The sequence below is a fragment of the Mycobacterium colombiense CECT 3035 genome (assembly GCF_002105755.1).
GTDB lineage: Bacteria > Actinomycetota > Actinomycetes > Mycobacteriales > Mycobacteriaceae > Mycobacterium > Mycobacterium colombiense.
On the sequence record NZ_CP020821.1, the window covers coordinates 57,672 to 114,629 of the forward strand.

At 68.6% G+C, this 56,958-nt stretch carries 53 protein-coding genes, 2 tRNA genes and 2 pseudogenes (2 of these 57 running past the window's edge); 37 read left to right on the forward strand and 20 right to left on the reverse strand.

From position 1 onward, the window contains the following. Positions 1-388: the 3' portion of an MmpS family transport accessory protein gene (locus tag B9D87_RS00315; protein ID WP_007775568.1), read on the forward strand. Its footprint begins 59 nt before the window's first position; only the last 388 of its 447 coding nucleotides appear in the window; its start codon lies beyond the left edge, outside the window; its stop codon occupies positions 386-388. Further along, positions 385-3,285, forward strand: a complete 2,901-nt coding sequence (locus B9D87_RS00320) for an MMPL/RND family transporter (RefSeq protein ID WP_007775566.1) — start codon at positions 385-387, stop codon at positions 3,283-3,285. The genes B9D87_RS00315 and B9D87_RS00320 overlap by 4 nt, the downstream gene beginning before the upstream one ends. Positions 3,286-3,435: 150 nt before the next feature. Here the strand turns inward: B9D87_RS00320 and B9D87_RS00325 are convergent, their stop codons facing one another. Then, the gene (locus tag B9D87_RS00325) at positions 3,436-4,092 is read right to left on the reverse strand and encodes an ACT domain-containing protein (RefSeq protein ID WP_085977886.1); all 657 of its coding nucleotides are present in this window, start codon (positions 4,090-4,092) and stop codon (positions 3,436-3,438) included. Positions 4,093-4,202: 110 nt separating this feature from the next. Between B9D87_RS00325 and gatC the strand changes: the two genes are divergently transcribed. The 5 genes from gatC to gatB all read left to right on the forward strand — a co-directional run bounded on the left by gatC (position 4,203) and on the right by gatB (position 10,077). After that, positions 4,203-4,514: an Asp-tRNA(Asn)/Glu-tRNA(Gln) amidotransferase subunit GatC gene (gene gatC, locus B9D87_RS00330; protein ID WP_007775561.1), complete on the forward strand. Its 312-nt coding sequence runs from the start codon at positions 4,203-4,205 to the stop codon at positions 4,512-4,514. Positions 4,515-4,522: 8 nt separating this feature from the next. Beyond that, positions 4,523-6,010: an Asp-tRNA(Asn)/Glu-tRNA(Gln) amidotransferase subunit GatA gene (gene gatA / locus B9D87_RS00335; RefSeq protein ID WP_007775559.1), complete on the forward strand. Its 1,488-nt coding sequence runs from the start codon at positions 4,523-4,525 to the stop codon at positions 6,008-6,010. A gap of 56 nt (positions 6,011-6,066) precedes the next feature. Continuing rightward, positions 6,067-7,098: an ATP-dependent 6-phosphofructokinase gene (locus B9D87_RS00340; protein WP_007775555.1), complete on the forward strand. Its 1,032-nt coding sequence runs from the start codon at positions 6,067-6,069 to the stop codon at positions 7,096-7,098. A gap of 292 nt (positions 7,099-7,390) precedes the next feature. After that, positions 7,391-8,404, forward strand: coding sequence for a MinD/ParA family ATP-binding protein (locus tag B9D87_RS00345; protein ID WP_238553487.1), 1,014 nt, complete (start codon positions 7,391-7,393; stop codon positions 8,402-8,404). A gap of 158 nt (positions 8,405-8,562) precedes the next feature. Then, positions 8,563-10,077, forward strand: a complete 1,515-nt coding sequence (gene gatB, locus B9D87_RS00350) for an Asp-tRNA(Asn)/Glu-tRNA(Gln) amidotransferase subunit GatB (protein WP_007775546.1) — start codon at positions 8,563-8,565, stop codon at positions 10,075-10,077. Between the two features lie 41 nt (positions 10,078-10,118). On the opposite strand, the gene B9D87_RS00355 is transcribed toward gatB, so the two are convergent. Further along, on the reverse strand, positions 10,119-11,249 hold the full coding sequence (locus B9D87_RS00355; RefSeq protein WP_044488203.1) for a PQQ-dependent sugar dehydrogenase: 1,131 nt from the start codon (positions 11,247-11,249) through the stop codon (positions 10,119-10,121). Between the two features lie 262 nt (positions 11,250-11,511). Between B9D87_RS00355 and B9D87_RS00360 the strand changes: the two genes are divergently transcribed. Then, entirely contained in the window at positions 11,512-12,375 is an 864-nt protein-coding gene (locus tag B9D87_RS00360; protein ID WP_007775543.1) for a DoxX family protein, read from the forward strand. Positions 12,376-12,384: 9 nt separating this feature from the next. Here B9D87_RS00360 and B9D87_RS00365 read toward each other — a convergent pair whose 3' ends face one another. Further along, positions 12,385-12,723, reverse strand: a complete 339-nt coding sequence (locus tag B9D87_RS00365) for a PH domain-containing protein (RefSeq protein WP_007775541.1) — start codon at positions 12,721-12,723, stop codon at positions 12,385-12,387. Between the two features lie 386 nt (positions 12,724-13,109). On the opposite strand from B9D87_RS00365, the gene B9D87_RS00370 reads away from it, so the two are divergent. From B9D87_RS00370 to ilvC, 3 genes are all read left to right on the forward strand, one after another. Beyond that, on the forward strand, positions 13,110-14,978 hold the full coding sequence (locus tag B9D87_RS00370) for an acetolactate synthase large subunit (RefSeq protein WP_007775539.1): 1,869 nt from the start codon (positions 13,110-13,112) through the stop codon (positions 14,976-14,978). Then, the gene (ilvN, locus tag B9D87_RS00375; RefSeq protein WP_007775537.1) at positions 14,978-15,478 is read left to right on the forward strand and encodes an acetolactate synthase small subunit; all 501 of its coding nucleotides are present in this window, start codon (positions 14,978-14,980) and stop codon (positions 15,476-15,478) included. Before B9D87_RS00370 ends, ilvN begins: the two co-directional genes overlap by 1 nt. Positions 15,479-15,540: 62 nt before the next feature. Beyond that, positions 15,541-16,542 (forward strand): ketol-acid reductoisomerase, encoded by a 1,002-nt coding sequence (gene ilvC / locus B9D87_RS00380; protein WP_007775535.1) that lies wholly within the window; start codon positions 15,541-15,543, stop codon positions 16,540-16,542. Between the two features lie 68 nt (positions 16,543-16,610). Here ilvC and wrbA read toward each other — a convergent pair whose 3' ends face one another. Both wrbA and B9D87_RS00390 read right to left on the reverse strand, forming a co-directional pair. Continuing rightward, complete coding sequence (gene wrbA / locus B9D87_RS00385) at positions 16,611-17,213, reverse strand: NAD(P)H:quinone oxidoreductase (protein WP_007775531.1); 603 nt, start codon at positions 17,211-17,213, stop codon at positions 16,611-16,613. Further along, the gene (locus B9D87_RS00390) at positions 17,210-18,661 is read right to left on the reverse strand and encodes a phytoene desaturase family protein (protein ID WP_007775529.1); all 1,452 of its coding nucleotides are present in this window, start codon (positions 18,659-18,661) and stop codon (positions 17,210-17,212) included. The genes wrbA and B9D87_RS00390 overlap by 4 nt, the downstream gene beginning before the upstream one ends. A gap of 29 nt (positions 18,662-18,690) precedes the next feature. Here B9D87_RS00390 and serA point away from each other — a divergent pair, with 29 nt between their 5' ends. Then, positions 18,691-20,277, forward strand: a complete 1,587-nt coding sequence (gene serA / locus B9D87_RS00395; RefSeq protein WP_007775528.1) for a phosphoglycerate dehydrogenase — start codon at positions 18,691-18,693, stop codon at positions 20,275-20,277. Continuing rightward, positions 20,274-21,284, forward strand: a complete 1,011-nt coding sequence (locus tag B9D87_RS00400; protein WP_007775518.1) for a 3-isopropylmalate dehydrogenase — start codon at positions 20,274-20,276, stop codon at positions 21,282-21,284. The genes serA and B9D87_RS00400 overlap by 4 nt, the downstream gene beginning before the upstream one ends. Here B9D87_RS00400 and B9D87_RS00405 read toward each other — a convergent pair. Further along, positions 21,184-22,488, reverse strand: a complete 1,305-nt coding sequence (locus B9D87_RS00405; RefSeq protein ID WP_007775517.1) for an MFS transporter — start codon at positions 22,486-22,488, stop codon at positions 21,184-21,186. The genes B9D87_RS00400 and B9D87_RS00405 overlap by 101 nt on opposite strands. Positions 22,489-22,632: 144 nt before the next feature. Here B9D87_RS00405 and B9D87_RS00410 point away from each other — a divergent pair, with 144 nt between their 5' ends. The 4 genes from B9D87_RS00410 to B9D87_RS00425 all read left to right on the forward strand — a co-directional run bounded on the left by B9D87_RS00410 (position 22,633) and on the right by B9D87_RS00425 (position 25,292). Further along, positions 22,633-23,439, forward strand: coding sequence for a fumarylacetoacetate hydrolase family protein (locus B9D87_RS00410; RefSeq protein ID WP_007775515.1), 807 nt, complete (start codon positions 22,633-22,635; stop codon positions 23,437-23,439). Then, positions 23,436-24,914: a glutamate--tRNA ligase gene (gene gltX / locus B9D87_RS00415; protein ID WP_007775513.1), complete on the forward strand. Its 1,479-nt coding sequence runs from the start codon at positions 23,436-23,438 to the stop codon at positions 24,912-24,914. The genes B9D87_RS00410 and gltX overlap by 4 nt, the downstream gene beginning before the upstream one ends. Before the next feature lie 150 nt (positions 24,915-25,064). Beyond that, a tRNA-Gln gene (locus tag B9D87_RS00420) sits at positions 25,065-25,136 on the forward strand. A gap of 83 nt (positions 25,137-25,219) precedes the next feature. Then, positions 25,220-25,292: transfer RNA gene (locus B9D87_RS00425), tRNA-Glu, on the forward strand. A gap of 13 nt (positions 25,293-25,305) precedes the next feature. On the opposite strand, the gene B9D87_RS00430 is transcribed toward B9D87_RS00425, so the two are convergent. Further along, positions 25,306-25,818 (reverse strand): pyridoxamine 5'-phosphate oxidase family protein, encoded by a 513-nt coding sequence (locus tag B9D87_RS00430; RefSeq protein ID WP_007775509.1) that lies wholly within the window; start codon positions 25,816-25,818, stop codon positions 25,306-25,308. Between the two features lie 47 nt (positions 25,819-25,865). Beyond that, positions 25,866-26,567: an IclR family transcriptional regulator gene (locus tag B9D87_RS00435; protein WP_007775507.1), complete on the reverse strand. Its 702-nt coding sequence runs from the start codon at positions 26,565-26,567 to the stop codon at positions 25,866-25,868. A gap of 84 nt (positions 26,568-26,651) precedes the next feature. Here B9D87_RS00435 and leuC point away from each other — a divergent pair, with 84 nt between their 5' ends. The 3 genes from leuC to B9D87_RS00450 all read left to right on the forward strand — a co-directional run bounded on the left by leuC (position 26,652) and on the right by B9D87_RS00450 (position 29,566). After that, positions 26,652-28,091, forward strand: a complete 1,440-nt coding sequence (gene leuC, locus B9D87_RS00440; RefSeq protein WP_007775506.1) for a 3-isopropylmalate dehydratase large subunit — start codon at positions 26,652-26,654, stop codon at positions 28,089-28,091. 26 nt (positions 28,092-28,117) lie between these two features. Next, positions 28,118-28,714 (forward strand): 3-isopropylmalate dehydratase small subunit, encoded by a 597-nt coding sequence (gene leuD / locus B9D87_RS00445; protein ID WP_007775504.1) that lies wholly within the window; start codon positions 28,118-28,120, stop codon positions 28,712-28,714. 210 nt (positions 28,715-28,924) lie between these two features. Beyond that, positions 28,925-29,566 (forward strand): HU family DNA-binding protein, encoded by a 642-nt coding sequence (locus B9D87_RS00450; RefSeq protein WP_052002571.1) that lies wholly within the window; start codon positions 28,925-28,927, stop codon positions 29,564-29,566. A gap of 92 nt (positions 29,567-29,658) precedes the next feature. On the opposite strand, the gene mutT1 is transcribed toward B9D87_RS00450, so the two are convergent. The 3 genes from mutT1 to cofC form a co-directional block, all read right to left on the reverse strand. Next, the gene (gene mutT1 / locus B9D87_RS00455) at positions 29,659-30,606 is read right to left on the reverse strand and encodes an 8-oxo-(d)GTP phosphatase MutT1 (protein ID WP_007775500.1); all 948 of its coding nucleotides are present in this window, start codon (positions 30,604-30,606) and stop codon (positions 29,659-29,661) included. An 86-nt stretch (positions 30,607-30,692) separates the two neighbouring features. Continuing rightward, entirely contained in the window at positions 30,693-32,882 is a 2,190-nt protein-coding gene (locus B9D87_RS00460) for an RNA degradosome polyphosphate kinase (RefSeq protein ID WP_007775498.1), read from the reverse strand. Between the two features lie 88 nt (positions 32,883-32,970). Continuing rightward, on the reverse strand, positions 32,971-33,621 hold the full coding sequence (gene cofC, locus B9D87_RS00465; RefSeq protein WP_007775495.1) for a 2-phospho-L-lactate guanylyltransferase: 651 nt from the start codon (positions 33,619-33,621) through the stop codon (positions 32,971-32,973). Positions 33,622-33,774: 153 nt separating this feature from the next. Here cofC and B9D87_RS00470 point away from each other — a divergent pair, with 153 nt between their 5' ends. Together B9D87_RS00470 and B9D87_RS00475 are read left to right on the forward strand one after the other, a co-directional pair. Then, a complete protein-coding gene (locus B9D87_RS00470; RefSeq protein WP_052002579.1) occupies positions 33,775-34,776 on the forward strand; it encodes an NAD(P)H-dependent glycerol-3-phosphate dehydrogenase in 1,002 nt (333 codons plus the stop codon). A gap of 82 nt (positions 34,777-34,858) precedes the next feature. After that, positions 34,859-36,004 (forward strand): D-alanine--D-alanine ligase family protein, encoded by a 1,146-nt coding sequence (locus B9D87_RS00475; protein WP_007775489.1) that lies wholly within the window; start codon positions 34,859-34,861, stop codon positions 36,002-36,004. Here B9D87_RS00475 and B9D87_RS00480 read toward each other — a convergent pair. Next, a pseudogene (locus tag B9D87_RS00480) lies at positions 36,001-36,560 on the reverse strand (DUF3515 domain-containing protein). The gene B9D87_RS00475 and the pseudogene B9D87_RS00480 overlap by 4 nt on opposite strands. Positions 36,561-36,703: 143 nt before the next feature. Between B9D87_RS00480 and B9D87_RS00485 the strand changes: the two are divergent. Genes B9D87_RS00485 through B9D87_RS00495 form a run of 3 tightly spaced genes read left to right on the forward strand, consistent with a single transcriptional unit; the run spans position 36,704 to position 39,317 of the window. Beyond that, complete coding sequence (locus B9D87_RS00485) at positions 36,704-37,657, forward strand: thiamine-phosphate kinase (protein ID WP_101896826.1); 954 nt, start codon at positions 36,704-36,706, stop codon at positions 37,655-37,657. A 41-nt stretch (positions 37,658-37,698) separates the two neighbouring features. After that, entirely contained in the window at positions 37,699-38,382 is a 684-nt protein-coding gene (locus B9D87_RS00490) for a uracil-DNA glycosylase (RefSeq protein ID WP_007775480.1), read from the forward strand. Positions 38,383-38,387: 5 nt separating this feature from the next. Next, positions 38,388-39,317 (forward strand): NADP-dependent oxidoreductase, encoded by a 930-nt coding sequence (locus tag B9D87_RS00495; RefSeq protein WP_040631738.1) that lies wholly within the window; start codon positions 38,388-38,390, stop codon positions 39,315-39,317. Between the two features lie 6 nt (positions 39,318-39,323). On the opposite strand, the gene B9D87_RS00500 is transcribed toward B9D87_RS00495, so the two are convergent. Genes B9D87_RS00500 through B9D87_RS00515 form a run of 4 tightly spaced genes read right to left on the reverse strand, consistent with a single transcriptional unit; the run spans position 39,324 to position 43,046 of the window. Beyond that, positions 39,324-40,154, reverse strand: a complete 831-nt coding sequence (locus B9D87_RS00500; protein ID WP_007775471.1) for an oxidoreductase — start codon at positions 40,152-40,154, stop codon at positions 39,324-39,326. Positions 40,155-40,156: 2 nt separating this feature from the next. Further along, positions 40,157-41,401 (reverse strand): hypothetical protein, encoded by a 1,245-nt coding sequence (locus B9D87_RS00505; protein WP_007775467.1) that lies wholly within the window; start codon positions 41,399-41,401, stop codon positions 40,157-40,159. Next, a complete protein-coding gene (locus tag B9D87_RS00510) occupies positions 41,394-42,599 on the reverse strand; it encodes a sulfotransferase family protein (protein WP_007775464.1) in 1,206 nt (401 codons plus the stop codon). The genes B9D87_RS00505 and B9D87_RS00510 overlap by 8 nt, the downstream gene beginning before the upstream one ends. A 3-nt stretch (positions 42,600-42,602) precedes the next feature. Next, on the reverse strand, positions 42,603-43,046 hold the full coding sequence (locus B9D87_RS00515; protein WP_007775460.1) for a nuclear transport factor 2 family protein: 444 nt from the start codon (positions 43,044-43,046) through the stop codon (positions 42,603-42,605). Between the two features lie 95 nt (positions 43,047-43,141). On the opposite strand from B9D87_RS00515, the gene B9D87_RS00520 reads away from it, so the two are divergent. Beyond that, entirely contained in the window at positions 43,142-44,032 is an 891-nt protein-coding gene (locus B9D87_RS00520; RefSeq protein ID WP_007775457.1) for an SDR family NAD(P)-dependent oxidoreductase, read from the forward strand. A 2-nt stretch (positions 44,033-44,034) separates the two neighbouring features. Further along, positions 44,035-44,856 (forward strand): mycofactocin-coupled SDR family oxidoreductase, encoded by an 822-nt coding sequence (locus B9D87_RS00525; protein WP_007775452.1) that lies wholly within the window; start codon positions 44,035-44,037, stop codon positions 44,854-44,856. Positions 44,857-44,865: 9 nt separating this feature from the next. Here the strand turns inward: B9D87_RS00525 and rpmB are convergent, their stop codons facing one another. Beyond that, positions 44,866-45,060, reverse strand: coding sequence for a 50S ribosomal protein L28 (gene rpmB / locus B9D87_RS00530; RefSeq protein ID WP_007775450.1), 195 nt, complete (start codon positions 45,058-45,060; stop codon positions 44,866-44,868). A gap of 371 nt (positions 45,061-45,431) precedes the next feature. Between rpmB and B9D87_RS27875 the strand changes: the two genes are divergently transcribed. The 4 genes from B9D87_RS27875 to B9D87_RS00555 all read left to right on the forward strand — a co-directional run bounded on the left by B9D87_RS27875 (position 45,432) and on the right by B9D87_RS00555 (position 50,982). Continuing rightward, on the forward strand, positions 45,432-46,178 hold the full coding sequence (locus B9D87_RS27875; RefSeq protein WP_415623618.1) for a hypothetical protein: 747 nt from the start codon (positions 45,432-45,434) through the stop codon (positions 46,176-46,178). Positions 46,179-46,355: 177 nt separating this feature from the next. After that, the gene (locus B9D87_RS00545) at positions 46,356-48,050 is read left to right on the forward strand and encodes a DAK2 domain-containing protein (RefSeq protein ID WP_085977885.1); all 1,695 of its coding nucleotides are present in this window, start codon (positions 46,356-46,358) and stop codon (positions 48,048-48,050) included. 2 nt (positions 48,051-48,052) lie between these two features. Then, positions 48,053-50,272: an ATP-dependent DNA helicase RecG gene (gene recG, locus B9D87_RS00550; protein WP_007775442.1), complete on the forward strand. Its 2,220-nt coding sequence runs from the start codon at positions 48,053-48,055 to the stop codon at positions 50,270-50,272. After that, positions 50,269-50,982 (forward strand): HNH endonuclease family protein, encoded by a 714-nt coding sequence (locus tag B9D87_RS00555; protein WP_007775441.1) that lies wholly within the window; start codon positions 50,269-50,271, stop codon positions 50,980-50,982. Before recG ends, B9D87_RS00555 begins: the two co-directional genes overlap by 4 nt. Before the next feature lie 6 nt (positions 50,983-50,988). On the opposite strand, the gene B9D87_RS00560 is transcribed toward B9D87_RS00555, so the two are convergent. The 3 genes from B9D87_RS00560 to B9D87_RS27880 are packed head-to-tail and all read right to left on the reverse strand — an operon-like array spanning position 50,989 to position 52,252. Beyond that, positions 50,989-51,834 carry an aldo/keto reductase gene (locus B9D87_RS00560; RefSeq protein WP_007775438.1) on the reverse strand — a complete coding sequence of 282 codons (846 nt, stop codon included), beginning with the start codon at positions 51,832-51,834 and terminating at the stop codon, positions 50,989-50,991. A 5-nt stretch (positions 51,835-51,839) separates the two neighbouring features. Next, positions 51,840-52,004, reverse strand: a complete 165-nt coding sequence (locus tag B9D87_RS26930) for a hypothetical protein (RefSeq protein ID WP_007775437.1) — start codon at positions 52,002-52,004, stop codon at positions 51,840-51,842. Continuing rightward, positions 52,001-52,252, reverse strand: coding sequence for a hypothetical protein (locus B9D87_RS27880; RefSeq protein ID WP_157373237.1), 252 nt, complete (start codon positions 52,250-52,252; stop codon positions 52,001-52,003). Before B9D87_RS27880 ends, B9D87_RS26930 begins: the two co-directional genes overlap by 4 nt. A 23-nt stretch (positions 52,253-52,275) precedes the next feature. Between B9D87_RS27880 and B9D87_RS00565 the strand changes: the two genes are divergently transcribed. From B9D87_RS00565 to B9D87_RS27765, 6 genes and pseudogenes are all read left to right on the forward strand, one after another. Beyond that, on the forward strand, positions 52,276-53,394 hold the full coding sequence (locus tag B9D87_RS00565) for an alpha/beta hydrolase (protein WP_007775433.1): 1,119 nt from the start codon (positions 52,276-52,278) through the stop codon (positions 53,392-53,394). Positions 53,395-53,495: 101 nt separating this feature from the next. Beyond that, on the forward strand, positions 53,496-54,263 hold the full coding sequence (locus B9D87_RS00570) for a DsbA family protein (RefSeq protein ID WP_007775432.1): 768 nt from the start codon (positions 53,496-53,498) through the stop codon (positions 54,261-54,263). Further along, the gene (locus B9D87_RS00575; RefSeq protein ID WP_007775431.1) at positions 54,260-54,895 is read left to right on the forward strand and encodes a vitamin K epoxide reductase family protein; all 636 of its coding nucleotides are present in this window, start codon (positions 54,260-54,262) and stop codon (positions 54,893-54,895) included. The genes B9D87_RS00570 and B9D87_RS00575 overlap by 4 nt, the downstream gene beginning before the upstream one ends. A 10-nt stretch (positions 54,896-54,905) precedes the next feature. Next, on the forward strand, positions 54,906-55,460 hold the full coding sequence (rsmD, locus tag B9D87_RS00580; protein WP_007775430.1) for a 16S rRNA (guanine(966)-N(2))-methyltransferase RsmD: 555 nt from the start codon (positions 54,906-54,908) through the stop codon (positions 55,458-55,460). A 110-nt stretch (positions 55,461-55,570) separates the two neighbouring features. Then, the gene (gene coaD, locus B9D87_RS00585; protein WP_007775424.1) at positions 55,571-56,053 is read left to right on the forward strand and encodes a pantetheine-phosphate adenylyltransferase; all 483 of its coding nucleotides are present in this window, start codon (positions 55,571-55,573) and stop codon (positions 56,051-56,053) included. 269 nt (positions 56,054-56,322) lie between these two features. Then, a pseudogene (locus B9D87_RS27765) lies at positions 56,323-56,958 on the forward strand (thiamine pyrophosphate-requiring protein) (it continues 1,073 nt past the right edge of the window).

The window sequence follows — 56,958 nt, forward strand, 5'->3', positions numbered from 1 at the left end:
GCTGGTCGTCGCGCTCGCCGGATTCGGCATCTATCGCCTGCACGGAATCTTGTGGTCGCACACCAGCACGTCGGCCAACAGTGGCCTGTCCAACGAGATCGTCCCGTTCAACCCCAAGCAGGTCGTGCTCGAGGTCTTCGGTGCACCGGGTGCGACTGCGACCATCAACTATCTCGACGTGAACGCGCAACCGCAGCAAGTCAAGGACGCGTCCCTGCCATGGTCGTTCACCATCACCACCACCGAGCCCGCGGTCATCGGCAACGTCGTCGCGCAGGGCGATGGGGACACCCTGGGCTGCCGCATCACCGTCAACGGAGAAGTGAAAGACCAACGCACCGTCAACAAAGTCGACGCCTACACCTTCTGTCTGGATAAATCTGGATGAGCAACGATCAACAGCCGCGGCCGTTCGTGCCGCGCACCATCCGCCGGCTCGCGCTGCCGATCCTGCTGTTCTGGGTTGCGCTGGCCGCAATCACCAACATCGCGGTGCCGCAACTGGAAGACGTGGGCAAGACCCACAACGTCGCGCTGAACTCCCCAGATGCGCCGTCGCTCAAGGCAATCAAGCGCATCGGCGAGAAGTTCGGAGAGTTCAACACCGACAGCTCGGCGATGATCGTGCTGGAAGGCGACAAGCCGCTCGGTGCGGACGCCCACCGCTTCTACGACGAGATGGTCCGCAGGATCGAGCAGGACCGCAAACACGTCCAACACGTCCAGGATTACTGGGGCGACACCCTGACGGCGGCGGGATCGCAGAGCAGCGACGGCAAGGCCGCCTACGTTCAGGTCAACCTTGCCGGCAACCAAGGCTCGGCGCTGGCCAACGAGGGCGTCGGCGCGCTGCGCGACATCATCGAACGCATGAAGCCGCCGCCCGGGGTCAAGACCTACGTGACCGGTGCCGCACCGCTGATCTCCGATCAGTTCGACGTCGGCAGCAAGGGCACCGCGAAGGTCACCGCGATCACCGTCGGGGTGATCGCGCTGATGTTGTTCTTCGTGTACCGCTCGGTGCTCACCACGCTGCTGGTGCTCGCCACGGTGCTCATCGAAATGTCAGCCGCCCGAGGCCTTGTCGCGTTTCTGGGTAACGCCGGCGTCATCGGTCTGTCGACGTACGCGACGAATCTGCTGACGCTGCTGGTGATCGCGGCCGGAACCGACTACGCGATATTCTTCGTCGGCCGCTATCAGGAGGCGCGCGGCACCGGCGAGGATCGCGAAAAGGCTTTCTACACCATGTATCACGGCACGACGCATATCGTGTTGGGCTCCGGGCTCACCGTGGCCGGCGCGGTCGCCTGCCTGAGCTTCACCCGCTTGCCGTACTTCCAAAGCCTGGGCATACCGGCCGCATTGGGCATCCTGGTCGCACTGTTCGCCGCGCTCACTCTGGGGCCGGCGATCCTCACCCTGGGCGCGATGGTGGGCATCTTCGACCCCAAGCGGGCGATACGGACCCGTGGCTGGCGGCGCATCGGCACCGCCATCGTCCGGTGGCCCGGCGCCGTGCTCGCCGCGGCGTGCGCGCTGGCCCTGGTCGGCCTAATCGCCCTGCCCGGCTACAAGACGAGTTACGACACCCGCCCCTACATGCCGGCCAGCGCGCCCGCCAATATCGGCTACACCGCCGCCGAGAAGCACTTCTCGCGGGCCCGGCTCGAGCCCGAGCTGCTGATGGTCGAAACCGATCACGACATGCGAAATCCGGAGAGCATGCTCGTGTTGGACAAGGTGGCCAAGGCGGTGTTTCACGTTCCCGGGGTGGCGCAGGTGCAGACCATCACCAGGCCGTTGGGCACCCCGCTCGTGCACAGTTCGCTCGCGTTCGTGGTCAGCAATTCCAGCGCGGCGCAGCAGGAAAACCTGACGTACCAACGGGATCGGGCCGACGACGCCCTCAAACAGGCCAACGAACTGACCAAGACCATCAACATACTCAAGCAGCAGTACACCTTGCAGCAGCAGCTCGCCAGCACTACCCACGACGAGACCCAGAGCTTTCACGACACGCTGGGCACCATCCAGGACCTTCGCGACAAGATCGCGAATTTCGACGACTTCTTCCGGCCGGTGCGCAGCTATTTCTATTGGGAGAAGCACTGTTACGACATTCCCGCGTGCTTCGCGTTCCGGTCGCTGTTCGACGCGCTCGACGGCATCGACCAGCTCACCGAGAAGTTCGAAAACCTCACGGCCTCGCTCGATCAGCTCGACGCGCTGCAGCCCAAGCTGACGGCGCTGATTCCGCCGCAGATCCAGAGCCAGCAGACCAATCGCGATCTGACACTGGCGAATTACGCTACGCTGTCCGGCATTTACGCGCAGACCGCGGCCGCGATCGACAACGCGACGGCGTTGGGGCGCGCCTTCGACGCGGCCAAGAACGACGACACCTTCTACCTGCCGCCCGAGGTCTTCAACAACCCCGACTTCAAGCGTGGGCTGAAACTGTTTCTCTCGCCCGACGGCAAGGCAGCCCGGATGATCGTCACGCACGAAGGCGATCCCGCGACGCCCGAAGGTATTTCGCACATCGATCCGATCACGAAGGCGGCGCACGAGGCCTTGAAGGGCACGCCCATGGCCGGGGCGGGGATCTACGTCGGCGGCACCGCGGCGACGTACAAGGACATCCAGGATGGCGCCAAGTACGACCTGATGATCGTGGCGTTCGCCGCGCTGAGCCTCATCCTGCTGATCATGATGATCATCACACGCAGCCTGATCGCCGCGCTGGTGATCGTCGGCACGGTGGCCCTTTCGCTGGGGGCCTCGTTCGGCCTGTCAGTCCTGGTGTGGCAGTACATCTTCGGCATCCAGCTGTACTGGGTCGTGCTCGCGTTGGCGGTGATCCTGTTGCTGGCGGTCGGATCCGACTACAACCTGCTGTTGATCTCCCGCTTCAAGGAGGAGATCCACGCCGGGCTGAACACCGGCATCATCCGCGCGATGGCCGGCTCCGGTTCCGTCGTCACCTCGGCCGGAATCGTTTTCGCCGTCACCATGTGTGCGTTCGTGTTCAGCGGTTTCCAGGTGCTCGGTCAGATCGGGACGACGATCGGACTCGGCCTGTTGTTCGACACGCTGATCGTGCGCTCGTTCATGACTCCTTCCGTGGCAAGGCTTCTCGGGCGCTGGTTCTGGTGGCCGCAACGGGTGCGCCCGCGCCCGGCGAGCACCATGCTGCGGCCCTACGGCCCGCGCCCGGCGGTTCGTCAGCTGCTGCTGTGGGACGACGACGATCCCGTGGCGATGTCGCCGGCGACTCGCTGAGCCCGGGATCCCTGGCCCGCCCACCAACAACACCCCCACCCGCGGTACCGCCCTGCCCCGGACCGACCGGCGAACAACCACCACCAACAACCAACTAGCCCGGCGCGGTCACTACCTACACTGCGTCGAAACTCCGAATCGCCCGTCGCGCTAACGCAGCATGGTGGCGACGATCCCGGCGAGGTAGCCCAGCCGGGCGACCTCCGAGGGCCGGAATTCCGGGCCGGGCCGGCCGAGCACCACCGCGGTGTGCGGGTCGCCCAACGGGGCCGCGACCATCGTCACGTCCATGTCGCGCCAGGCCTTCGGCACCCACTCGGCGGTGCCGTCCAGCGTCGCGGCCCGCTCCAGCGGCAGCCACGGGGCCGAGTCCGCCTTGGTCTCCGGGGCGCCCGGACTGGCGGCCAGGCGCTGGAGCTCGTCGCCCGCACTGCGCAGCACCGTGCACCAACTGACGCGCAGCACCTTGGGCGCCTCGTTGGCGAGGACCTGCAGTCGCGCCGCCTTGCCCCCGGCCGCGGCCACGTGGTCGAGGAGTTCGAGCTCACGATGCGCCTCCAGCAGACCGGTGTGCGGGCGCACGCTGTCCACCCGGACACCCGACAGGGACTCGGCGGCGGTGATCAGCGTGTCCGGCATGGCTCCCGGCGGCAGTTCGATCACCAGGTCGTCGGTCGCGTATCCCGCGCTGCGGTCCACGACGTCGAGCGACAAGATGTCGGCTCCCACCGAACCGAGCGCCACCGCAAGCGACCCCAGGCTGCCTGGCCGGTCGACGAGCTCGATGCGCAACAGATAGGAGGGCACGGCCAACACTGTTGCACAGGGATGTGTCGGCGGCATTTCGGATCCACCGGGCCGCGCGATGGCCAACGGGCGTGCAGCCGCCCGCACCTTCGCGGCTAGGCTTTCCAGTCGTGTCCCAGATCTCCCGCGACGAGGTAGCGCACCTGGCCCGGCTGTCCCGGCTGGCGCTGACCGACAGCGAACTCGACAGCTTCGCCGGCCAGCTCGACGCCATCCTGACCCACGTCAGCCAGGTGCAGGCGGTCGACGTCACCGGCGTCGCAGCGACCGACAACCCGCTCAGTGACGTCTTGAAAGACGTCACCGGCACCCGGCCGGACGAGCCCACCCGGTGCCTGACCCAGGCCGAGGCGCTGGCCGAGGCGCCCGAGGCCGTCGATGGCCGCTTCGCGGTCCCGCAGATCCTGGGGGACAGCGAGTGAACGCGCCGTTGAATGACATCCTGCGAGCTGACGCCGCCACGCTGGCCGCCCGGATCGCCGCCAAAGAGCTGTCGTCGGTCGAGCTCACCCAAGCCTGCCTGGACCAGATCCAGGCGACCGACGACCGCTACCACGCCTTCCTGCACGTGGCGGCCGACGAGGCGCTGGGCGCGGCCGCCGTCGTCGACGAGGCGGTGGCGGCCGGGGAGCGGCTGCCGTCGCCGCTGGCCGGGGTCCCCTTGGCGCTCAAGGACGTCTTCACCACCGTCGACATGCCCACCACCTGCGGGTCCAAGATCTTGGAGGGCTGGCGCTCCCCGTACGACGCCACCGTCACCGCGCGGCTGCGCGCGGCGGGGATCCCGATCCTGGGCAAGACCAACATGGACGAGTTCGCGATGGGCAGCTCGACCGAGAACTCCGCCTACGGCCCCACCCGCAACCCGTGGGACGTCGACCGGGTGCCGGGCGGCTCCGGGGGTGGCAGCGCGGCGGCGCTGGCCGCGTTCCAGGCGCCCCTGGCGATCGGGTCGGACACCGGCGGCTCGATCCGCCAGCCGGCCGCGCTGACCTCGACGGTCGGGGTCAAGCCCACTTACGGCACGGTGTCGCGATACGGCCTGGTGGCATGCGCGTCATCGCTGGATCAGGGTGGCCCGTGCGCGCGCACGGTCCTGGATACCGCGCTGCTGCATCAGGTGATCGCCGGGCACGACACCCTGGATTCCACGTCGGTGACGGCGGCGGTGCCCGACGTCGTCGCCGCCGCCAAGGCCGGCGCCGCCGGTGACCTCAAGGGCGTGCGCGTCGGGGTGGTCAAACAGCTGCGCGGCGAGGGCTACCAGCCCGGTGTGCTGAACGCTTTCGAGGCCGCCGTCGAGCAGCTGACCGGCCTGGGCGCAGAGGTGAGCGAGGTCGATTGCCCGCACTTCGACTACGCGCTGGCCGCCTACTACTTGATCCTGCCGTCGGAGGTGTCGAGCAACCTGGCCCGCTTCGACGCGATGCGCTACGGGCTGCGGGTCGGCGACGACGGCAGCCACAGCGCCGAGGAAGTGATGGCGATGACGCGCGCCGCCGGTTTCGGGCCGGAGGTCAAGCGGCGCATCATGATCGGCACCTACGCGCTGTCGGCGGGTTATTACGACGCGTATTACAACCAGGCGCAGAAGGTGCGCACTCTGATCGCCCGCGACCTGGACGAGGCCTATCGCTCGGTGGACGTGGTGGTGTCACCCGCGACGCCGACCACGGCGTTCCGGCTCGGCGAGAAGGTCGACGATCCGCTGGCGATGTATCTGTTCGACCTGTGCACGCTGCCGCTGAATCTCGCCGGCCACTGCGGCATGTCGGTGCCGGCCGGCCTGTCGCGGGACGATGACCTGCCGGTCGGGCTGCAGATCATGGCGCCCGCGCTGGCCGACGACCGGCTGTACCGGGTTGGGGCCGCCTACGAGGCGGCCCGCGGACCGCTGCCGTCCGCGCCCACCGTCTAGCGAGCCGTCGCCGGCTAATCGCGCCATAACGCCGCCACCCCAGGCAAGATGAGGGGATGCGGATCGGAGTGCTCACCGGAGGCGGCGACTGCCCCGGACTCAACGCGGTAATCCGGGCGGTGGTGCGAACGTGCGACTCCCGGTACGGCTCGTCGGTGGTCGGATTCCAGGACGGTTGGCGCGGATTGCTGGAGAACCGGCGCGTCCAGCTGCAGAACGACGACCGTAACGACCGCCTGCTGGCCAAGGGTGGAACCATGCTGGGCACCGCCCGCGTGCATCCCGAAAAGCTGCGGGCCGGGCTGAGCCAGATCAAGCAGACGCTGGACGACAACGGGATCGACGTGCTGATCCCCATCGGGGGGGAAGGCACCCTGACGGCCGCGCACTGGCTCTCGGAGGAGAACGTGCCGGTGGTCGGTGTGCCGAAGACGATCGACAACGACATCGATTGCACCGACGTGACTTTCGGCCACGACACCGCGTTGACCGTCGCCACCGACGCCATCGACCGGCTGCACAGCACCGCCGAATCGCACCAGCGGGTGATGCTGGTCGAGGTGATGGGCCGCCACGCCGGCTGGATCGCGTTGAACGCGGGCCTGGCGTCGGGCGCGCACATGACCCTGATCCCCGAGCAGCCCTTCGATGTCGAAGAGGTCTGCCGGCTCGTCAAAAGGCGGTTCCAGCGCGGGGATTCGCACTTCATCTGCGTGGTCGCCGAGGGCGCCAAACCCATTCCCGGGTCGATCGCGTTGCGGGAAGGCGGGATTGACGAATTCGGCCACGAGAAGTTCACCGGCGTGGCGGCCCAGCTCGGTGCCGAGGTGGAGAAGCGGATCAACAAGGACGTCCGGGTGACCGTGCTGGGCCACGTCCAGCGAGGCGGCACCCCGACGGCCTACGACCGGGTGCTGGCCACCCGGTTCGGGGTGAACGCGGCCGACGCGGCGCACGCCGGGGAATACGGCCAGATGGTGTCGCTGCGCGGACAGGACATCGGCCGGGTGCCGCTGGCGGACGCGGTGCGTCAGCTCAAGCTGGTGCCGGAAAGCCGCTACGACGACGCCGCCGCGTTCTTCGGCTAGCCGCGACGACGGGCAAACAACCGGTGGATTTGAGTGAACCGCGGCTTGAATTTGCCCGCTAACGATCCAGCTGGTTCGCGATTGCGACGATTTGGTGGTTTCCGGACCGGTCCTCAGCGGTTATACCGGGAGTATGAGCAACCGCGGTGCGATTCGCGGATTCGTTCAGCAATCCGCGGCAGCGGCGAGACCACCGGGCCCGCCGAATCAGATGCCGGGTCCGCGCCGATGGCGCACCGAAGGCGACCCCGCAGCGGCCACCGTGCCGCAGTCCCACGGTCCGAATCAGCCAATGACCGGGCCGCCACAACCTCCGCCGGCCGTGCCGCCGCCACCTCCGCCGGTGCCGCCACCGCCTCGGCCCGAGCCGATGCTGGGCGCCACGGCGCTGGACCGCTTCGACGCGCACGACACCGACGCCGCCGGGTTCAACTGGCGGCAGCTGATTTATCGGCTGACCGGGATCGAGATCGGCCCGGGCAAAAACACGGCCTATGAGAACGAGCTACGGGAGCGCATCCGCGCGACCGTAGGCGGCGCCTTTCCGATCGCCGTGCTCAACCTCAAGGGTGGGGTTGGCAAGACGACGGTGGTGGAGGCGCTGGGGTCGACCTTCGCCGCGGTGCGCGACGACCGGGTGCTTGCCCTCGATATCGACGCCGGGGACCTGGCGGAGCGCCACGGCCGGCGCAACCCGCACAGCATCGCCGACCTGCTGCAGGGCAAACCGGCGGCGCAATACGAGGACATCCGCGCGCTGACGTATATGAACGGCTTCGGGCTGGAAGTGCTGGGGTTGCCGGACTCTGATTGGCGTCTGGAGCGCCACGACATGCTGCGGGCCTTCTCGATGCTGCGGAACCAGTACTCGCTGGTGTTGGTCGACTGCGTCAAAACGCTCAATTCCGGTGTGATGGACGCTGTTCTACCGGAATCGCGCGCACTCGTTGTGGTCACCAGCCCCGCCATCGATGCGGTGCGTAAGACACGGGCGACGCTGGATTGGTTGTGCCACAACGGGTATCAATCACTGATGCAGTGGACCGTGCTGGCGGTCAACCACGTCGAGCCGGCCAAGGTCGACGGCGTGGCCGTCACCGAACTCGACCGGCTGTCCGCCCGCGTCGGAGCCACGGTGGTGTTGCCGTTCGACCGGCACGTGCACGACGGGCGAAAGATCGCGCTGGACCGGTTGAGCAAGGAGAGCCGGCGCAGTTACCTGGAGATGGCGGCCGTGCTGGCCGACATGTTCCCGGGCCGGGGAGGCCAGCGCGACCGATACCCGGGATCGCCGCGCACCGGTTGATACAGCGAGCTCAGCCGCGCTCGCGATCACCACGGTGTTGATCGGTGGTGACCCGCTTCGCCCGGCTCAGCCGCGCTCGCGATCACCACGGTGTTGATCGGTGGTGACCCGCTTCGCCCGGCTCAGCCGCGCTCGCGATCACCACTAGGATCGAGCGCATGAGTGTTGCCGCCAGCGCCGATCTGATGGACTACGACGACGTCATCGCGCGTTTCGACCCGGTACTCGGCCTCGAGGTGCACGTCGAACTGTCCACCGTCACCAAGATGTTCTGCGGCTGCAGCACCGGGTTCGGGGCCGAGCCCAACACCCAGGTGTGCCCGGTGTGTCTTGGCCTGCCCGGCTCGCTGCCGGTGCTCAACCAGAAAGCCGTCGAGTCGGCCATCCGCATCGGGCTGGCACTGAACTGCGAGATCGTGCCCTGGTGCCGCTTCGCCCGGAAGAACTACTTCTACCCGGACCAGCCGAAGAACTACCAGATTTCGCAGTACGACGAGCCGATCGCCATCAACGGCTACCTCGAGGCACCGCTGGAGGACGGCACCACCTGGCGGGTCGAGATCGAGCGCGCGCACATGGAGGAAGACACCGGCAAGCTCACCCACATCGGCAGCGAGACCGGCCGCATCCACGGCGCGACCACCTCGCTGATCGACTACAACCGCGCCGGCGTGCCGTTGATCGAAATCGTCACCAAGCCCATCGAGGGCGCCGGGGCCCGGGCGCCGCAGATCGCCCGCGCCTACGTGACGGCGCTGCGAGACCTGTTGCGCGCCCTGGACGTATCCGACGTCCGGATGGACCAGGGCTCGATGCGGTGCGACTCCAACGTGTCACTCAAGCCGACCGGCGCGACCGAGTTCGGCACCCGGACCGAGACCAAGAACGTCAACTCGCTGAAAAGCGTCGAGGTCGCGGTCCGTTACGAAATGCAACGCCAAGCCGCCGTCTTGGCGTCCGGCGGTCGAATCATCCAGGAAACCAGGCACTTTCACGAGTCCGGGGGCTACACGAGCCCGGGCCGCACCAAAGAAACGGCCGAGGACTACCGGTATTTCCCGGAGCCCGACCTGGAGCCCGTCGAGCCCAGTCGCGAGCTGGTCGAGCAACTGCGTCAGACCATCCCCGAGCTGCCGTGGTTGAGCCGCAAGCGCATTCAGGACGAGTGGGGCATCTCCGACGAGGTGATGCGTGACCTGGTCAACGCCGGGGCGATCGAATTGGTCACCGCGACCATCGAGCACGGCGCGTCCAGCGAGCAGGCCCGCGCCTGGTGGGGAAACTTCTTGATGCAGAAGGCCAACGAGGCCAACGTGGCACTGGACGAGCTGGCCATCACGCCGGCCCAGGTCGCCGCGGTGGTGGCGCTGGTCGACGGGGGCAAGCTGTCCACCAAGCTGGCCCGCCAGGTCGTGGAGGGTGTGCTGGCCGGTGAGGGCGAGCCCGAAGAGGTGATGACCGCCCGCGGTCTGGCGCTGGTGCGTGACGACTCGGTGACGCAGGCCGCCGTCGACGAGGCGCTGGCCGCCAATCCCGATGTGGCAGAAAAGATCCGCGGTGGCAAGGTGGCCGCGGCCGGCGCCATCGTCGGCGCGGTGATGAAGGCTACCCGCGGCCAGGCCGACGCCGCCCGGGTGCGCGAATTGGTGTTGGCCGCCTGCGGCCAGGGCTAGCCCCGGGGGTTATCCGACCGCCGTCATGACGGCGGGGGCCGTCAGCTCTTGTCGTCGCTGTTACGTGGGAATCCGCCGCCCTGCGGGAAGAGCGGGAACACCACGTCGTCCAGCTTCTCGGCGTCCCCGGCCGTCTTGTTGACCGTTGCGCCCCAGACGTTTCCATCCGGTGACATGCGCAGCGCCCAGGCGTGCGCATGGGTGTCCTTGCGGACGACGTCGGGCTCGCCGGTCACCGCGCCGGTGGCCGGCGCCAGCCGGACCGCGACCGTCAGCTTGGTGTTGATCAGGTTGACCAGCACGGTCCCGTCCATCGCCGCGCATCCGGCCACGCCCGGCTTGTCCGGCCAGGTCCACACCGTGGACACGTCCGACGTTTTGGTGATGCGCTGCAACCGATCTGCCGTCGGGGTGCGGTCGGCGACATACAGTGAGCCGTCCACCGGGTCGGTGCACAGGCCGCCGCCGGCGCCCACCCCCGACAGCGCGGTCGTCGGCGGCGCCTGGCCCACCGTGGTGGGCTGCTCGATCCGCAACACCTTGCCCGCCAGCGATTTGGGGTCGGCGGCCAGCGCCGGATTGCCGGCGTCGCCGGTCATCACCACCAGCGTGGTGGGGCTGGTGAAGATCAACGCTCCGGTGTTCCCGGTGGCGCCCTTGGGGATTCCGGTCAGGATGTCCTTGGGGATGTCGCCGTCGGCCACGCGGATGACCCGGTTGTCGGTCGGCGTGCTGATGTAGGCGTACATCAGGCGGTCCTGCGTGTAGGTGGGCGACATGACGATGTCCATCAGGCCGCCATCGCCGGACGGGTCCACCGGTATCACCGTCTTCACCTTGGGCTCGGCGCTGACGGAGATCTCCTTGACCGCGCCGGTGGTGCGCTCGGCGACGAGCGCGGTTTTGCTGTCGGGGCCCATGATCAGGCCGCTGGTGCTCTCCAGGCAGCCCTGCATCACGCCGGGGGCGGGGCAGGCCTTGGGAAACGGCGTGGGCGGCAGCGGCGGCGGCGGGGGAGGCGTCGAGCTGGGCTGCGGCTTCAGCTCGGGGGCCGTGGTGAACGGCTGGGATTGGGCGTCGTTGAAGCGCGCGCACCCGGTGGCTACCAGCACGAGGGCGCACAGCACGGCGAACCCGCGCCGAACCGGCCGCCCCGATCGCCCTAGTCGCATGACCGTCAGGCTACGGACACTGCCGGCGGCGCCGCCACACACGTCCCGGTTGCCCACCGCCGAATGCTCGATCACGGCCCATTCCGGCCGGGCCGGGCGCCGCCCCCGGCGAACGGCCGATCTCGCGTGGCGGGCCCCGAATCGGGCTCGGGAGGCCATTTGGGGTCCATCCGGGCCGGTTTGACGGGCAAACCGCCGATTGCCAGGCGAAAGCGCCGCTCAAATCCCCAATTCGGGGCCGAATGCCCTTACCCTGACACCCGTGACCAGTCAACCGAATGACGCACATTGGCAACGGCCCGGCGAATCGCCGGAGCCGACCCCGGGACGCCCCGCCTCGGCGCGGCTGGTCGATCCCGAAGATGATCTGACGCCAGTCGGCTACCCCGGCGACTTCAACCCGTCGACCGGAACTACCACCGTCATCCCCTACGGCGGCGCCCCCGCGGTCGCCGGCTCCGGGGCCGGCGGCTACAACCTGCTGGAACAGCAGGAGCCCTTGCCTTACGTCCAGCCACATTCGCCGGCCCGGCACGCCGCCCCCGAGTCCGCCGACATCGACGACGACGATGAACACCACGATCGGTTCCACGACGTCGGCCGGCGCGGAACGCAGCATCTCGGTTTGCTGCTGCTGCGCGTCGGGCTGGGCGTGGTGCTCGGCGCCCACGGGCTGCAGAAGCTGTTCGGCTGGTGGGGCGGCTCCGGCGTGACCGGCTTCAAGAACTCACTGTCCGACGTCGGCTTCCAGCACGCGGACATCCTCGCCTACGTGAGCGCCGGCGGCGAGGCCGTCGCGGGCGTACTGCTGATTTTGGGCCTGTTCACGCCGGTGGCCGCGGCGGGTGCGCTGGCGTTTTTGATCAACGGCCTGCTGGCCAGCGTCTCGGCGCGGCCGCACACCCGCACCTTCTCGTTCTTCCTGCCCGAGGGCCACGAATACCAGATCACCCTGATCGTCATGGCCGCCGCGGTTATCCTCTGCGGACCCGGCCGCTACGGACTGGACGCGCGCCGCGGTTGGGCGCATCGGCCCTTCATCGGGTCCTTCGTCGCCCTGCTGGCGGGCATCGCGGCCGGCGTCGGCGTCTGGGTGGCCCTCAACGGCGTGAATCCGATCGGCTGACCGGCCCTCTCACTCGTAGGGATTGGGCACCCGCCCCGCGCTGGCCTCGGTCAGCTCGGGCAGCGTGGAGAACGTGACCGCGGGCAACCGCAGCTCGGTGCCGCTGTTGAGGTGCGCACGTCCCCACGAACCGCGGTGGAAACGCAGCCCGTCGATGTCGTCCCAGCGCACCCGCCGGCTGCCGAACAGCGTCCGAACCGTCACGCCCTGCTCGTCGGCGACGGTGCGTAACCGGACGATCATCGCCGACAGCAGCACCGGAAGGATCAGCAGCGGAAGCGACGGCGGCCACAGCATCACCGGAATCAGCAACCCCAGGGTCAAGAACCCGACGGCCAGATGCGCCATCGGCGACACCTTGATCACCAGGGGCTTGTGCGAGGGCGTTTGGGGAGACGAACCGGTAGCCACCCCATCATCATTTCACCCGGTACCGGGGACCGAACGGGCGAGCGCCCGGCCGGCGGCGCCGTCGCCGACCCCGCTGGCGACCGGGGCGCCGAGGGGCACGGATTTGACTGCTGAGCTGTGCGAAGACTACCGTCGGACGCTATGGATACCGCCGGAAAGCCCGGGATGCTCGTAGTAATTAGTCAGCGCGTTGGTGCCTGACTTGCGTTTGAGCATTTGAAGCAATCCAGCACCAGCGCGCAACCCTCGTGCAGCAGATGAGCTGTCGGGGGTTTTTTGTTGCCCCCAGCGAGACTCCCGGAATGAATAAGGACTGAACGACAGTGAGCGCTCCCATCAGGCAGCACGCCTCCGCGACACCGGACGCTGCCGACATCGCCACGGACGCGGCCAAGCCCGCCGCCAAGTCTGCGACCGGCAAGCCGAAACGTATTGGGCCCGAGCAACTTACCGGCGCTCAGTCGGTGATCCGCTCGCTGGAGGAACTCGGCGTAGAGGTCATCTTCGGGATTCCCGGCGGCGCGGTGCTGCCGGTCTATGACCCGCTGTTCGACTCCAAGAAGCTGCGGCACGTGCTGGTCCGCCACGAGCAGGGCGCAGGCCACGCCGCCAGCGGCTACGCGCACGCCACCGGCAAGGTCGGCGTCTGCATGGCGACGTCGGGACCCGGCGCCACCAACCTGGTGACCCCGCTGGCCGACGCCCAGATGGACTCGATCCCGGTCGTCGCCGTCACCGGCCAGGTCGGACGCTCGCTGATCGGCACCGATGCCTTCCAGGAGGCCGACATCTCGGGCATCACGATGCCGATCACCAAGCACAACTTCCTGGTCCGCTCGGGCAACGAGATCCCGCAGGTGCTCGCCGAGGCCTTCCACATCGCCTCCTCGGGCCGCCCCGGCGCGGTGCTGGTCGACATCCCCAAGGACGTGCTGCAGGGCCAGTGCACGTTCAGCTGGCCGCCGCGGATGGATCTGCCCGGATACAAGCCGAACACCAAGCCGCACAACCGGCAGATCCGCGAGGCCGCCAAGCTGATCGCGGCCTCCCGCAAGCCGGTGCTCTACGTGGGCGGCGGGGTCATCCGCGGGGAGGCGACCCAGCAGCTGCACGAGCTGGCCGAGCTGACCGGCATCCCCGTGGTGACCACGCTGATGGCACGCGGCGCGTTCCCGGACAGCCATCCGCAGCACATGGGCATGCCCGGCATGCACGGCACCGTCGCCGCCGTGGCGGCGCTGCAGCGCAGCGACCTGCTGATCGCGCTGGGAACCCGCTTCGATGACCGGGTGACCGGGAAGCTGGACACCTTCGCCCCCGAGGCCAAGGTCATCCACGCGGACATCGACCCGGCCGAAATCGGCAAGAACCGCCACGCGGACGTCCCGATCGTCGGCGATGTCAAGGCCGTCATCATCGAGCTGCTCGAGTTGCTGCGCCAGGACGGGATTCCCGGCAAGCTCGACATGACCGAGTGGTGGGCCTACCTGAACGAGGTTCAGTCCACCTACCCGCTGAGCTACGGCCCGCAGAGCGACGGCAGCCTCGGCCCGGAGTACGTCATCGAGAAGCTGGGCCAGATCGCCGGCCCGGACGCCCTGTACGTCGCCGGCGTCGGCCAGCACCAGATGTGGGCGGCCCAATTCATCTCGTACGAGAAGCCGCGCACCTGGCTGAACTCCGGCGGACTGGGCACCATGGGGTTCGCCATCCCGGCGGCGATGGGCGCCAAGATGGCCCGCCCGGATGCCGAGGTGTGGGCGATCGACGGCGACGGCTGCTTCCAGATGACCAACCAGGAGCTGGCCACCTGCGCGGTCGAGGGCATCCCGATCAAGGTGGCGCTGATCAACAACGGCAACCTGGGCATGGTGCGCCAATGGCAGACGCTCTTCTACGAAGAGCGCTACTCGCAGACCGATCTGGCCACGCACTCGCACCGCATCCCGGACTTCGTGAAGCTCGCCGAGGCGCTGGGCTGCGTCGGATTACGTTGCGAGCGTGAGGAAGACGTCGAAGAGGTGATCAAAGCGGCGCGTGCGATCAACGACCGCCCGGTGGTGATCGACTTCATCGTCGGCGCCGACGCGCAGGTGTGGCCGATGGTGGCCGCAGGCACCAGCAACGACGAGATCCAGGCGGCCCGCGGAATCCGCCCGCTGTTCGACGACGAGAGCGAAGGGCACGCCTGATGCACACGCACACCCTGTCGGTGTTGGTCGAGGACAAACCCGGCGTGCTGGCCCGTGTGGCGGCGCTGTTCTCGCGGCGCGGGTTCAACATCGAATCGCTGGCCGTCGGCGCCACCGAGCAGAAGGACATGTCGCGGATGACCATCGTGGTCTCCGCCGAGGAGACCCCGCTCGAGCAGATCACCAAGCAGCTCAACAAGCTGATCAACGTCATCAAGATCGTCGAGCTCGACGACGACAACTCGGTGTCCCGGGAATTGGCGCTGATCAAGGTGCGCGCCGACGCCGGCATCCGCAGCCAGGTGATCGAAGCGGTAAACCTGTTCCGCGCCAAGGTGATTGATGTCTCGCCGGAGGCTCTGACGATCGAGGCCACGGGTGACCGCGGCAAGATCGAAGCGCTGCTGCGGGTGCTGGAACCCTTCGGGATCCGCGAAATCGTCCAATCCGGAGTGGTGTCGCTGGCTCGCGGTCCGCGCGGAATCGGCACGGCCAAGTAAGTTTTCGGTGCAAACAAGAAGGAGATAGTGAAGTGGCTAACCCGTCTGGGGAGACATTGCCGATGTTCTACGACGACGATGCGGACCTGACGATCATCCAGGGTCGCAAGGTCGGCGTCATCGGATACGGCAGTCAGGGACACGCGCACTCGCTGAGCCTGCGCGACTCCGGCGTGCAGGTGAAGGTGGGCCTCAAGGAGGGTTCGAAGTCGCGGGCCAAGGTGCAAGAGCAGGGCCTGGACGTCGACACCCCGGCCGAGGTCGCCAAGTGGGCCGACGTCATCATGCTGCTGGCGCCCGACACCGCGCAGGCCGACATCTTCAAGAACGACATCGAACCCAACCTCAAGGATGGGGACGCGTTGTTCTTCGGACACGGCCTCAACATCCACTTCGACCTGATCAAGCCGCCGGCCAACGTCACCGTCGCCATGGTGGCGCCGAAGGGCCCAGGGCACCTGGTGCGCCGGCAGTTCGTCGACGGCAAGGGCGTGCCCGCGCTGATCGCCGTCGACCAGGACCCGAACGGTGACGGCGAGGCGCTGGCCCTGTCCTACGCCAAGGCCATCGGCGGCACCCGCGCCGGCGTCATCAAGACCACCTTCAAGGACGAGACCGAGACCGACCTGTTCGGCGAGCAGGCCGTGTTGTGCGGCGGCACAGAGGAATTGGTGAAGACCGGTTTCGATGTGATGGTCGAGGCCGGCTACCCGCCGGAGATGGCCTACTTCGAGGTGCTGCACGAGCTCAAGCTGATCGTCGACCTGATGTACGAGGGCGGCATCGCACGGATGAACTACTCGGTGTCCGACACCGCGGAATTCGGCGGCTACCTCTCGGGTCCGCGCGTCATCGACGCCGGCACCAAGGAGCGGATGCGAGAAATCCTGCGCGACATCCAAAGTGGCGACTTCACCAAGAAGCTGGTCGCCAATGTCGAGGGCGGCAACAAGCAACTCGAGCAGCTGCGCAAGGAGAACGCCGAGCACCCCATCGAGGTCACCGGAAAGAAGTTGCGCGACCTGATGAGCTGGGTCGACCGGCCGATCACCGAAACGGCCTAGCTTTTTCGCTCGAGCGCCCGGCCGGCCGGGCGTCCGGCCTTGCCCGCCCGGCCGGCCGGGCGTCCGGCTCAGGACGCCGCGAGGCGCCCCGCCGTCGCGACGACCCGCCGCGCCAGATGCTCGAGGGCGGCACCGGTCGGCTCGTCGAATTCCTTGATGTTGTCGTGGGTGGTGACCAGGCTCGCGCCATAGGGATTGCCGTCGACGAACTTGCACGGGTCCGTGTAACCGGGCGGCACGATGATGCCGCCGAAATGCATCAGCGTGATGTAGAGCGAGAGCAGGGTGGTCTCCTGGCCGCCGTGCAGGGTGTTGGACGACGTGAAGCCCGCATACACCTTGTCCGCGAGCTTGCCCTGCGCCCACAGCCCGCCCAGCGAATCGAGGAACGCGCGCAATTGCGCTGCCGGAGAACCGAACCGGGTCGGTGAACCGAAGATCACCGCGTCCGCCCAGACGATGTCGTCGCCGGTGGCCGTCGGAAGGTCCTTGGTGGCCTCGTAATTCGCCGTCCAAGCCGGGTTGTGGGCGAACGATTCGGGATCCTGGGTTTCGGCGACGTGCCTCAGCCGGACTTCGGCGCCGGCCGACTCCGCCGCGGCGGCGACGCGCTGCGCCATCGTCGTGCCATGGCCGGTGGCCGAGTAATAGATGATCGCAAGTTTCGTCACGGCGTCATCGTAGGCCGCAACCCCGGCATCGTGTCGATCCCGAATTCCCGGCGCAACAACGTGCGGGCCGCGTAGTAGCCGGCCATGCCGTGCACACCGCCGCCCGGCGGTGTGGCCGCCGAACACAGGTAAACGTTGGGAATCGGTGTGCGCCAAGGGTTTAACCGCGGTGTCGGGCCGGCGATCGCCCGCCAGGCGGAATTGCCGCCCATCCCGATGTCGCCGCCGACATAGTTGGCGTTGTGGTCGCACAGCCGCGCTGCCGGCACCGCGCGCGCCGCCACCACGACGTCGCGGAAGCCGGGTGCGAACCGCTCCACCACCGCGGTCACCGCTTCGGTCGCGTCGATGGTGGACCCCGACGGCACGTGCGCATAGGTCCAGAAGGGCCGACGCCCGGCGGCGTCGATGCGGCCGGGGTCGGCGACGTGCGGCGACGCGGCCAGCACCATGGGCCACTGCGCGTGCCGGCCCGCGGCGATGTCGGCCTCGGCACGAGCCATCTGCGCCCGGGTGCCGCCCAGATGCAGGGTGGGGGCCTGCCGCAGCCGGGGATCCGACCACGGGATCTCGTCGCCCAGCACGAAGTCGACCTTGGCCACGCCGGGGCCAAAGGTATAGCGCCGCAACGCCTTCGCGTAGCGCGCGGGTAACGCGTCGCCGTAGATGCGCAGCAGCGTGGTCGGCGCGGTGTCGTAGGCGACGACAGAGCCCGGGGGGCCGGGAGGGGACGTCACCTCGGTGCCCGCCGTGAGCTCGCCACCGTGCGCGCGCAGATCGGCGATCAGGGCGTCGGTGATCGCCTGGCTGCCGCCCACCGGAATCGGCCAGCCGACCGAATGCGCGAGGGTGGCCAGCATCAACCCGGCACCGGCCGCGGTCAGCGACGGCATCCGCGAAATGATATGCGCGGCAACGCCGGTGAACAGGGCGCGGGCGTCCTCGCCGGTCAGCGTCCCCCACGCCGGGGTGCCTTGGGCCAGCATCCGCAGCCCCAGCTGCAGCGCGGACGGCAGCGACTTCGGCACCGACCGTTTGTCGCCCAGCAGCAGGGCCACCACGTCGTCGGAACGTTCGACCAGCGGGCCGAGCAGGCGCTTGAAGGACGCGCCGTGCTCGAGTTCGGCGCAGGTGCGGTCCAGGTCGCGGTAGGCGATGGCCGCGGGGCGCCCGGGCAACGGGTTGGCGTACGAGATCTCGGGCACCGCCAGCCGGACGCCGCGGGCGGGCAGGTCGAATTCCTTGAAGAACGGCGACGCCAGCGCCAACGGGTGCACCGCGGAGCAGATGTCGTGCACGACTCCCGCGGAGTCTGGGTCGGCCGCGGTGCGCGCACCCCCGCCAAACGTCGGTTGAGCTTCGACGACCTGCACTTTCAGGCCGGCCCGGGCGCAGATTACGGCTGCCGTCAACCCGTTGGGTCCGCTGCCGACGATGGTGACGTCCACGCGTCAATTACAGCCGATAGGCTGGCCGGGTGAATCTGCCTGTTGTACTCATTGCCGACAAGCTCGCCGAATCCACCGTCGCCGCCCTGGGCGACCAGGTCGAGGTGCGCTGGGTGGACGGCCCGGATCGGGAGAAGCTGCTGGCGGCCGTGCCGGAGGCCGACGCGCTGCTGGTGCGTTCGGCCACCACGGTCGACGCGGAGGTGCTGGCGGCTGCCCCCAAGCTGAAGATCGTCGCCCGCGCCGGGGTGGGCCTGGACAACGTGGACGTCGACGCCGCCACCGAGCGCGGCGTGCTGGTGGTCAACGCGCCGACGTCGAACATCCACAGCGCCGCCGAGCACGCGCTGGCGCTGCTGCTGTCCGCGGCCCGCCAGGTGCCGGCCGCCGACGCCTCGCTGCGCGAGCACGCCTGGAAGCGGTCGTCCTTCTCGGGCACCGAGATCTTCGGCAAGACGGTCGGCGTGGTGGGCCTGGGCCGGATCGGGCAGCTGGTTGCCCAGCGGCTCAGCGCCTTCGGCACCCACCTGGTCGCCTACGACCCCTACGTGTCGCCGGCCCGCGCCGCGCAGCTGGGCATCGAACTGCTGACGCTGGACGAACTGTTGGGCCGCGCCGACTTCATCTCGGTGCACCTGCCGAAGACGCCCGAGACGGCGGGCCTGATCGACAAGGACGCGCTGGCCAAGACCAAGCCGGGCGTCATCATCGTCAACGCCGCCCGCGGTGGCCTGGTGGACGAGGCCGCGCTGGCCGACGCGGTGCGCAGCGGCCACGTCCGCGCGGCCGGCCTGGACGTCTTCTCCAAGGAGCCGTGCACCGACAGCCCGTTGTTCGAGCTGCCGCAGGTGGTGGTCACGCCGCACCTGGGCGCATCGACCGAAGAGGCACAGGACCGGGCCGGCACCGACGTCGCGGCGAGCGTGAAGCTCGCTCTGGCCGGGGAATTCGTACCCGACGCGGTCAACGTCGGCGGCGGGGTGGTCAACGAGGAGGTGGCGCCGTGGCTGGACCTGGTGCGCAAGCTCGGGGTGCTGGCCGCCACGCTGTCCGACGGCCCGCCGGTGTCCCTGTCGGTGCAGGTGCGCGGCGAGCTCGCCTCCGAAGATGTTGAGGTGCTTAAACTTTCGGCACTACGCGGGCTGTTCTCCGCCGTCGTCGAGGGGCCGGTGACGTTCGTCAACGCCCCGGCGCTGGCCGAAGAGCGCGGCATCACCGCCGAAATCGGCACCGCGTCGGAAAGCCCGAACCATCGCAGCGTGGTCGACGTCCGCGCGGTTGCGCACGACGGCACCGTCGTCAACGTCGCCGGCACATTGTCCGGCCCGCAGCTGGTGGAGAAGATCGTGCAGATCAACGGGCGCAACTTCGATCTGCGCGCGCGGGGCACCAACCTGGTGATCAACTACGTCGATGCGCCCGGCGCGCTGGGCAAGATCGGCACCCTGCTGGGTTCGGCCGGGGTGAACATCGAAGCCGCGCAACTCTCCGAGGACGCCGAGGGGCCGGGCGCGACGATCCTGCTGCGCCTGGACCGCGACGTGCCGGGCGACGTGCGGGCCGAAATCGGCGCGGCCGTGGGCGCCAACAAGCTTGAGGTGGTTGACCTGTCGTGAAGCTGGCGATCATCGAGGGTGACGGCATCGGCCCAGAGGTAGTGGCCGAGGCCGTCAAAGTCCTGGACACGGTGCTGCCCGGGGTGGACAAGACCAGGTACGACCTGGGCGCGCGGCGCTACCACGCCACCGGCGAGCTGCTGCCGGACTCGGTCGTCGACGAGCTGCGCGCGCACGACGCCATCCTGCTCGGCGCCATCGGTGACCCGTCGGTGCCCAGCGGCGTGCTGGAGCGAGGGTTGTTGCTGCGCCTGCGTTTCGAGCTGGACCATCACATCAACCTGCGGCCCGGCCGGCTGTATCCGGGAGTGAACAGCCCGCTGGCCGGCAACCCCGACATCGACTTCGTGGTGGTGCGCGAGGGAACCGAAGGGCCCTACACCGGCACCGGCGGCGCCATCCGCGTCGGAACGCCCAACGAAGTCGCCACCGAGGTCAGCCAGAACACGGCTTTCGGTGTGCGCCGGGTGGTGGTCGACGCGTTCGAGCGGGCCCAGCGGCGCCGAAAGCACTTGACGCTGGTGCACAAAACCAACGTGCTGACCTTCGCCGGCCGGCTCTGGTCGCGCATCGTGGCCGAGGTCGGACGCGACTATCCCGACGTCGAGGTGGCGTACCAACACATCGACGCCGCGACCATTTTCATGGTCACCGACCCCGGCCGGTTCGACGTGATCGTCACCGACAACCTGTTCGGCGACATCATCACCGACCTGTCGGCGGCGGTGTGCGGCGGAATTGGCTTGGCGGCCAGCGGAAATATCGACGGCACCCGGACCAATCCCTCGATGTTCGAGCCCGTTCACGGCAGCGCGCCGGACATCGCCGGCCAGGGCATCGCCGATCCGACCGCCGCCATCATGTCGGTGGCGCTGCTGCTCGCCCATCTCGGCGAGGACGACGCCGCTACGCGGGTGGACCGGGCCGTCGAACAGTACCTGGCAACGCGTGGGGACGAACGGCGCGCCACCACCGAAGTCGGCGAACGGATTGCTGCCGGGCTCTAGTCTCCAGTCCGGGCGGCACCAACCGCGTGGGCACCAGCGGCACCGCCGCCAGGGGGAACAACGCGCACAACATCCATGCCGGTGGGTATTTCGCGGCCGAGATCAGCGCACCGAACAGTGGTGGGCCGGCGGCGGCCATCATCCGCTGGGTCGTGTTCTGGATGCCCAGGGCGCGCCCGCTCCAGTACGGGCCGGCGAATTCGGTGATGGCCGTGGCCTCAAGCCCGTTGTCGAGCACCGCGATCACCGAGACGGCGACCATCAGCCCCGCCTGCCACCGGGAATTCATGTAGTCGGCCCACGCCAGCAGCACCAGGACCAGCACGGCGGCGGCCGCGATGTAGCGCACCGGCCGCATGCGAGAGCCCAGTCGATCGGACCAGCGGCCCACCGCCACGCGGCCGACCGCGCCGAGCAGCTGCGACAGGGTGACCAACGCGCCGGCGGCCGCGACCGACCAGTGCAGGTTCTTGATCAGCCACACCAGCATGAACGTCACCGTGACCGTTTGCGGCATCATCATCAGGCCCGCCACCGCGTGAATTCGCCATAGCGTCAACGACCCTCGATACGGGCTGGCGAGTTCCTGATTGCTCGCGCTGGCGCGGGGTTTGCGCGGCGGGTCGACGATTCCGATGACGCTCACTACCGCACCGAACACGCACGCCAGCGCGGTGAACCGGAGGCCGGCCCGGGGCCCGTGCTCGGCGAGCTCGGGAATTATCATCGCGCCCAAGGCGATTCCCAGCGGTTGCGCGGTTTGGCGGATGCCCATGGCCAGCCCGCGCTGATGTGGTGGGAACCACGCGGACACCAGCCGCCCGCCGGCCGTGTTGCAACTGGCGGCGGCCATACCGCCGAGGAACAGGTACACGGCGATCATCACCATCGAATGCGCTGTCGCCGCCGCGTAGGCGGCGATCGCGGTGAGCGCCGAGCCCGTGGTCATCACCACCCGCTCGCCGACCCGGTCGAGCACGTATCCCCAGAGCACCAGCGTGACCACCATGCCCCAGCTGGGCATCGAGGCCAGCAGACCGGCCTCGTCGAGCCGGATTCCGCGCGCGCCCTGCAGCGACGGGATCAGGAACGCGACGCCGTTGATGAAGAGGAACGAACTGGCCGTCGCCAGCAGCGAAACGATCATGATCGACCAGCGGGCGCCCGCGCCGACTTCGGGCGTCGCGGCCGGATCGGACTGCATTCCCCATGCTTGCACACCGGCGGGAAATTTAGGGGCAGGACTAGTGCCGTTACCCGTCATTGCCGCCCCCGATTCCGCCCCGCTCGGTCACGGCCCGCCACGCCCGGCTTCGCCGCGCTCGCGACCGTCACTAGGCTCAACCGAATGCGCCTTGGTCGAATCGCCAGCCCGGACGGTGTCGCCTTCGTCAGTATCGAAGGTGACCTCAACGACCCAGCCCAGATGATCGCGCGCGAGATCGCCGAACATCCATTCGGCACGCCGAACTTCACCGGCCGTTCATGGCCGTTGGCGGACGTCCGGCTGCTCGCCCCGATACTGGCCAGCAAGGTGGTGTGCGTCGGCAAGAACTACGCCGACCACATCGCCGAGATGAAGGACATGACCGGGCCCGCGCCGGTGGATCCGGTGATCTTCCTCAAGCCCAACACCGCGATCATCGGGCCGAACGTGCCGATTCGGTTGCCGGCCAACGCATCACCGGTGCACTTCGAGGGCGAGCTGGGGGTGGTCATCGGCCGGCCCTGCAAGGACGTCTCAGCGGCCCAGGCGGCGGAGAACATCCTCGGTTACACCATCGGCAACGACGTTTCGGCACGCGATCAACAAAAAGCCGACGGGCAGTGGACCAGGGCCAAGGGGCATGACACCTTTTGCCCCGTCGGCCCGTGGATCGTCACCGACCTCACACCGCTGGATCCCGGCGATCTGGAATTGCGCACCGAGGTCAACGGCGACGTCAAGCAGCACAGCCGCACCTCGCTGCTGATCCACGACATCGGATCGATAGTCGAGTGGATCTCGGCGGTGATGACCCTGCTGCCCGGCGACATCATCCTCACCGGCACGCCGGCGGGCGTCGGCCCCATCGAGGACGGCGACACCGTCTCCATCACCATCGAGGGCATCGGCACGCTCACCAATCCCGTGGTCCGCAAAGGAAAATCGTGACTGCACCAGCACAAGTCCGGGTCCGATTCTGTCCCTCGCCCACTGGAACCCCGCACGTCGGAATGGTCCGCACGGCGCTGTTCAATTGGGCGTACGCCCGACACACCGGGGGCACCTTCGTGTTTCGCATCGAGGACACTGATGCGCAGCGCGACAGCGAGGAGAGCTACCTGGCGCTGCTGGACGCGCTGCGTTGGCTCGGCCTTGATTGGGACGAGGGGCCCGAGGTCGGTGGACCCTACGGCCCGTACCGTCAGTCGCAGCGCAGTGAGATTTATCACGACGTGGTGGCCAGACTGCTCGAAGCGGGCGAGGCCTACTACGCGTTCTCCACGCCCGAGGAGGTCGAGGCGCGGCACGTCGCCGCGGGCCGTAATCCCAAGCTGGGCTACGACAATTTCGACCGGCAGCTGACCGATTCCCAGCGCGCTGCGTTCCTGGCGGAGGGCCGCAAGCCCGTGGTGCGGCTGCGCATGCCCGACGAAGACCTCGCCTGGGACGACCTGGTTCGCGGCACCACCAGCTTCGCGGCCGGCTCGGTGCCGGATTTCGCGCTGACCCGCGCCAACGGAGATCCGTTGTACACCTTGGTGAACCCGTGCGACGACGCGCTGATGAAGATCACCCACGTGCTGCGCGGCGAGGACCTGCTGCCGTCGACCCCGCGCCAGCTGGCGCTGTACCAGGCGCTGATCCGCATCGGCGTGGCCGAGTGGACCCCTCAGTTCGCGCACCTGCCAACGGTATTGGGGGAGGGAACCAAAAAACTCTCCAAGCGCGACCCGCAGTCGAACCTGTTCGCCCATCGCGACCGCGGTTTCATCCCCGAAGGGCTGCTCAACTATCTCGCGTTGCTCGGCTGGGCCATCGCCGACGATCACGACGTGTTCAGCCTCGACGAGATGGTGGCCGCGTTCGACGTGGCCAACGTCAACTCCAATCCCGCCCGCTTCGACCAGAAAAAGGCCGACGCGCTCAACGCCGAGCACATCCGGATGCTGGCGGCCGAGGACTTCACCTCCAGGCTGCGCGCCTACCTGGACGCGCACGGCCATCGTCTCGCACTGGACGACGCCGAATTTGCCACCGCCGCGGATTTGGTACAGACCCGGATCGTGGTGCTCGGCGACGCGTGGGACCTGCTGAAGTTCCTCAACGACGACGAATACGCGCTCGACCCCAAGGCCGCCGCCAAGGAGCTGGGAGCCGACGGCGCCGCGGTCCTGGACGCGGCGCTGCCCGCGCTGGACGCCGTGACGGACTGGACGGCGCCGCGGATCGAAGCCGCGCTCAAGGCCGCGCTGATCGACAACCTGGGCCTCAAACCGCGCAAGGCGTTCGGCCCGATCAGGGTGGGCGCCACCGGGACCACCATCAGCCCGCCGTTGTTCGAGTCGCTGGAGCTGCTGGGACGTGACCGCAGCATGGCGCGGCTGCGGGCCGCGCGCGAGACGGCCGGGCGGCCCCACGCGTGAGCGGCCGGGGCCACGCGTGCGAAGTGTCCGCCGAGACTTTGGTAGTCTGCACTGCGGTTTAGGAAAGGCCGACAACGGCTGGCGGCGGCGGACTCCAAAGAGCTCATGAAGCCCGCAATCGACGCTGACCAGCGGTTTTAGGCAAGCCAATGGGGTATGGTGTAATTGGCAACACAGCTGATTCTGGTTCAGCCATTCTAGGTTCGAGTCCTGGTACCCCAGCAAAACTCTCGCTAAAGCTCCCCGCCTCAAGCGATTAGGTGGGCTTAGCGGGGTGAGCTATGCTGACTGCTCGGATCGTTTCTGGCCCCGTCGTCTAGCGGCCTAGGACGCCGCCCTCTCACGGCGGTAGCGTGGGTTCGAATCCCATCGGGGCTACAAGATATCGCAGCTACTGGCCGGTCCCCAGGACCGCCGGTGCTGTCGATCCACCCACCGGCATGGCCGGCAAGCCGAGTTTGCGGTGATCCCACGAACGAGCCCGACGGGCGACGATGCGAACGCAGACCCGCTTGTTCATCATCTGCTCGACGAACGGCTTCATGTCGTCGCTGTAGGGACCGGTGTAGCGCTCCCACACGCTGACGCCCACGCGGTGTGAGACGTCGGGGTCGTCGACGATTTCGGCGACGCCCTCGAAGGACACCCCGCGCAGTGTGTCGTAGGTGTGGCCGTCCTCGATCAGGAAGCTCACCCGCGGATCGCGCTTGAGGTTGACCGCCTTCTGCGACTTGGCCTTGGTCTCCAGCCAGATCTCGCCGTCGACGACGGCGTACCACATGGCGGTCAGGTGTGGCTGGCCGTCGGCGCCGATGGTGGCCAGCGTGCCGGTGCGGCTTTTCACGACGAAATCGGCGACCTCGTCTTCGGACATGACGATGCTCGCGCGCTGATTGGTTCCCATGCCGGTCAGTCTGTCAGGCCGCCTGCGATCCCCGGTGCGCTGGTGGCTCAGAGGCGACGGGTGATTGCCTCGGCGGCCGACAACAGGTCGGCGGCCCAGCGCGCCCCGGGGCGCCGGCCGATCCGATCGATGGGACCGGAGACCGAGATGGCCGCGACGACGCCACCGCGACCATCGCGCACCGGCGCGGACACACTCGCCACGCCCGGCTCGCGCTCGGCCACGCTCTGGGCCCAGCCCCGCCGCCGCACTTCGGCCAGGGTTCGTTCGGTGAATTTCGCCGTCGCAAGCACGGCCTTCTGGGTGGCCGCGTCGCTATGGGCCAGCAGCACTTTGGCGCCCGACCCGGCCGTCATCGGCAATCGCGCCCCGATCGGCACCGTATCGCGAAGGCCCGCAGCGGGTTCCAGCGCGGCCACGCAGACGCGGTCGGTGCCCTCGCGGCGATACAGCTGCACGCTCTCCCCGGTGGTTTCGCGCAACAGCGGCAGTACCGCGGCGCTGGCGGCCAGCAGCGGATCGTTGACGTGGGCCGCCAGTTCACTGACGGCCGGACCGAGGCACCAGCGTCCTTCGTCGTCGCGCGCCAGCAGGCGGTGCACTTCGAGGGCGGCGGCCAGCCGGTACGCCGTGGCGCGCGGCAACGAGGTGCGCTCACACAGTTCGGCCAACCCACAGGGTGATTGGGAGATCGTGTGGAGGATACCCACGGCTTTGTCCAGGACGCCGATGCCGCTATGCTGTCTCACAAGGAGATACTAGCGTCTCGCATTCTGAGATCACAGCCCGAATGATCGACGAGCCGCTAACGAGGCGAATTGAGGCGAGTTCGAATGGGAATCGACCGAGGGGCGGCGGGGGCCGCCGCCAAACCGCGCACTCTGGCCGAAAAAGTTTGGGATGACCACGTTGTGGTGTCCGGTGGGGCCAGCGAGCCGGACCTGATCTACATCGATCTGCATCTGGTGCACGAGGTCACCAGCCCGCAGGCTTTCGACGGCCTGCGCCTCGCCGGCCGGCCGGTGCGGCGCCCCGATTTGACGTTGGCCACCGAGGATCACAACGTTCCGACCACCGATATCGACAAGCCGATCGCCGATCCGGTGTCACGGACCCAGGTCGAGACATTGCGGCGAAATTGTGCCGAATTCGGTGTGCGGCTATATCCAATGGGCGACGTGGAGCAGGGCATCGTGCACGTGGTCGGGCCGCAGCTGGGCCTCACCCAGCCCGGAATGACCGTCGTCTGTGGGGATAGTCACACCTCGACGCACGGGGCATTCGGCGCGCTGGCCATGGGAATTGGCACCTCCGAGGTCGAACACGTGCTGGCCACCCAGACGCTTCCGCTGCGGCCGTTCAAGACGATGGCGGTCAATGTCGACGGGCAGCTGCCCGCGGGCGTGACGGCCAAGGACATCATTCTCGCACTGATCGCCAAGATCGGTACCGGTGGCGGGCAGGGCCACGTCATCGAATATCGCGGCAGCGCCATCGAATCGCTGTCGATGGAAGGCCGGATGACGGTGTGCAATATGAGCATCGAGGCCGGTGCCCGGGCGGGCATGGTGGCTCCGGACGAAACCACGTTCGAGTTCCTGCGCGGTCGCCCGCACGCTCCGCAGGGGGCGCAATGGGATGCGGCGATGAGCTATTGGCAACAGTTGCACACCGACCCCGGGGCCGAATTCGACACCGAGGTCTACCTCGACGCCGCGTCGCTCAGCCCGTTTGTGACGTGGGGCACCAACCCCGGCCAGGGCGTTCCGCTGGCCGACGCGGTGCCCGATCCCGAGTTGATGACCGACGACGCGCAGCGTCAGGCCGCTGAGAAAGCGTTGGCGTATATGGACCTTCGACCGGGCACGCCGATGCGTGACATCGCCGTTGACACGGTGTTCGTGGGCTCTTGTACCAACGGTCGTATCGAAGATCTGCGCGTCGTCGCCGACGTGCTGCGCGGCCGCAAGCTCGCGCCCGGGGTGCGGATGCTGGTGGTGCCGGGCTCGATGCGGGTGCGCGCGCAGGCCGAAGCCGAAGGGCTGGGTGAGGTTTTCACGTCCGCGGGCGCCGAATGGCGGCAAGCGGGCTGCTCAATGTGCCTGGGGATGAATCCCGACCAGCTTGCGCCGGGGGAGCGATGCGCGGCGACGTCCAACCGCAACTTCGAAGGGCGCCAGGGTAAAGGTGGCCGCACGCATTTGGTGTCTCCGGCCGTTGCGGCGGCGACAGCCGTTCGCGGCACATTGTCCGCTCCTGCCGATTTGAGCTGACGTATTCCACTCGTGAAGGGATGAGCATGGAAGCATTTCGCACCCACACCGGTATCGGTGTGCCGCTGCGGCGGTCCAATGTCGACACCGATCAGATCATTCCGGCGGTGTATTTGAAGCGTGTCACCCGAACCGGTTTCGAGGACGGCTTGTTCGCCAGCTGGCGGTCGGATCCGTCATTCGTGCTCAACCTCAGCCCCTTTGACCGGGGGTCAGTGCTCGTCGCGGGGCCCGATTTCGGGACCGGCTCCTCGCGTGAGCATGCGGTGTGGGCACTGATGGACTACGGGTTCCGGGTGGTCATCTCGTCTCGATTCGGTGACATTTTCCGGGGCAACGCCGGCAAGGCGGGGCTGCTGGCGGCCGAAGTTTCTCAGGACGGTGTGGAGCTGCTCTGGAAGCTCATCGAGCAGAGCCCGGGCTTGGAAATCACTGTCAATCTTCAAGATCGAAATATCACCGCGGGAACGACGGTGCTGCCGTTCAAGATTGACGACCACACCGCATGGCGGCTACTCGAGGGACTCGACGATATAGCCCTTACGCTGCGGAAACTCGATAAAATCGAGGCATTCGAGATCGAGTATCCGGACTGGAAACCGCGCACTCTGCCCACCTCCTGAGTGGTCGGCCGGCGCCGATTTTCTGCTTGACCGGCTAACTAAACCGAGCCGATTTTTAACACCACCACCGGTCAAGGGCGGCAACCAGATTGCGAAATCTGCGGACGCCTTGCCCTGAAATTGCGCGTGGCTCTTGGAAATTTGCTGGGTGAGGGTTTACCGTGTCCACTAGTCGGTTCAAATCGAGGACCACTAGTGTCGGAGGGATTGATGAACAAGGCAGAGCTCATTGATGTGCTCACAACTAAATTGAACACGGACCGTCGACAGGCGACCGCTGCGGTCGAGAATGTTGTCGACACCATTGTGCGTGCGGTACACAAGGGCGACAGCGTCACTATCACCGGGTTCGGTGTGTTCGAACAGCGGCGCCGCGCAGCGCGGGTGGCCCGCAACCCGCGGACCGGTGAGACGGTGAAGGTGAAGCCGACGTCCGTCCCGGCGTTCCGCCCCGGTGCTCAGTTCAAAGCGGTTGTGTCTGGCGCACAGCGCCTCCCGTCGGACGGCCCGGCCGTCAAGCGCGGTGTGGTAGCGGGTAGTGGTGCGGCCAAGAAGACGGCCGCCAAGAAGGCTCCGGCCAAGAAGGCCGCGGCCAAGAAGGCTCCCGCCAAGAAGACTGCGGCGAAGAAGGCTCCGGTGCGCAAGGCCGCGACCAAGGCTCCGGCCAAGAAGGCGGCGACCAAGGCTCCGGTGCGCAAGGCCGCGACCAAGGCCCCGGCCAAGAAGGCCGCGGTCAAGAAGGCTCCGGCCAAGAAGGCCGCGACCAAGGCTCCGGCCAAGAAGGCCGCGAGCAAGGCTCCGGCCCGCAAGGCTCCCGCCAAGAAGACGACCGCGCGTCGCGGTCGCAAGTAAGCGGAGTCAAGCTCTAGACACGAATACCCTTCGGGCGGCAGCGGTGCCCCCGAAGGGTATTCGTGCGCTTGCGGCGGGCCACCGCAATCACGCTAGGCCCGGACGTTGGCGGCCAGCGCACCGCCGATGTGGTCGGCGGCCACCAATCGTCCGTCTAACAGCGACAGCACCCAGGTGCTGCCCTTGTGGTTGCGCGACTTGTCGGGTCGCACGCCATCGCGCTCACACCACCACGCGATCAGGTCCGGAATCACCTTGCCCTGCGTGCAGACAACCGGTGTGCCGTGCTGCTCGGCGATGTCCAGCATTCGATGGCGTGCGCGTTTCGCGTTCTTGGCATAGGCCTCTTCGGTGAGGGCGGGCTCGTTGTGCACGGGCACTCCCAAATCCGCGGCAAGCGGTTCCACGGTCTGGTGGCAGCGGACTCGGTCGGCCGCGTAGACCTGTGATGCACCGAAGGCCAGCAGCTGTGGAACCAGCGCCTCGGCCTGTGCGCGTCCGCGCTTGTCCAGCGGTCGCTTGGCGTCGTCGCCGGAGAAACGGGATTTGCGGCCGGCGGTGCCGTGCCGGACCACCAACACGGTTTGTGTGTCGGCGGGTTTTTTGTTGAAGTGGCGCAACACTTTTCGATCCTGCGCGTAGTCGAGCCGCTGCATCGCCTCGGCCAGCGGAAGCCAGAGCAACCGGTCCACCTCGTTGCCCGGCACGAATTCGCCGCCGGTGGCGCGGGCCGCCCAGTAGTAGACCTTTTTGACGCCCTGGTCGATTGGATAGCTCACCACGTCGAGCCGCCTGCCCAGGATCGCGCGCTGGCCCGTCTCCTCGTGCACCTCGCGCACGGCGGCCACCGGGGCCGTCTCGCCGGGGTCCACCTTGCCTTTGGGCAGTGACCAGTCGTCATAGCGGGGGCGATGAATCACGGCGATCTCGACGTCGTTGTCGTCCGCGTCAGCATGGCCCGGTCGCCACAGCACCGCGCCGGCGGCATAGACGACTCGGCTTCCAGAGCGCCGAGGGGTGGACGAATTCTGGGTCGGCACCTCAACTCCTGCAGATCAATTCACCTCAGGGCCGCACGCTTGAGCACGCCGCGGCCCGGAGAAACAACCGGAAGTCACGCACAGAGCTAAGGACTGCGATGGCGCTCCATCAACGATACTTGGTGGTCACGCACGGTATGGCCCTCCTGTGGCGACGGGGTCCACTGCCCGTCGGGCCCCAGTTCCCAGCACCGCGTGGACGGATCCAGTGCGGATTCGAACAATTCGTCGAGCTGCGCGGTGAGCTTGGGGTCCTTGACCTGAGCCAGGACTTCCACCCGCCGATCGAGGTTGCGATGCATCATGTCAGCGCTGCCGATCCAGAACTCGTTGATGTTGCGGAAATGGATGATCCGCGAGTGCTCCAAGAAGCGGCCGAGAATTGAGCGGACGAAAATGTTTTCGGAGAAACCCTCGGCGCCCGGGCGCAGCGCGCAGATGCCGCGCACCACGACCTCGACCCGCACCCCCGCCTGCGAGGCCCGATACAGCGCGTCGATCACCTGCTCGTCGACGAGCGCATTCATCTTCATGCGGATGCGCCCGTTGCCGCGTTCGCGGTGCGCTTCGATCTCGCGTTCGACGCGTTCGATGATGCCCGAGCGAATTCCGTGCGGCGCCACCAGCAGATTGCGATAGGAGACCTTACGCGAATAGCCGGTAAGCGAATTGAACAAATCGGTGAGGTCCGCGCCGATGTCGGGGCTCGCCGTCAGCAGGCCGACATCCTCATAGAGGCGGGCGGTCTTGCTGTTGTAATTGCCCGTTCCGATGTGGCAGTAGCGCCGGATCGCCGAACCCTCGCGGCGCACCACCAGGCAGGTCTTGCAGTGCGTCTTGAGGCCGACGAGCCCGTAGACCACATGCACGCCCGCCTGCTCGAGTGCGCGCGCCCACCGGATGTTGGCCTGTTCGTCGAAGCGCGCCTTGATCTCGACGAGCGCCACGGCCTGCTTTCCGGCCTCGGCCGCTTCGATCAGCGCCCGCACGATCGGCGAGTCACCGGAGGTGCGGTACAGCGTCTGTTTGATCGCCAGCACGTTGGGGTCCGCGGCGGCCTGCTGAATGAAGCGCTGCACGCTGGTGGAGAACGAATCGTACGGGTGGTGCACCAGGACGTCGCCCTCGCGCAGCGTCGCGAAGATGCTCTTGGGAGATTCGCGGTCGGCGAACGCGGGGTGGGTGTCCGGCACGAACGCCGGGTCTTTGAGCGCGGGCCGGTCCAGGCCGTAGATCTGCCACAGCGACGAAAGGTCGAGCAGGCCCGGCACTTCGATGACGTCACCGGGATGCACGTCGAGCTCGCGCAGCAGCAATTCCAGCATGCCCTCGGTCATGTCGTCGGCGATCTCGAGCCGCACCGGCGGGCCGAACCGCCGGCGCGCCAGTTCCCGTTCCAGCGCCTGCAGCAGATCCTCGTCGCGGTCTTCTTCGACCTCCATGTCGGCGTTGCGGGTGATGCGGAAAGCGTGGTGCTCCACGATGTCCATGCCCGGGAACAGAAGAGGAAGGAAGGCCGCGATCAGCTCTTCCATCGGCAGGTAGCGGACGATGGTCCGCCCCGAGCCGTCAGCGTCGTTGATGGCGGCGAGTTCGACGAAGCGATCGACGTTGTTGGGCACCTTGACTCGCGCGAAGTGCTGCCCGCCGTCCTCGGGCTGGCGCACCATGACCGCCAGGTTCAGGCTGAGCCCGCTGACGAACGGGAACGGGTGCGCGGGGTCGACGGCCAGCGGGGTCAGGACCGGGAAGACCTGTTCGGTGAAATAAGCCGACAATTCGTCGCGTTCGGCCTGCTCCAGGTCGGCCCACGTGACGATGTGGATGCCTTCCTCGGCCAGCGCAGGCCGCACCGAATCGAGGAACACCCGCGCGTGCCGGGTCGCGATCCGCTGCGTCTGCTCCCCGATGAGGGCGAGCTGCTTGCGCGGCGTCAGACCGTCGGCGGAGCGAACCGACAGCCCCATCTCGTCGCGGCGTTTGAGGCCGGCGACGCGCACCATATAGAACTCGTCGAGGTTGGAGGCGAAGATCGCCAGGAACTTGGCGCGTTCCAGCAGCGGCAACGAGTTGTCGTCGGCCAGCGCCAGCACGCGGGCGTTGAAGTCCAGCCAGCTCAGTTCGCGGTTGAGGTAACGATCGTCCGGCAGATCGGTCAGCGCGGCCTGGGTCGCAGCCGGTGGTGCCGCCACGGCCGAGTCGCCCGAATGCCACAAATTCTCGTCGGGTCGCGCCTCAGCTTCGATTTCAGTCACCCTGCGATCATTGCTCATCACGCGCGGGTGCTGCTAGCGCTCGGGGGACATCCATTCGCCGTTGGGACGACGTTCACCCGTCGGACAGATTTGCCAGGCGTGATCGAAATCAGTGCGGCGCGATGGCCCGGGCGGTCGCCGCGCCCACGCCGAGGCGGCGGGCGGCGGCCAGGTCGGTGGGAGTGTCGACGTCGCACCGCAGGCCGGGCCAGGCGCCGGTCAGCTCGATCGCGCCCGAACTGCGGTGCCGCGCCGAAGAATCGGGGCCGAACTGGGGGGCGAGCGGGCTGCCGAACGCGAACAGTGCGGCGGTGCCCGTCGCCAACCGGTCGGCGACGAAGCTGCGCCGGTGGTGGCGTGCCGCGGCGATCGCCTCGTTCAGCTCCTGAGTCTGTAGTGCGGGTAAATCCCCTTGCAGCACAACAACATTGGCGAACGAACTGCCCACCGCGCGTTCCGCGGTGGCGATGGCGTTGTTCAGCGGATCCGGGTGACCCTCGGGCGTCGGGTCGGCCAGCACGTCGGCGCCCAGCTCGGTGGCCGCGGCCGCCGCGGCGTCGTCGGGCGTGATCACGGTGATCGAGCCCAGGGAGCGGACGCGTCCGGCGGCGGTCAGCGTGTCCATCAACATGGCCAGCACCACGCTCTCCCGGGTGCGCGCCGAGAAGACCGGGGCCAGCCTGGTCTTGGCCGCGGCCAACCTCTTGACGGCGATGATCAACGCCACGTCGCCTGCGTCGTTGGCCCGTATGCCGGTCATGAGATGTCATCCTGCCAGCGCCGCGCCACGGCGCGCGTGACGCCCGGTCCGTCGCTGATCTAGGGTGTAGCGGCCGCGCCTGCCGCGTGAGCAACACCGACCACGGACAGGGGGTGGTACGTGACCAGCGCATCAGCGGGTGCCGTCGCGGTCATGGGTGCCGGGGCGTGGGGAACGGCGCTGGCCAAGGTGCTGGTCGACGCGGGGGGACCGGAGGCCGGGGTCACGCTGTGGACCCGCAGGCCCGAGCTCGCCGAGCAGATCAACTCCACCCGGTACAACCCCGACTACCTGCCCGGCACCGAGCTGCCGCCGGGCATCCGCGCCACCGCCGACGCCGCCGACGCGCTGCGCGACGCATCGACGGTGTTGCTGGGGGTGCCGGCGCAGACGATGCGCGCCAACCTCGAGCGCTGGGCGCCGTTGATTCGCGCGGGCGCGACCCTGGTCAGCCTGGCCAAGGGTATCGAGCTGGGCACGCTGATGCGGATGAGCCAGGTCATCGTCTCGGTCACCGGCGTCGACCCTTCTCAGATCGCGGTGATCTCGGGGCCGAACCTGGCCAGCGAGATCGCCGCATGTCAGCCGGCCGCGACCGTCATAGCGTGCAGCGACTCGGGCCGGGCCGTTGCCCTGCAGCGCATGCTGAACAGCGGCTACTTCCGCCCGTACACCAACAGCGACGTGGTCGGCACCGAGATCGGCGGGGCCTGCAAGAACGTCATCGCCCTGGCGTGCGGGATGGCCGTCGGCGTCGGCCTCGGCGAGAACACCACGGCGGCGATCATCACCCGCGGCCTGGCCGAGATCATGCGGCTGGGCATTGCGCTCGGCGCCAAGGGCGCGACGCTGGCCGGGCTGGCCGGGGTGGGCGACCTGGTGGCCACCTGCAGCTCGCCGCGGTCGCGCAACCGTTCCCTGGGCGAACGGCTCGGCCGGGGGGCGACCATCCAGTCCCTGTTGGGCGGCACGCCGGACGGCGGCGACGGACACGTCGTCGAGGGGGTGACGTCCTGCGAGTCGGTGCTGGCGCTGGCCGCCAGTTACGACGTCGAGATGCCGCTGACCGACGCCGTGGACCGCGTGTGCCACAAAGGGTTGTCGGTCGACGAGGCGATGGCCCTGCTCCTGGGCCGCAGCACCAAGCCCGAATAAGCGGCGCCGAACGTATGAATAAGGCCAGGCAAAGGCCCGCCACCCGACCGGTTCGGGTGCCACCCGGTAGCCTCTTGACATTGTGAGTGCCAGCGAGCGGTCGACGCCGCACCCCGGCTCGCGGGGTGGCGATCGGGTGCGCGTCGCCGTCGTGTTCGGCGGGCGCAGCAACGAACACGCCATCTCATGCGTCTCGGCAGGCAGCATTCTGCGCAACCTGGACCCGGAGCGGTTCGATGTGGTCGCGATCGGCATCACCCCGCAGGGTTCGTGGGTGCTCACCGACGGCGACCCCGCCGCGCTGGCGATCACCGACCGCCAACTGCCCGAGGTGACATCGGACTCCGGAACCGAATTGGCGCTGACGGCCGATCCCCGGCGCGGCGGCGAGCTGGTCTCGCTGGCACCGGGCGCCAGTGAGGTGCTGGCGTCGGTCGACGTGATCTTTCCGGTGCTGCATGGTCCCTACGGCGAGGACGGCACCATCCAGGGTCTGCTGGAATTGGCGGGGGTGCCGTATGTGGGGGCCGGTGTGCTGGCCAGCGCCGCCGGCATGGACAAAGAGTTCACCAAGAAGCTGTTCACCGCCGAAGGATTGCCGGTCGGCGACTACGCGGTGCTGCGCCCGTCGCGCTCGAGGCTGGCGCCCGAGGAGTGCGAGCGGCTGGGCCTGCCGGTGTTCGTCAAACCCGCGCGGGGCGGCTCGTCGATCGGCGTGAGCCGGGTATCGAGCTGGGATCAGCTGGACGGCGCGATCGCCGCCGCGCGCCGTCACGACCCCAAGGTCATCGTCGAGGCGGCCATCGTTGGCCGCGAACTGGAATGCGGCGTGCTCGAAATGCCTGACGGCACAGTGGAAGCCAGTACGCTGGGCGAGATCCGGGTGGCCGGGGTGCGCGGCCGGGAGGATTCTTTCTACGACTTCTCCACCAAATACCTTGACGACGCGGCCGAATTGGATGTGCCCGCCAAGGTGGACGACGAAATCGCCGACACCGTGCGCCAATTGGCGGTCCGGGCGTTCCGGGCCATCGACTGTCAGGGGCTGGCCCGGGTGGACTTCTTCCTCACCGAGGACGGGCCGGTGCTCAACGAGATCAACACCATGCCGGGATTCACCACGATCTCGATGTACCCGAGGATGTGGGCGGCCAGCGGCGTGGACTACGCGACCCTGCTGGCGACGATGGTCGAGACCGCGCTGGCGCGCGGCGTGGGTCTGCGCTAACTCGGCGGGCCCGGGTCGATCGGCGCCGCCGGGATGCTGTGGTCGATCACCTCGGACAACCGCTGGATCGGCGTCGGGCCCGATCCGGCCGGCAGCGTGAGCGCCACATAGGTCCCGCGGTCCACCGCGTACCAGGTGGATCTGCCCGCGTCCCCGGCGGACTGCTGTTCGGCACGCACCTGGAACCACTGCACCCGGTCGACGGCCTGGATCGGGGATCCCAGGACGAACTCGGCCGGGCGGTCCAGCCCGCAGCGCAGCACCACCGGTTCACCGTCCGGCCCGCTGCGCCAGGCGGCGGCGCCCTGCGGGCCGGCTGCTCGAGGGGCGCGCGCTGGTAGTCCCCGAGCCGCTGCGGCAGCGCGCCCATCAGCGCCCGGCACGCGGAGCCGTCGGCCTGCGGCGCCGGAACCGCGGGAACGGCCACCGCACGCGGGGGCGCCTCGCGGGTGGCCGCGATGGCCAGGATCACGCCGATCGTCGCGACCGCCAGCGCGATGGCGACGAGGATCAGCGCGCGCGGCGGCCCGGCATCGGAGTCCGCCTCGGCTGTCACCGCCCCTACCTCCTTGTCTCGCTCACTACTATCGCCCTCGTTTACCCGGGTGCCAATTTATTCTCGGGCCGATACCGGCCCGGGTAGCCGCGGGGTTCCTCCGGTGCGGTCCGCGCGACCGCACGAGCCCTATCGTGGGTGGCGTGCAAGACGAATCGGGCGAGTCGCTGCGGCAACTCGGTGAGTTCGCGGTGATCGATCGCCTGGTCCGGGGTCGCGAGCAGCCCGCCGCGGTCGCTCTCGGGCCTGGCGACGATGCGGCGCTGGTGACGTCGGGCGACGGCCGCGTGCTGGTGTCGACCGACATGCTGGTGCAGGACCGGCACTTCCGGCTGGACTGGTCGACGCCGCACGACATCGGGCGCAAGGCGATCGCGCAGAACGCCGCCGACATCGAGGCGATGGGCGGGCGGCCGACGGCGTTTGTGGTCGCCTTCGGCGCCCCCGGCGACACTCCGGCGGCGAAGGTGGACGCCCTGGTCGACGGGATGTGGGACGAGGCCGACCGGATCGGTGCCGGCATCGCCGGCGGTGACCTGGTCGGTTGCCCGCAGTGGGTCATCTCCGTGACAGTGCTGGGCGACCCGGAGGGGCGCGCACCGGTGCGGCGCTCGGGCGCGAAGCCCGGTGCGCTGATCGCCGTCGCCGGCGACCTGGGCCACTCGGCCGCGGGATTCGACTTGTGGGGCAACGGCATTGACGGCTTCGAAGAGCTGCGGCGCCGGCATGCGGTGCCGCAGCCGCCCTACGGTCAGGGAGCGGTGGCCGCGGCCGGGGGCGCGCAGGCGATGATCGACGTCTCCGACGGCCTGATCGCCGACCTGCGCCACGTCGCCGAGGCGTCGGGAGTCGGCATGGATCTGTCCACGGCCGCGCTGGCCGCCGACCGCGACGCGCTCGGCGCCGCCGCGGCCGCCGTCGGCGCCGATCCCTGGCATTGGGTGCTGGGCGGTGGGGAGGACCATGCGCTGGTGGCGTGCTTCGCCGGCCCGGCGCCGGCCGGATGGCGCATCATCGGGCGGGTTCTGGACGGGCCGGCCCGGGTGCTGGTCGACGATCAGGAGTGGAGCGGCTACGCCGGCTGGCAGTCGTATTAGGGTGACGCGGTGACCGTTTACGCGATCGCGAAGAGCCGATGATGACCGCGCGTCCGTTGGGTGAACTGGTCGAGCCGGGCTGGGCGAGTGCGCTGCAGCCGGTGGCCGACCAGGTGGCCGAGATGGGGCAGTTCCTGCGGGCCGAGATCGCGGCCGGGCGCAGGTACCTGCCGGCGGGACCGAATGTGTTGCGCGCCTTCACCTATCCCTTCGACGACGTCAGGGTGCTGATCGTCGGGCAGGACCCGTATCCGACACCCGGACACGCTGTGGGGCTGAGCTTTTCGGTGGCGCCCGAGGTGCGGCCGCTGCCGCGCAGCCTGGCCAACATCTTCCAGGAGTACACCGCGGACCTGGGCCATCCGCCGCCCTCGTGCGGTGACCTGACGCCCTGGGCCCAGCGCGGCGTGCTGCTGTTGAACAGGGTTCTCACGGTGCGCCCCAGTAATCCCGCCTCGCATCGCGGCAAGGGCTGGGAGCCGGTGACCGAATGCGCAATCCGGGCCCTGACACAGCGGTCACGTCCGCTGGTGGCGATCCTGTGGGGCCGCGACGCCTCGACTCTCAAACCGATTCTCGCCCAGGGTAATTGCGTAGCCATCGAGTCGCCGCATCCGTCGCCGCTGTCGGCGTCGCGCGGGTTCTTCGGTTCGCGCCCGTTCAGCCGCGCCAACGAGCTGCTGGCCGGGATGGGCGCCGACGCGATCGATTGGCGCCTGCCGTGACCGAGATGACCGCGCTGCGGGCGCACCGCCGCGGCGGCCCGGAACAGCTGGTGCTCGAACGGGCGCCGATGCCGGTGCCGGCCGCCGGCGAGGCCTTGGTGGCCGTGCATGCGGCCGGGATCACCTTCGACGAGTTGACGTGGGACGAGACCTGGATCCGCGACGGGGCCAGCCGCGTCCCGGTGATCCCGTCGCACGAGGTGTCGGGCGTCGTCAAGGCGGTTGCCCCCGACGTCACGGATTTCGCGCCCGGCGCCGAGGTGTACGGGTTGATCGGATTCGACCGCGACGGCGCCGCGGCGGATTTCGTCGCCGTGCCCGCGGCCGACCTGGCCACCAAGCCGTCGACGGTGTCGCATGCCGTGGCCGCCGCGCTGCCGCTGGCCGGCCTGACCGCACTGCAGGCGTTGGTCGACCACGCCGCGGTGCGGCCGGGAGAGGCCGTCCTGGTGACCGGAGGCGCCGGGGGAGTGGGCCTGTTGACGGTTCAGCTGGCCGCGATGCTGGGCGCGCGGGTCACCGCGACCGTGCGCAGCGACACCGCCAATCTGCTGCGCGGCTGCGGCGCGCAGCGCGTGATCGACGTGCGCACCGAGGCTTTCGACGACACCGGCGCCGGTTACGACGTCGTCATCGACACGGTGGGCGGCCAGACCGTGGAGCGCTCGTTCGCCGTGCTGCGCCGCGGCGGCAGGCTGGTCACCTTGTCGGCGCCCCCTCCGGCCGGCAGGGCCGACGAGTTCGGCGTCACCGCAAGCTTCTTCATCGTCACGCCGAATCGCGATCAGCTCGACGAACTCGCCGCGCTGGTGGACAGCGACCGGTTGCACGTCGCGATCGCCCAGACCTTCGGCCTCGACGACGGCCGCGAGGCGTATGAAAGCCGTGACGGCGGCAGGCGCGCCGGCAAGACGGTCCTCATCGTGCGCGACTGAGTGGGATCACGAGTCCGCGAAATTCACGTCCTTCGTGACTGCCTTCCACTCCTCGATCGACGCCGACATCGCAGTGATCTTGTCCCGCATGGCCTTCAGCACGTCACGGCCCAGCAACAGCCGCAGCGGCGGTTCGTCGAGCGTGGTCACCATCAGCACCGCGTCGGCCACCTTCTTCGGATCGCCGGGCAGGTGCTCGGCGAATTGCTTGATCAGGTCCTTGCGCGCGGCCACGTCGGCATAGTCGGGGATCGGGCTGCCGGATTCCTTCATCGACCGCGTCGCCCAGTCGGTGCGGAACGCGCCCGGCTCGATCGCGGTCACCTTGATGCCCAGCGGGCGCACCTCGGCGGCCAGCGCCTCGGTCACCGCCTCCAGGGCGAACTTGGTCGACGAGTAGTAGGCGTTGGGCGGGTTGGCCACCAGACCGGTCATCGAGGAGATGTTGATGATGTGGCCGGACCCGCGGGCGCGCATGGCCGGCAGCACCGCCTTGATCATGTCGACGGCACCGAAGTAGTTGACGTCGAACAACTTTCGAACCTCTGCGTCCTCGCCCTCTTCGACCGAGGACAGGTAGCCGTGGCCGGCGTTGTTGACCAGGACGTCGATGCCGCCGAACGCCGCGTCGGCCGCCGCCACCGCCGCCGCGATCTGGTCCGCTTCGGTCACGTCCAGGGCCACGGCAAGCGCGCGCTCGGGGAATTCGTCGGCGATGTCGGCCACCGCCTCGGCCCGCCGCGCGGTCACCACCACGCTGTGGCCGGCGTGCAGGGCGGCGCGCGCGATCTCGCGCCCAAAACCGGTGGAGCATCCCGTGATCAGCCAGCGCGTCATGGTCAGATCGTCCCTTCCGGCAGGCGACGCAGATAGGCCTCGCGCCGCCGCGCCAGCTCGGTGGCCCGCCGCTGCTCGCTCACCCGCGGCAGGTGCGGCACCTCGGCGTCGAGCCGGTCCAGTTTGACCACCCGTCCGCGTGCCCCGAGATCTTCGCGGGGACCGGTCTCGCCGAACTCCGCCATCCGCAGCGTCAAGATGGCCTCGCGCAGACCGTCGGAGTCGATCCAGTTCGCCACGCCGGGATCGACGGGCGAGATCACATACGTGTACGAGCCGTCCTCGCCTGCCACCGACTGCGACTTGTTGAGGCTGCCGGTGCGGTCGACGAGATCGAGCGTGGTGCCCCAGATGTTGCTCAGCGGCACCGTGAAGTATTCGGCGCCACCGTCGTTCAGGTCGACGACGAAGGCCTCGTCGGGGGCGAGGTCGAACCGGCCCATGACGTACACCTGGTTGCGCATCGCGCCGACCTTGTCGGCCGACCACGCCAGGTTGAAGTGGTTGGCCGGCATCTTGTAGACGCCGTGGCTGAGCTTGCCGGTGAAGTTCGCGAAGTAGTCCATCATCGCCGCGGTGGCCTCGGCCTGCTCGTCGAGCGTGCGCGCCGGGGTAGCCGGCGGGCCGCCGAGCCGTTGCACCTCAATGTGATTGGGATCGTCGCGGCCCCAGTCCAGCAGCACGTCGCGGATGTAGAACTCGTGGGCTTCGGCGGTGGTCTGCACGTGGTTGGGCCGGCCGTTGGCGGGTTCGGAGTCGACGGTGATGGTGTAGCCGCCGTCGGAGTCGACCGCCATGGTGCGGCCGTTGAGCACCGCGACGGTGGCCATGTGCGCGTCCCACAGCGTGAAGTAGTTCTCGGTCATCCGGTGTTCGCCGACCCGGCCGTGGATCTCGTAGCGCTCGTCGCCCGAGATCGGGATCACCCGGTACACGCTGTCGGGATTGTCGATCCCCCAACGCGATCCGGGGATGCGGCGGCCGTCCACCGGGTGCGCGAGCCGGGTGATGCAGCTGACCTTGGGCCGCAGCTTGTCCTGGTTGGACGACCACACCGCCGCCGAGAACATCACCTCGGCGAACGCGTCGTCGAATCGTTCGCGCATCGCGTCCGAGGCCTTGGCCCGGCCGAGCCAGGTCTGCGCGACGCGTCGGTAGGCGGCCCTGACGGTCGGGTGCTCGGTCAGGTCGAGGGCCGCCAGCTCCTGTTCGTGCTGGGACGCCGTTGCGACCGGGTGGTCAGGCATGTGCTGTTCCTCCGATGTGCTGTCGAAAACGCCTGTTGTACAACGCGAATCGCTCGTCGACCTGCTCGGGACGCAGGCCGTAGTCCGCCAGCCCGTAGGGCGGGCGCGCCAGCTCCGGGGGGCGGTGCGCCAGCCAGCGCCGCATCGCCTCCTCGGCGTCTGCCGTCAGCGCCAGCCCGATGGCGTCGTAGACACGGGCCACCTGACCGATCGGGTCGGCCACCGCCTCGTCGAATCCGATATCGGTGACCACCGCACCCTCATCGGTCCAGCCGTCGCGGATCGCCATCGCCCGATCATTGGTCCAGCCCATCCGCTGCAGCCATTGCGCGCCGACCCGGTCCGCGTCGACGGTGTCGGCGTGCATCGCGTGCAGGGTCGCATTCAGGCTGGCCCCCGACGCGATCGTGGTGCGCGGGTCGCGATGCATGTGCACGATGTGCAGATCCGGGAACTGCGCCCGCAGTAGGTCCAGATACCCAAGGTGCGCAGGCGATTTGAGCACCCATCGTCGGCCCTGCACGCCACGCTGCCTCTTCTGCCACTGCAGGAACCGCAGCATGCGGTGCAGATAGCGGTAGGCGGGGGAGAAGTCCTGCCCGTCGAGCCAGGACCGGTAGTGCGGCAGGTGCGCGCCCGACTCCGGGACGTGCGACAGGAACGCGTCGGCCAGAAAGACGATCTCCTCCTCGGCCTCCCGCGCGTACATCGGGTGGATGGCGAACAATTCGGGCGCCAGTTCGCGCGATTTCGCTTCGCGCGCTTCACTGATCGCGATGCGCGGATCGGCGGCCCCGGTGAACCGATGGTCCAGCCGCGGGGCGGCCTCGACGACTTCCCAGCCGTACGCGCAGACGAAGCGCGGATCCGCGGCCAGCAGCCGCTGCAGCAGCGTGGTGCCGCTGCGCATCATTCCCACGACGACGATCGGCGCGGCCACTCGCTCGTCGAGGATCTCCTGATGCCGGCGGATCCACTCCTGGGTGCGCAGCCGCATGCGCAGGCTGTGCACGATGCCCGACCGCAGGATGTGCGTGCCGACGGCGTTGAGGTCGGCGCGGGCATAGTCGGCCAGCAACACGGCCAGCGGCCCCTCGAATTCGCCGGGACCCCAATCGGTGAGGTCTTCCTTGCGCTGCGCGTCGGCCAGCACCGCGGCCGGGACGAAGGGGCCGTCGGACGCGCGCGCGGATGCCACGGGTCAGAACTTCAGATGCCGGCTGACGTCGCCGACCTGGTCGACGAACATGGTGCGGCTGTCGAAGCACCAGGCCCCGTCGACGCGGTGGAACGTGTCCTGGTAATGCCCGGTCACGATGACCTGCAGCGGCAGTTCCGGGGTGGCCTGGGTGACGCAGTAATACGAGGTGCTCCGCGCGGTCCCGGCCACCTCGTCGATGTAGAGCTGGACGTTGGTGGTGTTGTGTTTCGTCTTCGGGGTGCCGTCTTCGTAGATCCGCGTGGCCATGTCATACATCTCGCGCACCCGGGCGGAGCCGGCGAACACCGTCTCGGGCGGGCCGTCCTGGACCCCGCAGATGCGGCCGTGCTCGAAGAGCCGGGCCACCCCGTCCAGGTCGCCGCCGTCGAGAAGCTGCGCATACGTGTAGATGAGGTTGGTGATCTCGGTGGCGCTGTCACTCATTGTCGAACCGCCTCGGGAGTCTTCCGCTCTGTTCCGCAACAATGTTGGCAGAACCGGTCCAACTTACATAGAACCGACCATTACTCTGGATCGCCGTGACCTTACCGTGGACGCCGAGCCGGCTCGGCAACCTGACCGGCAAACGCGTGATCGTGACCGGAGCGACCAACGGCGTCGGGCTCGGCACCGCGCGTGCGCTCGCCAAAGCCGGTGCGCACGTGATCCTGGCGGTGCGCAACACCCAGCTCGGCGAGCAACGCGCCACCGAAATTGGCGGCTCGACTGCCGTGGTCAAGCTCGACCTCGCCGACCTGTCGTCGGTGCGCGCGTTCGCCGCCCAAATCCACGAGCCGGTGGACATCCTGATCAACAACGCCGGTGCCCTGACCGACCGGCGCACCGACACGGTCGACGGCTTCGAGATGACGCTGGGCACCAACCTGCTCGGGCCCTTCGCCCTGACCAATCTGCTGCTGGGCAAGGTGCGCTCGCAGGTCATCAACGTCGGCTCCGACGCGCACCGGTCGGCCACGCTGCGGCTCGACGACCTGCACCTGCGGCAGCACAAGTGGACGCGGTTGGGCGCCTACGCGCAGTCCAAGCTCGCGGTGATGCTGTGGGGGCTGGAGCTGGACCGCAGGCTGCGCGCGGCCGGGTCGCCGATCGTCACGCAGCTCACCCATCCGGGCTGGGTGGCCTCCAACCTGTCGAACCTGGGCGACTCGCCCCTCATGTCGCTGGCCCACAAGGGTGTCAAGCTGGTGGCCGACCGGCTGGCCAACGACATCGACGAAGGTGCGGCGCCCACGCTCTACTGCATCAGCGAGCCGATCCCGCCGGGCAGCTACGTCGGCGTCAGCGGCAGGTTCGGGCTGCGCGGCGGCCCGGTGCTCATCGGTCGCACGGCGCTGGCGTGCGACTACGACACCGCCGGACGCTTGGTGGCCTTCGCCGAGCGCGAGACCGGCACGACACTGGAGGTGTAGTCATGGGTGAATTCGACGACAAGGTTGCCGTGATCACCGGCGCCGCGCGCGGCCAGGGCCGCAGCCACGCCGTCGCGCTGGCCGAGCGGGGCGCCGACATCATCGCCGTCGACATCTGCGCCGATCTCGAGGCGATCCCCTACGCCCTGGGGACCAAGGACGATCTCGAGGAGACGGTACGGCTGGTCGAAGCCGCCGGCCGCAAGGCGGTGCCCGTGGTCGCCGACGTGCGCGATCTCGCACAGCTGGAGGCCGGGGTGCAGGGCGGGATCGACGCCGTCGGAGAGGTGGACATCGTCATCGCGAACGCGGGCGTGGTGGCGATCGGTGACACCGACGCCCACTCCGAGCCGGTGTTCAACTCGATCGTGGACACCAACCTGAAGGGGGTCTGGCACACGCTGCTCGCGACGGTGCCGTCGATCATCCGCAAGGGACGGGGCGGCTCGGTCGTGATGATCAGCTCGTCGCAGGGTCTGACCGGCCGGGGCGGCGACGGCAGTTCCGCGATGTTCGCCTACGCCGCATCCAAGCACGGCGTGGTGGGGTTGATGCGTTCGGCCGCGAATGCCTATGCGCCGCACAAGATTCGGGTCAACTCGATCCACCCGGCCGGCGTCATGACGCCGATGATCCTCAACGACTTCGTGGTCAACCGGATGCTGGAGAACCCGAACCCCGCGGTATCCCAGATGCTGCTGCCGGACGTGCCGCTGGTCGAAGCGCAGGACGTGACGGAGGCGGTGCTGTGGCTGGCCGGCCCGAAAGCCCGCTACGTGACGGGCGTGTCGGTGCCCGTCGACGCCGGGCACATCGTGATGTAGCTGCGGCCTCTAGCCCCGGACGACCTTGCCGGCCTTGATGCAGGACGTGCAGACGTTCAGACGCTGCTTGTTGCCGCCCGGGCGGGTGACGACGTGCACCGTCTGGACGTTCGGGTCCCACCGGCGGCTGGTGCGGCGGTGGGAGTGCGACACCGACTTACCGAAGCCGGGGCCTTTCCCGCAGATCTCGCACACAGCGGCCATTGTTCAAGCTCCTCAAATCTCGGGGGTCCGGCAATCTGGCCGGGACAGCCCAGGTTCACCCGGGCTCAACCAGAATACCGACTGTGGTGGCAACCACCAAAACGGTCACCACCGGCTTCGCCGGCTCGCGGCAGGTCGGCTGTGTGCTGGAGCCCCTGGCACCGCCGACATCGAGTCGATCACAGTTACCGGCCGGATCGGGGTTGCGCGGGCGAACCGCCGTTAGGATGGCGTCGCCGCCGATGGTCGGCGCGGTCGCGTATCAGGCGCGGACGGTGCGCTGACTTGGCTGAAGTCTTCTTCCCGGTGGTGCCGGCCCGCGCAGAGCTGCGGATGAGGCTGGGAAGCAAATATCGGCAGGCTTGAGGGGAGTGCGCGGAGTGGTTGCGCGCGCCGAAAACACCGCTGGTTGCGCCCGCGTCGACAGCCGACGGGGCTTTCCGGCGGGCGTACGACGGTTAACAGCACGGTGGCGGCGGGTCGCGGCGGCCTATCTGGTGGTGACGGCGCTGGGCAGCATCGCCATCGGCGGCACCTCGGGTAACACCCCGGCCGGCGGTGGCGGGCTGGGACCGAAAGCGGCGTGGGCCGGCCAGGCCGGCAACGCAGCGTCGTGGTGGCAACCCGACGGTCGCCGGGCGGCGGTGCAAGAGGTTGTCGCCGTCCGCGGGATCCAGCTGCGGGAGGTCGCATTCGACGGTCGCGAAGCGTGGCCGGACGGACCGGACGCGGTGCGCGGCTACCTCGAAGAGGCGCTCACCCGGATTGGGATCACCGACGCGCCGGCCCGCGGCCGTTGGATCGAGGGAATGATGACCATCGCCGATCACGAGGCGCAGTTCCACTCGAACGCCATCAACCTGTCGGACAGCAACGCCTACGGGCCGCCCCAACTCGACGGAGGCCCGCTCCACGCGACCCGGGGACCGTGGCAGGTGATGCCCGATACCTTCGCGGCTTTTCACCAGGCGGGCACGTCGAACTCGGCATGGGATCCGGTGGCCGCCGCGTGCGCGTCGATCAACTATCAGATGAGTCGATACGGGGTGAGCCGCGACGGCAGCAATCAGCGCATGCTCGTGGGGCAGGCCAATCCCGGTATCAGGCAGGGCTATTAAGCCCGCGCGCGGTTTATCCTTGCGGGGGTGAATGGCGTCGAGGGCTCCCTCGATCAGATGGATCTGATGCTCGCTGCTCAGGCTTTCGCCACGGCGCCGAGCAACTGAAGGCAGCGGCTCCATCGCACGGCTACGCTGGCGCCCACCCCGGAATTCGTGCGGAGGAGGTGGGTCACCCTGGGCACCGCTGACACGTCGCAGGATCGTCTCCTCGACGCGATCACCCTGCGCGACTGGGCGCACACCGCCGTCAGCGACCTGATCACGCACATCGACGAGATCAACCGGCTCAACGTCTTCCCCGTCGCCGACTCCGACACCGGCGCCAACATGCTGTTCACCATGCGTTCGGCGCTGGCCGAGGCCAAGGTGGGCGCCGGCGCCGACGGCTCGACCTGCGTAGCGCGGACCGCGGCGGCGCTGTCGGCGGGCGCGCTGAACGGCGCGCGCGGCAATTCCGGGGTGATCCTCTCGCAGATCCTGCGCGGCATCGCCGACGCCACGGCGTCGGCCGCGGCCGACGCCGGGGGCGAGCTCGCCCACATCGACGCCGGCGTCCTCGCCGCGGCGCTGCAGCGCGGAGTGGAGTTGGTGATCAGCTCGATGGGCGGGGAGGAGGTCCCCGGGACCATCGTGTCGGTGCTGCGCGCGGCCGCCGGTGCGGTGGCGCAGTGCGCCGGAGACGGGCTGGTGCCTGCGGTCATCGCCGCCGGCGACGCGGCGGTGGTGGCGCTGGAAAAGACCCCCGAACAGCTCGACGTGCTGGCCGACGCCGGTGCCGTGGACGCCGGCGGGCGCGGTCTGCTGGTGCTGCTGGACGCGTTGCGCTCCACCATCGCCGGGCAGGCGCCGGCCCGCACCGTCTACGAGCTGTCACCGCGAGCGCCCCAGCCGGAGGCGGCCGCACAGCGCCCGGCGCCCCAGTTCGAGGTGATGTACCGGCTGGACGGCTGCGAGCCCGCGGCCGCGGACACGCTGCGCGACCGGCTGGGGGAGCTGGGTGATTCGGTGGGAATCGCCTCCGCCCCGTCGTCGGCGCAGCGGACCTACTCGGTCCACGTGCACACCGACGACGCCGGCGCCGCCGTGGAGGCGGGACTGGCCGCCGGGCGGCTCAGCCGGATCGTCATCTCGGCGCTGAGCTCCGGTACTCCCGGGCTGCCCACCGGCGGCTGGACGCGGGAGCGCGCCGTGCTGGCCGTGGTCGACGGCGACGGCGCGGCCGACCTGTTCGCCGGGGAGGGCGCCTGCGTGCTGCAGCGCGACCCCGCGGCGGACGACGCCGTCACCAATATCAGCGCGCACCAGCTGATGCGGGCCGTCGTCGACACCGGCGCCGCCCAGGTGATGGTGCTGCCCAACGGCTATGTGGCCGCCGAGGAGCTGGTGGCCGGCTGCACCGCGGCCATCGGGTGGGGGATCGACGTGGTGCCGATCCCGACCGGGTCGATGGTGCAGGGCCTGGCCGCGCTGGCCGTGCACGAGACCGACCGGCAGGCGGTGGACGACGGCTACACCATGGCGCGCGCCGCCGGTGCGGCGCGGCACGGCTCGGTGCGCATCGCCACCGAGAGCGCGTTGACCTGGGCGGGGCGCTGCCACCCCGGCGACGGCCTGGGCATCGCGGGCGACGAGGTGCTGATCGTGGCCGCCGACGCGGTCGGGGCCGCGATCGGCCTGCTCGATCTGCTGCTGGCCTCCGGCGGTGACCTGGTCACGGTGCTGCTGGGCGCCGCCGTCGACACCGACGGCGACGCGGGCGCGGTCGGCGACATCCTGGAAGAGCACATGCACGACCACCATCCCGGGACCGAACTGGTGATCTACCGCACCGGCCACCACGGTGACGCGCTGCTGATCGGGGTCGAGTAGCGATGGTGTCGCTGACCGACCGGCTGGACTTCGTCGTGGGCGCCAAGGCCGCCGAATCGCTCGACGAGGTGTTCGGCATCCGCACCGTCGACGACCTGTTGCGCCACTACCCGCGCAGCTACACCGAGGGCGCGACGCGGTGGGACGCCGACGGCGAGCGGCCCGAAACGGGCGAGCACATCACCATCATCGACACGATCGCGGAAACCAAGACGTTCCCGATGAAGAAGACCCCGAAGAAGTTGTGCCACCGCATCACCCTGGGCGCTGGGCGCAACAAGGTGACCGCGACGTTCTTCAACGCGAATTACCTGAAAAAGGATCTGACCGAAGGCACCAAGGTGATGCTGTCGGGGGAGGTAGGGTTCTTCAACAACGTCATGCAGCTGACCCACCCGGCGTTCCTCATCCTCGACTCCCCGGATGGGCGTAACCGCGGGACCCGATCTCTGAAGAACATCGCCAAGGCCTCGGGCGCGACCAGCGGTGAGGAACTGTTGGACGCTTACGAACGCCACTTTTTCCCGATCTATCCGGCCAGCACGAAAGTGCAGAGCTGGGACATCTTTTCGTGCGTGCGCCAAGTGCTCGACATGCTCGACCCGGTCCCGGATCCGCTGCCGGAGGGCCTGCGCGCAAAACTCGGCCTGGTCTCCGAAGACGAGGCGTTGCGCGACATCCATCTGGCCGAGAGCGAGCCGCGGCGGCAGCGGGCGCGGGAGCGCCTGACCTTCGACGAAGCCGTCGGCCTGCAGTGGGCGCTGGTGGCCCGCCGCCACGGGGAGCTGTCGGAGTCGGGCCCGCCGGCGCCGCCGCGCACGGACGGTTTGGTCGCGGAACTGTTGGGGCGCTTGCCCTTCGAGCTGACCGCGGGGCAGCGCGAGGTGCTCGGCGTGCTGACCGACGAGCTGGCGGCGACCCGCCCGCTGAACCGCCTGCTGCAGGGCGAGGTGGGGTCCGGCAAGACGATAGTCTCGGTGCTGGCGATGCTGCAGATGGTCGACGCCGGCTACCAGTGCGCGCTGTTGGCGCCGACGGAAGTGCTTGCCGCGCAACATCTCCGGTCGATTCGTGACGTGCTCGGTCCGTTGGCGATGGCGGGCCAGCTCGGCGGTGCCGACAACGGGACCCGGCTGGCGCTGCTGACCGGTTCGATGACCGCCGCGCAGAAGAAGCAGATCCGCGCCGAGATCGCCGGCGGCGAGGTCGGCATCGTCGTCGGCACCCACGCGCTGCTGCAGGACGCGGTGGAATTCGACAACCTGGGCATGGTGGTGGTCGACGAACAGCACCGCTTCGGCGTCGAGCAGCGAGATCAGTTGCGCGCCAAGGCCCGTCCCGGCGTGACCCCGCACCTGCTGGTGATGACGGCGACACCGATTCCGCGCACGGTCGCGCTCACCGTCTACGGCGACCTGGAAACCTCGACGCTGCGCGAACTTCCGCGCGGCCGCCAGCCCATCACCAGCAACGTCATCTTCGTCAAGGACAAGCCGGCGTGGCTGGACCGGGCGTGGCAGCGCATCACCGAGGAGGTCGCCGCCGGACGCCAGGCCTACGTGGTGGCGCCGCGCATCGACGAGAGCGACGACCCGGGCGATCAGGAGCCCAACGGCAGGGCCCCGGAGACCGCCGAGGGCCTGTATGCCCGGCTGGGCTCGGGGGAGCTGGCCAACCTGCGGCTGGGCCTGATGCACGGGCGGCTCTCGGCGGAGGAGAAGGACGCCGCGATGGCGGCCTTTCGGGCCGGCGAGGTCGATGTGCTGGTGTGCACCACCGTCATCGAGGTGGGCGTCGACGTCCCCAACGCCACCGTCATGTTGGTGATGGACGCCGACCGGTTCGGCATCAGCCAGCTGCATCAGCTGCGCGGCCGGATCGGCCGCGGCCGCCATCCCAGCCTGTGCCTGTTCGCCAGCTGGTCCGCGCCGGGTTCGTCGGCCGGCCGGCGGCTGAAAGCGGTGGCCGGGACGTTGGACGGTTTCGCCCTGGCCGACCTCGACCTCAAGGAACGCCGGGAGGGAGATGTGTTGGGCCGCAACCAGTCCGGCAGGGCGATCACCCTGCGGCTGCTGTCGTTGGCAGACCATCAGGAGTTCATCGAGGCGGCCCGGGACTTCTGCGTCCAGGCCTACACCGACGACAGCTCCAACCCCGGCCTGACCGTGCTGGCGGCGCGATTCACCGACACGGACCGCATCGAATATCTGGACAAGTCGTGAACCGCAAAGTGCTGCTGTGGCTGGCCGCGGCGGCGGCGCTCGCGCTGCTGGTGGCCTACCAGACGGTGGGCTCCTCGACGGCCCGGCATTCGGCCGAATACGCCGCGCGCGCCGACGTTCCGACGGTGCAGCCCGGCACCGATGTGCTTGCGGGCGTCGCCGTGGTGCCGCTGCGCCAGCACCGCTATGACTACCTGCGGTCGGCATTCGGCGACGCCTGGGACGACGACAACGATGCCCCGATGGGGCACAACGGATGTGACACCCGCGACGACATCCTCAACCGCGATCTCGTGGACAAGACCTACGTGTCGGTCAAGCGGTGCCCGGACGCGGTGGCCACCGGCACGCTGCACGACCCCTACACCAACAAGACCATCGCGTTCCAACGCGGGCCCAAGGTCGGCGAATCCGTTCAGATCGACCACATCGTCCCGCTCGCCTACGCCTGGGACATGGGCGCCAGCGGCTGGCCCGCCGCCGAGCGGCTGCGCTTCGCCAACGATCCGGCCAACCTGCTGGCCGTCGACGGGCAGGCCAATCAGGACAAGGGCGATTCACCACCGGCGCAGTGGATGCCGCCGAACGCGGCGTTCGCCTGTCAGTACGCCATGCAGTTCATCGCGGTGCTACGGGGTTATTCGCTGCCGGTGGACCAGGCCTCGACCGGCGTGCTGCGGCAGGCCGCGACGACCTGCCCGACGGGATAGCCCCGCTTAGGCGCCTTCGTAAGTCTCGGGGTCGGGTCGCAGCCGAGTGCCGTCGTTGAGCCCGTTGATGGCGTCCATGTGCTCGTCGGCCAGCTCGAAGTCGAACACGTCCAGGTTGGAGGCGATGTGCTCGGCGTTGGCCGACCGGAAGACGACCGCGTTGCCCAGCTGCAGGTTCCACCGCAGCAGCACCTGCGAGGCGGTCTTGCCGTACTCGCCGGCGACCGAATTGACCGTCGGGTTGTCGTTCAGCTTGCCCAACGCCAGCGGCGTGTAGGACTGAGTGAGGACGTTGTGTTCGGCGTTGGTCTTGCGCAGCGCCGCCTGGTTGAGCAGCGGGTGCAGCTCGATCTGGTTGACCGCCGGCGTGACGAACGTGAGGTCGATGACCGTCGTCAGGTACTCGTCGGTGAAGTTCGAGACGCCGATCGAGCGGGCCTGACCGTTCCCGCGGGATTGAATCATCCCGCCGAAGGAGTTCACGTAGGTGCCCAGGGCCGCGGCCGGCCAGTGGATCAGGTAGAGGTCGACGTAGTCCAGGCCGAGGCGCTCCAGACTGGCGCTGCAGGCGTCCATCGCTTTCTGGAAACCCTGGTCGGCGGTGGCCAGCTTGGTGGTGACGAACAGCTCCGCGCGAGGAATGCCGGACGCGGCGATCGCGCGCCCGACGGCGGCCTCGTTCCCGTAGACCGCGGCGGTGTCGATCAACCGGCAGCCCACTTCCAGCGCCGCCGACACCGCGCGTTCGGTCTCGTCGTCCGACAATTCCGCGACGCCGAGACCAAGGGCCGGAATCGTGTTTTCGTCGTTGAGAGCAATTGAGGGTAAGGCGGAGCCCGACTCGCCGGCCAATTCATTCACCTGCCTGTGAAATTGAAGGTTCGAGATTGTGCACCGAGCCGGGTTCCGTCATCGCGCGAGAGATCAACGCCGTTCGGCGCCGAGTTCGAGGCGCTCAGTTCGATATCGAACACGTCGAAGTTGCTCGCGGTGCGATGAAAGCTCACCGGCTTGGGGATCACGATATTACCGAGTCGGAAAATGCAACCTGATCAACACCTGGGCAGGTGTCTATCCGTGCCTTCTGCACCGAGTACGCCACCCCGTACAGTGAGTCCCGCGGCACACCGGAATCGGCGGCCGTGGCGATGTCGATATGCCGGTGACAGAATGCCGCGCCGACCGCCTGTTTGGTGGCCGCCGGGGCCGGTAAGCCTCGAGGCGATGGGTAGCGGTAACCGAATGACCGTTCGTCGTCGAGCGTCAGCACGTGTTGTTGTAAGGGGGTTGCCCATGACCAGGCCTCTGTCAGGCGCACCGGAGCTCGAGGTGGGCGCCGCCCGCGCCTCGGTGCCGCTCGCCAGTCGCATCCAGGGCGCCGTCACCAACGTCGGGGCCAAGGTCATCCCGTGGATCCCGACCGCCATCCGTCGGGGCCTGGTCCGCGGCCGTTCGGTCATCATCGACGGCAACACGCTGGATCCGACGCTGCAGCTGATGCTGTCGGGCCTGCGCGCCGTCGGCATCGACGGCCTGGTCGTGGACGACGACCCGCAGGCGTCGCGCGCGCAGATGCGCGAGTCCACCGTCGGATTCCCCGGCCCCCAGATCCACGTCGACGTCGACGAGCTGTCGCTGCCCGGTCCGGCCGGCGACATCCCGGCGCGGCACTACCGTCCGGCCGGCGGCGAGGAGGCGCCGCTGCTGGTCTTCTATCACGGTGGGGGCTGGTCGATCGGCGACCTGGACACGCACGACGCCCTGTGCCGGTTGACCTGCCGTGACGCCGGCATCCACGTGCTGTCGGTCGACTACCGCCTGGCGCCCGAGCACCCGGCGCCGGCAGCGATCGACGACGCCTATGCGGCCTACACCTGGGCCTGCCGGCACGCCGGCGAACTCGGCGCGACGCCGGGACGGGTCGCGGTCGGCGGTGACAGCGCCGGTGGCAACCTGGCCGCGGTCGTCAGCCAGCTGGCGCGCGACGAGGGCGCCCCGGCGCCGGTGCTGCAATGGCTGATCTATCCGCGCACCGACTTCACCGCCAAGAACCGGTCGCTGACGTTGTTCTCGCGCGGCTTCCTGCTGACCAAGCGGGACATCGACTGGTTCGAATCGCAGTATCTGCGGCGTTCGGAGCTCGACCGCACCGACCCGCGGGTGTCCCCGGCGCTGGCCGAATCGCTGACCGGGCTGGCCCCCGCGCTGATCGCGGTCGCCGGCTTCGATCCGCTGCGCGACGAGGGCGAGAGCTACGCCGAGGCGCTGCGGGCCGCGGGGGTGGCGGTGGACCTGCGCTACCTGGGTTCGCTGACCCATGGCTTCGCCAATTTGTTCCAGCTGGGTGGTGACAGCATGGTCGCGACCAGCGAGCTGATTTCGGCGCTGCGCGCCCACCTGAGCCGGGCCTGATCCCTTGGCCGGCCGCCGCCGGTAATCTAGAGGCGCTTTGTCCGATCGCTTTGTCCGCAGCCGGGCAGACCGACAACTCGTACCGAAAGATCAGGGAACCCGTGGCCGACAAACCCAAACGTCCCCCGCGATTCGACATGAAGTCGGCCTCCGGCGGTAGGTCGAGCCGGCTCGTCCAGATCGGCGGCACCGCATTCGTGGTGATCTTCGCGGTCGCCCTCGTCTTCTACATCGTGACGTCGCACCACAAGAAGACCGGCCCCACCGGCGCCGGCGACACGGTCCGCGTCACGTCGAGCAAGCTGGTCACCCAGCCGGGCAGCAGCAACCCCAAGGCCGTGGTGACGTTCTACGAGGACTTCCTGTGCCCGGCGTGCGGCAACTTCGAGCGCACCTTCGGGCCGACGGTCTCGCGGCTGATCGACCTCGGCGCCATCGCCGCCGATTACAACATGGTGTCGATCCTCGACAGCTCGCGGAACCAGAACTACTCCTCGCGCGCGGGGGCCGCGGCCCTGTGCGTCGCAGACGAATCCCAGGACGCGTTCCGGCGTTTCCACTCCGCGCTGTTCAGCACCGACATTCAGCCGAGCGAAACCGGCAAGACCTTCCCCGACAACGCGCGATTGATCGAACTCGCCCGCGAGGCCGGGGCGGCCGGCAAGGTGCCGGACTGCATCAACAGCGGCAAGTACCTGTCAAAGGTCACCGGCGAGGCGGCGGCCGGGCACATCAACGCGACACCGACCATCAAAATCAACGGTGACGACTACGACCCGTCGACGCCCGACGCGCTGGTCAACAAGATCAAAGAGATCGTGGGCAACATCCCGGGCATCGACGGCGCGGTCGCGCCGGCGGCCATGTGACCGGTGCGGTGTCCACAGCAGCCGCCGACCTGAGTCCGGATACGTCGCGCGCGCCGCAGGTGCCGGCGCTCAGCGCCTGGTGGGTGCTGATCGCCGGCCTGATCGGCCTGGCGGCGTCGATGACGCTGACGGTCGAGAAGATCGACATCCTGCTCAACCCGTCGTACGTGCCGTCCTGCAACATCAACCCGATCCTGTCCTGCGGCTCGGTGATGATCACGCCGCAGGCGTCGCTGTTCGGCTTCCCCAACCCGCTGCTGGGCCTGGTGGCCTTCACCGTGGTGGTCGTCACGGGGTTACTGGCGCTGACGAAAGTGACTCTGCCGCAATGGTATTGGGTGGGACTGACGGCCGGGGTGGCGGTCGGTGCGGTGTTCGTGCACTGGTTGATCTTCCAGAGCCTGTACCGCATCAACGCGTTGTGCCCGTACTGCATGGTGGTCTGGGCGGTCACCATGTCGCTGCTGGTGGTGGTCGCCTCGATCGCGTGGCGCCCGGCGCTGCAAGACCGCCAGACCGGCCCGGCGTGGGTGCTCTTCCAATGGCGATGGTCGATTGCCGCGCTCTGGTTCACCGCGGTGTTCCTGCTGATCATGGCGCGGTTCTGGGACTACTGGTCGAGGCTGCTGTAGGTAGCTGCAGGTGACCCGGATCATTGGCGGCGCGGCGGGGGGCCGCCGCATCGCGGTCCCGCCGCGCGGCACCAGGCCCACCACCGACCGGGTCCGCGAGTCGCTGTTCAACATCCTGACAGCGCGCCTGGAGCTGACCGGGCTCAGCGTGCTGGACCTCTACGCCGGCTCGGGCGCGCTGGGATTGGAGGCGCTGTCCCGCGGCGCCGCCGCCGCACTCTTCGTGGAATCCGACCCGCGCGCCGCATTGGTCATCGCCCGCAACATCGAAACGCTGCGCCTGCCTGGCGCGACGCTGCGCCGGGGAGCGGTGGCGGCCGTGCTGTCGGCCGGCGCCACGGCCGCGTTCGATCTGGTGCTGGCCGACCCGCCCTACGGCATCGACACCGCGGAGGTCGAGGCCGTGCTGGCGGCCTTGGCCGCGCACGGCTGGGTGCACGGGGGCAGCGTCGCGGTGGTGGAGCGGGCGACCGGCGCAGCGCCGCTGGATTGGCCTGCCGGGTGGTCCGTGTGGCCGCAGCGGGTTTACGGCGACACCCGTCTGGAGCTGGCCGAGCGTCAGTGAGGTCGGCGTGTACCGTCATTCGTCATGGCGCCGCCCCTCAGCATCGCTTCGCACTGCGTCGTCTCGGCGCGCGTCATGGCGAGACGACCCGTTCACCCCGGAGCGCCCGCATGAGCGGCGCGGTGTGTCCCGGTTCGTTCGACCCGGTGACGTTGGGTCACATCGACGTCTTCGAGCGCGCGGCGGCTCAGTTCGACGAGGTGGTGGTGGCGATCCTGACCAACCCCGCCAAGAAGGGCATGTTCGATCTGGACGAGCGGATCGCGATGATCAACGAATCGACGACGCACCTGCCCAACCTGCGGGTGGAAGCCGGGCAGGGTCTGGTGGTGGACTTCGTCCGGTCGCGCGGCATGACCGCCATCGTCAAGGGGCTGCGCACCGGCACCGACTTCGAATACGAGTTGCAGATGGCGCAGATGAACAGGCACGTCGCGGGCGTGGACACCTTTTTCGTCGCCACCGCCCCGCGCTACTCGTTCGTGTCGTCCTCGCTGGCCAAAGAGGTCGCGATGCTCGGTGGTGACGTGTCAGAACTGCTGCCCGAACCGGTGAATCGTCGCCTGCGCCAAAGGCTTTCGGATAAGTCCTGACCCGGCTGCCCGACGCCGGAAGCCCGGCGCGGCAATCGGATCGACGATCCCGGCCACGGCCTGGAGTATTCGTGCACGCAGCGGGTACCCGAGTTCTCCGTCGATTGGCCGTGAGTCCCTCGCAAGGGGCGGTCGACGGGTTCGAGCGCGCCACGGGCAACCCAGTCCACCGGAAAAGATCGCAGACGCCCACGCAGAACGTATCTTGAAGGTCTGATCCGGAGGAGGGGGTACGCGAGGTCGCCGACGTCGATAGGAGAACGGCAGCCATGATGGTAGACAATCTGTTCGACGTACCCGAGGCCGCGGCCGATCTGGTCGCGCTGCTCGCCGACGAGGGAGTCACGCACTTCTTCATCAACCCCGGAACGGATTCCGCGCCGATCCAGGAGGCGCTGGCGGCGGCGCGCGCCGCCGGCACGCCGAGCCCGCAGGCGGTGTTGTGCGTGCACGAGAGCATCGCCCTGGCGGCCGCCATCGGCCACCACATGGCCAGTGGCCGCCCGCAGGCGATCATGGTGCACGTCGACGCCGGGACGCTGAATCTGGGCTGCCAGCTACACAACGCGCAGCGCAACGGAACTCCGGTGGTGATGTTCGCCGGGCGCACTCCGTACAGTTCGGCGCCGCAGGTGCGCGGTCATCGCGATACCTACATCCATTGGCAGCAGGAGCAACTCGACCAGCCGGGCGTGGTGCGCAACTACGCCAAGTGGCACATGGAGGTGCCGCGCGGCCGCGAGCTGGCCCCGATCGTGCGCCGGGCATTCCAGGTCGTCCAATCCTGCCCGTCCGGTCCCGCGTACGTGATGCTGCCGCGAGAAGCCTTGATGGAGCCCGGCGCCGGTGCGTTGCCGCGCCGGCTGCAGCCGGCCGTACCCCCCGGCCCGGACCCGGGCGCCCTC

What these genes read in the sequence shown, in the direction of transcription:
- B9D87_RS00320 (WP_007775566.1), top strand. Translation starts at nt 385, where the DNA reads ATGAGCAACGATCAACAGCCGCGGCCGTTCGTGCCGCGCACCATCCGC.
- B9D87_RS00340 (WP_007775555.1), top strand. Translation starts at nt 6,067, where the DNA reads ATGCGGATCGGAGTGCTCACCGGAGGCGGCGACTGCCCCGGACTCAAC.
- B9D87_RS00345 (WP_238553487.1), top strand. Translation starts at nt 7,391, where the DNA reads ATGACCGGGCCGCCACAACCTCCGCCGGCCGTGCCGCCGCCACCTCCG.
- gatB (WP_007775546.1), top strand. Translation starts at nt 8,563, where the DNA reads ATGAGTGTTGCCGCCAGCGCCGATCTGATGGACTACGACGACGTCATC.
- B9D87_RS00355 (WP_044488203.1), bottom strand. Translation starts at nt 11,249, where the DNA reads ATGCGACTAGGGCGATCGGGGCGGCCGGTTCGGCGCGGGTTCGCCGTG.
- B9D87_RS00365 (WP_007775541.1), bottom strand. Translation starts at nt 12,723, where the DNA reads ATGGCGCATCTGGCCGTCGGGTTCTTGACCCTGGGGTTGCTGATTCCG.
- ilvN (WP_007775537.1), top strand. Translation starts at nt 14,978, where the DNA reads ATGCACACGCACACCCTGTCGGTGTTGGTCGAGGACAAACCCGGCGTG.
- ilvC (WP_007775535.1), top strand. Translation starts at nt 15,541, where the DNA reads ATGTTCTACGACGACGATGCGGACCTGACGATCATCCAGGGTCGCAAG.
- B9D87_RS00405 (WP_007775517.1), bottom strand. Translation starts at nt 22,488, where the DNA reads ATGCAGTCCGATCCGGCCGCGACGCCCGAAGTCGGCGCGGGCGCCCGC.
- B9D87_RS00410 (WP_007775515.1), top strand. Translation starts at nt 22,633, where the DNA reads ATGCGCCTTGGTCGAATCGCCAGCCCGGACGGTGTCGCCTTCGTCAGT.
- B9D87_RS00430 (WP_007775509.1), bottom strand. Translation starts at nt 25,818, where the DNA reads ATGGGAACCAATCAGCGCGCGAGCATCGTCATGTCCGAAGACGAGGTC.
- leuC (WP_007775506.1), top strand. Translation starts at nt 26,652, where the DNA reads ATGGGAATCGACCGAGGGGCGGCGGGGGCCGCCGCCAAACCGCGCACT.
- leuD (WP_007775504.1), top strand. Translation starts at nt 28,118, where the DNA reads ATGGAAGCATTTCGCACCCACACCGGTATCGGTGTGCCGCTGCGGCGG.
- B9D87_RS00450 (WP_052002571.1), top strand. Translation starts at nt 28,925, where the DNA reads ATGAACAAGGCAGAGCTCATTGATGTGCTCACAACTAAATTGAACACG.
- cofC (WP_007775495.1), bottom strand. Translation starts at nt 33,621, where the DNA reads ATGACCGGCATACGGGCCAACGACGCAGGCGACGTGGCGTTGATCATC.
- B9D87_RS00470 (WP_052002579.1), top strand. Translation starts at nt 33,775, where the DNA reads ATGGGTGCCGGGGCGTGGGGAACGGCGCTGGCCAAGGTGCTGGTCGAC.
- B9D87_RS00490 (WP_007775480.1), top strand. Translation starts at nt 37,699, where the DNA reads ATGACCGCGCGTCCGTTGGGTGAACTGGTCGAGCCGGGCTGGGCGAGT.
- B9D87_RS00495 (WP_040631738.1), top strand. Translation starts at nt 38,388, where the DNA reads ATGACCGCGCTGCGGGCGCACCGCCGCGGCGGCCCGGAACAGCTGGTG.
- B9D87_RS00500 (WP_007775471.1), bottom strand. Translation starts at nt 40,154, where the DNA reads ATGACGCGCTGGCTGATCACGGGATGCTCCACCGGTTTTGGGCGCGAG.
- B9D87_RS00505 (WP_007775467.1), bottom strand. Translation starts at nt 41,401, where the DNA reads ATGCCTGACCACCCGGTCGCAACGGCGTCCCAGCACGAACAGGAGCTG.
- B9D87_RS00515 (WP_007775460.1), bottom strand. Translation starts at nt 43,046, where the DNA reads ATGAGTGACAGCGCCACCGAGATCACCAACCTCATCTACACGTATGCG.
- B9D87_RS00525 (WP_007775452.1), top strand. Translation starts at nt 44,035, where the DNA reads ATGGGTGAATTCGACGACAAGGTTGCCGTGATCACCGGCGCCGCGCGC.
- rpmB (WP_007775450.1), bottom strand. Translation starts at nt 45,060, where the DNA reads ATGGCCGCTGTGTGCGAGATCTGCGGGAAAGGCCCCGGCTTCGGTAAG.
- recG (WP_007775442.1), top strand. Translation starts at nt 48,053, where the DNA reads ATGGTGTCGCTGACCGACCGGCTGGACTTCGTCGTGGGCGCCAAGGCC.
- B9D87_RS00565 (WP_007775433.1), top strand. Translation starts at nt 52,276, where the DNA reads ATGACCAGGCCTCTGTCAGGCGCACCGGAGCTCGAGGTGGGCGCCGCC.
- coaD (WP_007775424.1), top strand. Translation starts at nt 55,571, where the DNA reads ATGAGCGGCGCGGTGTGTCCCGGTTCGTTCGACCCGGTGACGTTGGGT.